The organism is Micromonospora sp. NBC_01392 (assembly GCF_045040125.1).
Taxonomy (GTDB): domain Bacteria; phylum Actinomycetota; class Actinomycetes; order Mycobacteriales; family Micromonosporaceae; genus Micromonospora.
Genome location: NZ_CP109549.1, coordinates 4,086,097 through 4,142,071 on the forward strand (window position 1 = coordinate 4,086,097; position 55,975 = coordinate 4,142,071).

General features: G+C 74.1%; 52 protein-coding genes, 1 tRNA gene and 2 pseudogenes (2 of these 55 running past the window's edge). 31 read left to right on the top strand and 24 right to left on the bottom strand.

What is annotated here, in order from left to right; translation table 11 throughout:
• From OG767_RS17780 to OG767_RS17790, 3 genes are all read right to left on the bottom strand, one after another.
• Nucleotides 1-1,303, bottom strand: the start of a protein-coding gene (locus tag OG767_RS17780) for an FAD-binding and (Fe-S)-binding domain-containing protein (RefSeq protein ID WP_405089577.1). It extends 1,526 nt beyond the left edge of the window; only the first 1,303 of its 2,829 coding nucleotides appear in the window; it begins with the start codon at nt 1,301-1,303; the stop codon falls past the left edge of the window.
• A 110-nt stretch (nt 1,304-1,413) separates the two neighbouring features.
• On the bottom strand, nt 1,414-2,202 hold the full coding sequence (locus OG767_RS17785) for a nucleotidyltransferase domain-containing protein (protein ID WP_405089578.1): 789 nt from the start codon (nt 2,200-2,202) through the stop codon (nt 1,414-1,416).
• Nucleotides 2,203-2,245: 43 nt separating this feature from the next.
• Nucleotides 2,246-3,163 (bottom strand): diacylglycerol kinase family protein, encoded by a 918-nt coding sequence (locus tag OG767_RS17790; RefSeq protein ID WP_107158137.1) that lies wholly within the window; start codon nt 3,161-3,163, stop codon nt 2,246-2,248.
• A 431-nt stretch (nt 3,164-3,594) separates the two neighbouring features.
• Here OG767_RS17790 and OG767_RS17795 point away from each other — a divergent pair, with 431 nt between their 5' ends.
• Nucleotides 3,595-5,658 carry a M4 family metallopeptidase gene (locus tag OG767_RS17795; RefSeq protein WP_405089579.1) on the top strand — a complete coding sequence of 688 codons (2,064 nt, stop codon included), beginning with the start codon at nt 3,595-3,597 and terminating at the stop codon, nt 5,656-5,658.
• 207 nt (nt 5,659-5,865) lie between these two features.
• Here the strand turns inward: OG767_RS17795 and OG767_RS17800 are convergent, their stop codons facing one another.
• Nucleotides 5,866-6,315 carry a YbaB/EbfC family nucleoid-associated protein gene (locus tag OG767_RS17800; protein ID WP_405089580.1) on the bottom strand — a complete coding sequence of 150 codons (450 nt, stop codon included), beginning with the start codon at nt 6,313-6,315 and terminating at the stop codon, nt 5,866-5,868.
• Nucleotides 6,316-6,533: 218 nt separating this feature from the next.
• Here OG767_RS17800 and OG767_RS17805 point away from each other — a divergent pair, with 218 nt between their 5' ends.
• Entirely contained in the window at nt 6,534-8,096 is a 1,563-nt protein-coding gene (locus OG767_RS17805; RefSeq protein WP_405089581.1) for an LLM class flavin-dependent oxidoreductase, read from the top strand.
• Between the two features lie 55 nt (nt 8,097-8,151).
• Here OG767_RS17805 and htpG read toward each other — a convergent pair whose 3' ends face one another.
• Complete coding sequence (htpG, locus tag OG767_RS17810; RefSeq protein WP_405089582.1) at nt 8,152-10,044, bottom strand: molecular chaperone HtpG; 1,893 nt, start codon at nt 10,042-10,044, stop codon at nt 8,152-8,154.
• Between the two features lie 144 nt (nt 10,045-10,188).
• Between htpG and OG767_RS17815 the strand changes: the two genes are divergently transcribed.
• From OG767_RS17815 to OG767_RS17825, 3 genes are read left to right on the top strand one after another with little or no spacing between them, the layout of a single operon-like run.
• Nucleotides 10,189-10,911, top strand: coding sequence for a FadR/GntR family transcriptional regulator (locus OG767_RS17815; RefSeq protein WP_405089583.1), 723 nt, complete (start codon nt 10,189-10,191; stop codon nt 10,909-10,911).
• The gene (locus OG767_RS17820) at nt 10,908-11,735 is read left to right on the top strand and encodes a sterol desaturase family protein (RefSeq protein ID WP_405089584.1); all 828 of its coding nucleotides are present in this window, start codon (nt 10,908-10,910) and stop codon (nt 11,733-11,735) included. The genes OG767_RS17815 and OG767_RS17820 overlap by 4 nt, the downstream gene beginning before the upstream one ends.
• Entirely contained in the window at nt 11,732-12,367 is a 636-nt protein-coding gene (locus OG767_RS17825; protein WP_405089585.1) for a lysoplasmalogenase, read from the top strand. The genes OG767_RS17820 and OG767_RS17825 overlap by 4 nt, the downstream gene beginning before the upstream one ends.
• A 47-nt stretch (nt 12,368-12,414) precedes the next feature.
• Here the strand turns inward: OG767_RS17825 and OG767_RS17830 are convergent, their stop codons facing one another.
• Complete coding sequence (locus OG767_RS17830; protein WP_405089586.1) at nt 12,415-13,473, bottom strand: PKD domain-containing protein; 1,059 nt, start codon at nt 13,471-13,473, stop codon at nt 12,415-12,417.
• A 222-nt stretch (nt 13,474-13,695) separates the two neighbouring features.
• On the opposite strand from OG767_RS17830, the gene smpB reads away from it, so the two are divergent.
• The 11 genes and pseudogenes from smpB to OG767_RS17885 all read left to right on the top strand — a co-directional run bounded on the left by smpB (nt 13,696) and on the right by OG767_RS17885 (nt 24,991).
• A complete protein-coding gene (gene smpB / locus OG767_RS17835) occupies nt 13,696-14,187 on the top strand; it encodes an SsrA-binding protein SmpB (RefSeq protein ID WP_405089587.1) in 492 nt (163 codons plus the stop codon).
• A gap of 78 nt (nt 14,188-14,265) precedes the next feature.
• On the top strand, nt 14,266-14,703 hold the full coding sequence (locus OG767_RS17840; RefSeq protein WP_405089588.1) for a VOC family protein: 438 nt from the start codon (nt 14,266-14,268) through the stop codon (nt 14,701-14,703).
• Nucleotides 14,704-14,749: 46 nt separating this feature from the next.
• Nucleotides 14,750-15,325 carry a helix-turn-helix domain-containing protein gene (locus OG767_RS17845; RefSeq protein WP_281941542.1) on the top strand — a complete coding sequence of 192 codons (576 nt, stop codon included), beginning with the start codon at nt 14,750-14,752 and terminating at the stop codon, nt 15,323-15,325.
• A complete protein-coding gene (locus OG767_RS17850; protein WP_405089589.1) occupies nt 15,322-16,629 on the top strand; it encodes an MFS transporter in 1,308 nt (435 codons plus the stop codon). Before OG767_RS17845 ends, OG767_RS17850 begins: the two co-directional genes overlap by 4 nt.
• A 67-nt stretch (nt 16,630-16,696) precedes the next feature.
• Nucleotides 16,697-17,023, top strand: a complete 327-nt coding sequence (locus OG767_RS17855) for a CU044_2847 family protein (protein WP_405089590.1) — start codon at nt 16,697-16,699, stop codon at nt 17,021-17,023.
• Between the two features lie 61 nt (nt 17,024-17,084).
• Nucleotides 17,085-18,866 carry a trypsin-like peptidase domain-containing protein gene (locus tag OG767_RS17860; RefSeq protein WP_405089591.1) on the top strand — a complete coding sequence of 594 codons (1,782 nt, stop codon included), beginning with the start codon at nt 17,085-17,087 and terminating at the stop codon, nt 18,864-18,866.
• Nucleotides 18,863-19,816 carry an AAA family ATPase gene (locus OG767_RS17865; RefSeq protein WP_405089592.1) on the top strand — a complete coding sequence of 318 codons (954 nt, stop codon included), beginning with the start codon at nt 18,863-18,865 and terminating at the stop codon, nt 19,814-19,816. The genes OG767_RS17860 and OG767_RS17865 overlap by 4 nt, the downstream gene beginning before the upstream one ends.
• Nucleotides 19,817-19,833: 17 nt before the next feature.
• Nucleotides 19,834-21,969, top strand: a pseudogene (locus OG767_RS17870) (SAV_2336 N-terminal domain-related protein); the annotation flags it as partial.
• Between the two features lie 654 nt (nt 21,970-22,623).
• Nucleotides 22,624-22,899, top strand: a pseudogene (locus OG767_RS17875) (DivIVA domain-containing protein); the annotation flags it as partial.
• A 140-nt stretch (nt 22,900-23,039) separates the two neighbouring features.
• The gene (locus OG767_RS17880; protein WP_405089593.1) at nt 23,040-24,275 is read left to right on the top strand and encodes an RICIN domain-containing protein; all 1,236 of its coding nucleotides are present in this window, start codon (nt 23,040-23,042) and stop codon (nt 24,273-24,275) included.
• 119 nt (nt 24,276-24,394) lie between these two features.
• Entirely contained in the window at nt 24,395-24,991 is a 597-nt protein-coding gene (locus OG767_RS17885; protein ID WP_405089594.1) for a GNAT family N-acetyltransferase, read from the top strand.
• 81 nt (nt 24,992-25,072) lie between these two features.
• Here the strand turns inward: OG767_RS17885 and OG767_RS17890 are convergent, their stop codons facing one another.
• Nucleotides 25,073-30,853, bottom strand: a complete 5,781-nt coding sequence (locus OG767_RS17890) for a TIR domain-containing protein (RefSeq protein ID WP_405089595.1) — start codon at nt 30,851-30,853, stop codon at nt 25,073-25,075.
• A 109-nt stretch (nt 30,854-30,962) separates the two neighbouring features.
• On the opposite strand from OG767_RS17890, the gene OG767_RS17895 reads away from it, so the two are divergent.
• Entirely contained in the window at nt 30,963-32,195 is a 1,233-nt protein-coding gene (locus OG767_RS17895; RefSeq protein ID WP_405089596.1) for an SLC13 family permease, read from the top strand.
• A 21-nt stretch (nt 32,196-32,216) separates the two neighbouring features.
• On the opposite strand, the gene OG767_RS17900 is transcribed toward OG767_RS17895, so the two are convergent.
• Both OG767_RS17900 and OG767_RS17905 read right to left on the bottom strand, forming a co-directional pair.
• Entirely contained in the window at nt 32,217-32,651 is a 435-nt protein-coding gene (locus tag OG767_RS17900) for a hypothetical protein (protein WP_405089597.1), read from the bottom strand.
• A complete protein-coding gene (locus OG767_RS17905; protein ID WP_405089598.1) occupies nt 32,644-33,984 on the bottom strand; it encodes a molybdopterin-dependent oxidoreductase in 1,341 nt (446 codons plus the stop codon). The genes OG767_RS17900 and OG767_RS17905 overlap by 8 nt, the downstream gene beginning before the upstream one ends.
• Nucleotides 33,985-34,173: 189 nt before the next feature.
• Here OG767_RS17905 and OG767_RS17910 point away from each other — a divergent pair, with 189 nt between their 5' ends.
• Nucleotides 34,174-35,244, top strand: a complete 1,071-nt coding sequence (locus OG767_RS17910) for an NAD-dependent epimerase/dehydratase family protein (RefSeq protein ID WP_405089599.1) — start codon at nt 34,174-34,176, stop codon at nt 35,242-35,244.
• A 135-nt stretch (nt 35,245-35,379) separates the two neighbouring features.
• Here OG767_RS17910 and OG767_RS17915 read toward each other — a convergent pair whose 3' ends face one another.
• A complete protein-coding gene (locus OG767_RS17915; RefSeq protein ID WP_405089600.1) occupies nt 35,380-36,792 on the bottom strand; it encodes a hypothetical protein in 1,413 nt (470 codons plus the stop codon).
• 145 nt (nt 36,793-36,937) lie between these two features.
• Between OG767_RS17915 and OG767_RS17920 the strand changes: the two genes are divergently transcribed.
• From OG767_RS17920 to OG767_RS17930, 3 genes are read left to right on the top strand one after another with little or no spacing between them, the layout of a single operon-like run.
• Nucleotides 36,938-37,612, top strand: a complete 675-nt coding sequence (locus tag OG767_RS17920; protein ID WP_405089601.1) for a glycosyltransferase family 2 protein — start codon at nt 36,938-36,940, stop codon at nt 37,610-37,612.
• Nucleotides 37,609-38,316: a DUF2064 domain-containing protein gene (locus OG767_RS17925; RefSeq protein ID WP_405089602.1), complete on the top strand. Its 708-nt coding sequence runs from the start codon at nt 37,609-37,611 to the stop codon at nt 38,314-38,316. Before OG767_RS17920 ends, OG767_RS17925 begins: the two co-directional genes overlap by 4 nt.
• Nucleotides 38,313-39,035 (top strand): methyltransferase domain-containing protein, encoded by a 723-nt coding sequence (locus tag OG767_RS17930; RefSeq protein ID WP_405089603.1) that lies wholly within the window; start codon nt 38,313-38,315, stop codon nt 39,033-39,035. Before OG767_RS17925 ends, OG767_RS17930 begins: the two co-directional genes overlap by 4 nt.
• Before the next feature lie 107 nt (nt 39,036-39,142).
• On the opposite strand, the gene OG767_RS17935 is transcribed toward OG767_RS17930, so the two are convergent.
• Nucleotides 39,143-39,805, bottom strand: a complete 663-nt coding sequence (locus tag OG767_RS17935; RefSeq protein ID WP_405089604.1) for a hypothetical protein — start codon at nt 39,803-39,805, stop codon at nt 39,143-39,145.
• Between the two features lie 95 nt (nt 39,806-39,900).
• Here OG767_RS17935 and OG767_RS17940 point away from each other — a divergent pair, with 95 nt between their 5' ends.
• Nucleotides 39,901-40,104: a GNAT family N-acetyltransferase gene (locus tag OG767_RS17940; protein WP_405089605.1), complete on the top strand. Its 204-nt coding sequence runs from the start codon at nt 39,901-39,903 to the stop codon at nt 40,102-40,104.
• Nucleotides 40,105-40,238: 134 nt separating this feature from the next.
• On the opposite strand, the gene OG767_RS17945 is transcribed toward OG767_RS17940, so the two are convergent.
• A complete protein-coding gene (locus tag OG767_RS17945; protein WP_405089606.1) occupies nt 40,239-40,643 on the bottom strand; it encodes a VOC family protein in 405 nt (134 codons plus the stop codon).
• A gap of 80 nt (nt 40,644-40,723) precedes the next feature.
• Here OG767_RS17945 and OG767_RS17950 point away from each other — a divergent pair, with 80 nt between their 5' ends.
• The gene (locus OG767_RS17950) at nt 40,724-40,975 is read left to right on the top strand and encodes a hypothetical protein (RefSeq protein WP_405089607.1); all 252 of its coding nucleotides are present in this window, start codon (nt 40,724-40,726) and stop codon (nt 40,973-40,975) included.
• 6 nt (nt 40,976-40,981) lie between these two features.
• On the opposite strand, the gene OG767_RS17955 is transcribed toward OG767_RS17950, so the two are convergent.
• The 7 genes from OG767_RS17955 to OG767_RS17985 all read right to left on the bottom strand — a co-directional run bounded on the left by OG767_RS17955 (nt 40,982) and on the right by OG767_RS17985 (nt 47,082).
• Nucleotides 40,982-41,536 carry a hypothetical protein gene (locus OG767_RS17955; RefSeq protein WP_405089608.1) on the bottom strand — a complete coding sequence of 185 codons (555 nt, stop codon included), beginning with the start codon at nt 41,534-41,536 and terminating at the stop codon, nt 40,982-40,984.
• Nucleotides 41,537-41,619: 83 nt separating this feature from the next.
• Entirely contained in the window at nt 41,620-42,522 is a 903-nt protein-coding gene (locus tag OG767_RS17960; protein ID WP_405089609.1) for an inositol monophosphatase family protein, read from the bottom strand.
• Nucleotides 42,523-42,537: 15 nt separating this feature from the next.
• Nucleotides 42,538-43,191, bottom strand: a complete 654-nt coding sequence (locus OG767_RS17965; protein ID WP_405089610.1) for a hypothetical protein — start codon at nt 43,189-43,191, stop codon at nt 42,538-42,540.
• Nucleotides 43,188-44,198: a hypothetical protein gene (locus OG767_RS17970; RefSeq protein WP_405089611.1), complete on the bottom strand. Its 1,011-nt coding sequence runs from the start codon at nt 44,196-44,198 to the stop codon at nt 43,188-43,190. Before OG767_RS17970 ends, OG767_RS17965 begins: the two co-directional genes overlap by 4 nt.
• A 43-nt stretch (nt 44,199-44,241) precedes the next feature.
• Complete coding sequence (locus tag OG767_RS17975) at nt 44,242-45,030, bottom strand: class I SAM-dependent methyltransferase (RefSeq protein WP_405089612.1); 789 nt, start codon at nt 45,028-45,030, stop codon at nt 44,242-44,244.
• A 139-nt stretch (nt 45,031-45,169) separates the two neighbouring features.
• A complete protein-coding gene (locus tag OG767_RS17980; RefSeq protein ID WP_405089613.1) occupies nt 45,170-46,111 on the bottom strand; it encodes a TolB family protein in 942 nt (313 codons plus the stop codon).
• Nucleotides 46,108-47,082, bottom strand: a complete 975-nt coding sequence (locus tag OG767_RS17985) for a TolB family protein (protein ID WP_405089614.1) — start codon at nt 47,080-47,082, stop codon at nt 46,108-46,110. The genes OG767_RS17980 and OG767_RS17985 overlap by 4 nt, the downstream gene beginning before the upstream one ends.
• A 139-nt stretch (nt 47,083-47,221) precedes the next feature.
• On the opposite strand from OG767_RS17985, the gene OG767_RS17990 reads away from it, so the two are divergent.
• The 4 genes from OG767_RS17990 to OG767_RS18005 are packed head-to-tail and all read left to right on the top strand — an operon-like array spanning nt 47,222 to nt 48,719.
• On the top strand, nt 47,222-47,815 hold the full coding sequence (locus OG767_RS17990; protein ID WP_405089615.1) for an HD domain-containing protein: 594 nt from the start codon (nt 47,222-47,224) through the stop codon (nt 47,813-47,815).
• A gap of 45 nt (nt 47,816-47,860) precedes the next feature.
• Nucleotides 47,861-48,340 carry a DUF2975 domain-containing protein gene (locus OG767_RS17995; protein ID WP_405089616.1) on the top strand — a complete coding sequence of 160 codons (480 nt, stop codon included), beginning with the start codon at nt 47,861-47,863 and terminating at the stop codon, nt 48,338-48,340.
• The gene (locus OG767_RS18000) at nt 48,340-48,558 is read left to right on the top strand and encodes a helix-turn-helix transcriptional regulator (protein WP_107158121.1); all 219 of its coding nucleotides are present in this window, start codon (nt 48,340-48,342) and stop codon (nt 48,556-48,558) included. The genes OG767_RS17995 and OG767_RS18000 overlap by 1 nt, the downstream gene beginning before the upstream one ends.
• Nucleotides 48,555-48,719: a hypothetical protein gene (locus tag OG767_RS18005; protein WP_405089617.1), complete on the top strand. Its 165-nt coding sequence runs from the start codon at nt 48,555-48,557 to the stop codon at nt 48,717-48,719. The genes OG767_RS18000 and OG767_RS18005 overlap by 4 nt, the downstream gene beginning before the upstream one ends.
• A 32-nt stretch (nt 48,720-48,751) precedes the next feature.
• Here OG767_RS18005 and OG767_RS18010 read toward each other — a convergent pair whose 3' ends face one another.
• The gene (locus OG767_RS18010) at nt 48,752-49,951 is read right to left on the bottom strand and encodes an RtcB family protein (protein ID WP_405089618.1); all 1,200 of its coding nucleotides are present in this window, start codon (nt 49,949-49,951) and stop codon (nt 48,752-48,754) included.
• Nucleotides 49,952-49,975: 24 nt separating this feature from the next.
• A tRNA-Glu gene (locus tag OG767_RS18015) sits at nt 49,976-50,049 on the bottom strand.
• Nucleotides 50,050-50,544: 495 nt separating this feature from the next.
• Between OG767_RS18015 and OG767_RS18020 the strand changes: the two genes are divergently transcribed.
• The 3 genes from OG767_RS18020 to OG767_RS18030 all read left to right on the top strand — a co-directional run bounded on the left by OG767_RS18020 (nt 50,545) and on the right by OG767_RS18030 (nt 53,259).
• Nucleotides 50,545-51,783 (top strand): helix-turn-helix domain-containing protein, encoded by a 1,239-nt coding sequence (locus tag OG767_RS18020; RefSeq protein WP_405089619.1) that lies wholly within the window; start codon nt 50,545-50,547, stop codon nt 51,781-51,783.
• Between the two features lie 92 nt (nt 51,784-51,875).
• Nucleotides 51,876-52,079 (top strand): hypothetical protein, encoded by a 204-nt coding sequence (locus OG767_RS18025; protein WP_405089620.1) that lies wholly within the window; start codon nt 51,876-51,878, stop codon nt 52,077-52,079.
• Nucleotides 52,066-53,259, top strand: a complete 1,194-nt coding sequence (locus OG767_RS18030) for a helix-turn-helix domain-containing protein (RefSeq protein WP_405089621.1) — start codon at nt 52,066-52,068, stop codon at nt 53,257-53,259. Before OG767_RS18025 ends, OG767_RS18030 begins: the two co-directional genes overlap by 14 nt.
• A gap of 21 nt (nt 53,260-53,280) precedes the next feature.
• Here the strand turns inward: OG767_RS18030 and OG767_RS18035 are convergent, their stop codons facing one another.
• Nucleotides 53,281-53,673, bottom strand: coding sequence for a hypothetical protein (locus OG767_RS18035; protein WP_405089622.1), 393 nt, complete (start codon nt 53,671-53,673; stop codon nt 53,281-53,283).
• A gap of 152 nt (nt 53,674-53,825) precedes the next feature.
• Here OG767_RS18035 and OG767_RS18040 point away from each other — a divergent pair, with 152 nt between their 5' ends.
• Nucleotides 53,826-54,644: an alpha/beta hydrolase gene (locus OG767_RS18040; RefSeq protein ID WP_405089623.1), complete on the top strand. Its 819-nt coding sequence runs from the start codon at nt 53,826-53,828 to the stop codon at nt 54,642-54,644.
• 6 nt (nt 54,645-54,650) lie between these two features.
• Here the strand turns inward: OG767_RS18040 and OG767_RS18045 are convergent, their stop codons facing one another.
• Together OG767_RS18045 and OG767_RS18050 are read right to left on the bottom strand one after the other, a co-directional pair.
• Nucleotides 54,651-55,688, bottom strand: a complete 1,038-nt coding sequence (locus OG767_RS18045; protein ID WP_405089624.1) for a zinc-dependent alcohol dehydrogenase family protein — start codon at nt 55,686-55,688, stop codon at nt 54,651-54,653.
• Between the two features lie 161 nt (nt 55,689-55,849).
• Nucleotides 55,850-55,975, bottom strand: the 3' portion of a protein-coding gene (locus tag OG767_RS18050) for a DinB family protein (RefSeq protein WP_405089625.1). The gene runs 381 nt beyond the window's last position; the window shows 126 of its 507 coding nt (coding positions 382-507); the start codon falls outside the window, past its right edge — the gene reads right to left on this strand; it ends in the stop codon at nt 55,850-55,852.

A 55,975-nucleotide genomic window follows, 5' to 3' on the forward strand; every position in this document is an offset into this window, starting at 1 on the left:
TGCCGTCCTTGGCGTGCCCGAAGATCACGCTGTCGGCGTAGCGGTGGTGGCCGAACAGGTCGGCCAGCGCCGCGCAGGTGTCGGCGAGCGCCGCCACCGGCACCGCGATGTCCTCCAGCAGCGCGGTGGTGCCGGACGGGCGGGCGCCGGCCACCGCCGCGTACAGCCCCTTGCGGATGTGCCACAGCGCGGCCCGGGCGGCGGGCTCGCCGCTGAGCCGGGCCGGGGTGGTCAGCGGCAGGTCGGCCAGCACCGGCCCGGCGGCGGCGACCCGGTCGGCCAACGCGTCCGGCGCGGACTCCTGCCACTCCACCAGCAACGCGGCGTGCCCGCGCACGGCCAGGGCGCGCAGCGCGGCGTCCGCCTTCGGGTCGCGCTGGGCCACCCGCAGCGCGGCGGCGTCGAGCAGCTCGACCGCCGCCGGCCCGGCGGCCACCAGCGCCGGCATGGCGGCCATCGCCGCGTTGAGGGAGTCGAAGACCAGCAGGCCGGTCGCGGCGTGCCGGTGCACGGGTACGGTGCGGAACGTCGCGGACGCGACGAACGCGAGCGTGCCCTCGCTGCCCACCACCAGCCGGGTGAGCAGGTCGGCCGCGTCGTCGTGGTCGAGGAACGCGTTGACGCCGTACCCCATGGTGTTCTTCATGGCGAACTGGGCGCGGACCCGGCGCACCGAGTCGGGGTTGCCGCGGACCCGGTCGCGCAGCCGGAGCAGGCCGGTGTGCAGCGCCGGCTCGGCGGCGCGCAACTGGGCGTCGGCGTCCGGGGCGCCGGTGTCCAGCACGGTGCCGCTGGGCAGCACCAGCACCAGCGACTCCAGCGTGCGGTAGGTGTTGGCCTCGGTGCCGCAGGTCATGCCGCTGGAGTTGTTGGCGACCACGCCGCCGACCGTGCAGGCGGACTCGCTGGCCGGGTCCGGGCCGAGCCGGCGACCGTGCGGCGCGAGCCGCGCGTTGACCTGCCGCAGCACCACGCCCGGCTGCACCCGCACCCGCCGCCCGTCGTCGAGCACCGTCAGGTCGCGGAAGTGCCGGCGGACGTCGACGAGCAGCCGGTCGGTGACCGCCTGGCCGCTGAGGCTGGTGCCGCCGGAGCGGAACGTCAGCGGCGTGCCGGTGCGGCGGCTGTGCGTCAGCAGCGCGGCGACCTGGCCGGCGTCGGCCGGGGTGGCCACCGCGCCGGGGTGCAGCAGGTAGTGCGACGCGTCGTGGGCCAGCCGCAGCCGGTCCGCGGCCCGGGTGCTCACCCCGCCGGGCACCGCCGCCTCCAGCCCGGCCCGGACCGACGCGCTCAACTCTCCCATGATCACCATCCTCCCGACCCCACCCTAATCCCGTCCCCGGTCCGCCCCGGTCGGTCGGGCGGCGATCATGAGGTTGGCCGCGACAATCCGGACGGCGGCGGCCGCCAACCTCATGATCGTCGGGGGTCGCCGTCGGCGGTGAGGCAGGACAGGACGCGGCGCTGGAACGCGCGGGCGGCCGGACCGGTCGGGGGCGGGGCGCCGCGGCGGGCGGCGATCGACGCCCGGATCAACGCGGCGTCCGGGTCGGTGGCGGCCACCCGCAGGCCGGCGTCGACCTTGCCCAGCCAGACCCCGTCGCGGTGGCGCACCAGCGCGCGGCAGGCCCCGAGCACCGCGTCCTCGGCGCCCGGCGCCGGCCCGTCGCCGGGCGGTGTGGGCCGCGCCAGCCACCAGCGCAGCGCGTCCACCAGCAGCGCCCGCAGCGCCGCCGGGGACGGGTCGGCGACGACGTCGGCGGCGGGCGCGCCGAGCAGTGCCAGGCCGGACTGGCGCAGGATGCTGCGGTCCAGCGCGTACCAGAACCGCCCGTCGGCGGCGGGCCGGTCGGCCGGGTCGAACGTGGCCCGGAACGCCATCGCGGCGCCGGTGTTCAGCTCCACCTCGAAGCCCGGCTCGGGCGTGCCGGAGGCGGCCACGTCCCGCCGGTAGACGACCAGCTCCAGGCCGCGCGCCGGGCAGGGCAGCGCCTCGTGCCGCAGCCGGTCCACCAGCGCCCGCTTCGCGGCGGCCGGGACCGGGCCGGCGACCAGCAACGCCACGTCCACGTCGCTACGCCCCGGCTGGTAGCCGCCCAGCCCGACCGAACCGGCCGCGTACGCGCCGGTCAGGTCGTCGCCGAGCACGCCGCGGGCACGCTCGACCAGGTCGGCGAGGTAGTCGCGGACGTCGTCACGCATGCCGGCATCCTGCCTCGGGCGGTCACCGGCGCCGACGGCCGGGTCAGTCCACCGGCTCCGGGCAGCAGACCGTCAGCCCGCCCGGCACCACCTTGACCTTCAGCCGTTTCGCCGTGCCCCGCGCGCCGCCGTCCAGCTCGTACGTCTTCGGCGCGGCGAACCGTACGGTGATCTTCCGACCCCGGGTGATCCGCACGAACGGCGACTCGTCGGAGCGCCCGGCGGCCATCCGCCCCAGCGTGCGGGCCCAGTCCACGGCGCCGCTGGCGGTGGCGACGCCCACCTCGAGCGCGCCGTCGTCGGGCCGGGCGTCGTCGAAGGCCGGGATGCCGCCGGTGATGGTGCCGACGTTGCCGAACAGCACGCAGCTCGCCTCGCCGTCGAACCAGTCGGCGCCGTCCACCCGGACGCGGGTGCGCACGCACTCGCCGCGCACGTGCCGCAGCCCGGTCCAGACGTAGGCGACCCGGCCGAGCCGGCTCTTGAGCCGGCGGTCCGCGTCGCGGATCAGGTCGCCGTCGAACCCGGCGCCGGCCATCACCGCGAAGTGCTCCCCGTTGATCCGGCCGAGGTCCAGCCGGCGGCGCGGGCCGTGCAACGCGACCCGGACCGCCTCGGGCAGGTCGGCGGGGATGCCGAGGTTGACGGCGAAGAGGTTGGCGGTGCCGGCGGGCAGGATGCCCATCGGCACGTCGGTGCCGGCCAGCGCGTCGGCACACCGCTGCACCATGCCGTCGCCGCCCCAGACCAGCACCAGCTCCGCGCCCTCGTCGAGGGCGGCGCGGACCCGCTTCGGCGCCTTGCGGCTCTTCGGCACCTCGTACCAGAGCAGCCGGCCGACGCCGGCGCCGACGAGGCGGGCGCGCAGCTCGTCCAGGCCGCCGCCGAAGGTCTTCTTCCGGTGGGCCACGACCGCGATCACACCCGTGCGGGCAGGGCGGTCGGTGGTGCTCGTTCTCATGGCGCCCTCGTACCCGGAGCGCGCCCGGCCCACGCCTGCCGCCGGGACCGGCCCGGCCGCCCGTCCACGCTGAATCTATGTGCACCGATTGCGTAGAGCGGCAATCCTCGCATCTCGGACCAGCCACCGTCCACGGACGACAATGTTCACCCTGATCAGGGGCTATTGAAGATCATGGCTTCCTGAATTCGCGTCGACGGCCGACTGTCCGGCAGGTGTCGGTTGCCCCGGTCACCCATTGCTCCCGGCTCGCACGCCGTGTGATTGTGCACCCAACGAGCCGCCGACCCCCGACGGCCCGGACGGTCGATCTGTCGACCCGGAGCCACGCCGGCAGCTCCGGTGACCGACCGTCACCCCGCCTCGCACCATCGCGCCGCCCGTCCCCACCGGGCTCCGTGCGGCGCGCCTAGGAACAGGAGCACACCCTCTTGAAGCTCTCACCCCGCCTCGCCGCGCTCACCGGCGCGGCCGCGGCCGGCGTGCTGGCCGCCGGCACCGCCGCGGCCGTGCAGGCCGCGCCCCCCGGGCCCGCCGCCCCGAACCCCGCCCAGGCCCGCGCGACAGCCGCCGACTCGGCTCGCGCGCTGGTCGCGAACCGTCCCGCCTACCTGCAGGCCGGCTCCGACGACGCGTTCGTGCAGAAGCCCGTGATCTCCTCCGAGGGCACCCAGTACGTGCCCTACGAGCGGACCTACCGGGGCCTGCCGGTGGTCGGCGGCGACTTCGTGCTCGCCACCGACGCCGCCGGCAACCTGAAGTACGCCTCGGTCGCCCAGCAGCGGCCGATCGGCGCGCTCGCCACCACCCCCAAGCTGACCTCGACCGCCGCCGCGAAGACGGCGCGCGCCCAGCTCAAGACCGTCAGCGCGGTCGAGGGCACCACGCTCGTGGTCTACACGCTCGGCGCCAGCCCGACGCTGGCCTGGGAGACCACCGTGCGCGGCACCGGCGCGGACGGCGCCAGCCGGCTCACCGTGGACGTCGACGCCCGTACCGGGGCGGTGCTGCGCAAGCAGGAGCACATCGTCAACGGCACCGGCACCGGCGCCTGGAACGGGCCCAGCCCGCTGACGCTGAACACCACCCAGTCGGGCAGCACGTACACCATGAAGGACCCGACCGTCACGAACCTCAGCTGCCAGGACGCCGCGAACAACACCACGTTCAGCGGCACCGACGACGCCTGGGGCAACGGCACCGGCACCAACAAGGAGACCGGCTGCGTCGACGCGCTGTTCTCCGCCCAGACCGAGCACAAGATGCTCAACCAGTGGCTGGGCCGCAACGGCGCCGACGGCAACGGCGGCTACTGGCCGATCCGGGTGGGCCTGAACGACCAGAACGCCTACTACGACGGCACCCAGGTCCAGATCGGCAAGAACACCGCCGGTCAGTGGATCGGCTCGCTCGACGTGGTGGCCCACGAGATCGGCCACGGCATCGACGACCACACCCCCGGTGGCATCTCCGGCGGCGGCACCCAGGAGTTCGTGGCGGACACGTTCGGCGCGGCCACCGAGTGGTTCGCCAACGAGCCGTCCAGCTACGACGCGCCGGACTTCCTGGTCGGCGAGAAGATCAACCTGGTCGGCTCCGGCCCGATCCGCAACATGTACAACCCGGGGGCGCTCGGCGACCCGAACTGCTACTCCAGCAGCGTCCCCGGTGGCGAGGTGCACGCCTCCGCCGGGCCGGGCAACCACTGGTTCTACCTGCTGGCCAACGGCAACAGCCCGACCAACGGGCAGCCGTCCAGCTCGACCTGCAACGGTGGCAGCGTGACCGGCCTGGGCATCCAGAAGGCCATCAAGATCATGTACAACGCGATGCTGCTGAAGACCTCGTCCTCGTCGTACCTGAAGTACCGCACCTGGACGCTGCAGGCGGCGAAGAACCTCTACCCGAGCGGCTGCACCGAGTTCAACACGGTCAAGGCGGCCTGGGACGCGGTCAGCGTGCCGGCGCAGTCGGGTGACCCGACCTGCTCCGGCGGCGGCACCCCGACGCCCACGCCGACCACCTCCACCCCGCCGTCGGGTGGCTGCTCCGGCAACAAGCTGGCCAACCCCGGCTTCGAGTCGGGCAACGTGAACTGGACCGCCTCGTCCGGCGTCATCACCACCGACAGCGGCCAGGCCGCGCACGGCGGCTCGTACAAGGCGTGGCTCGACGGCTACGGCTCCTCGCACACCGACACGCTCACCCAGTCGGTCAGCATCCCGGCCGGCTGCCGGGCCACGCTGAGCTTCTGGCTGCACGTCGACAGCGCGGAGTCCACCACGAGCACCGCGTACGACAAGCTGACCGTCAAGGCCGGCAGCACCACGCTGGCGACCTACTCCAACCTGAACAAGGCCACCGGCTACGTGCAGCGGTCCTTCGACATCTCGTCGCTGGCCGGCACCACCGCCACCATCTCGTTCAGCGGCGTGGAGGACGCCTCCCTCCAGACGTCCTTCGTCGTCGACGACACCGCGGTCAACCTGAGCTGACCGCAACGCGAGCGGCCGGTCGTCGTCCTCGGAGACGACCGGCCGCTCCGTCGTCTCCGGTGACCCGCCGCCGCGGGCCGCTGACCGCCGATCAGGCCGGACGGGCGAGCGGCGTGGGACGTTGACCGCCGATCAGGCCGGACAGGCGAGCGGCGTGGGACGTTGACCGCCGATCAGGCCGGACAGGCGGGCGGCGCGGGGCGCTGATCAGTCCGGACGGGCGGCGCGGGACGCGGCGGCGCGGTCGCGGCGGATCCGCGCGGCCACCTCGTGCATCGTCGCGCTGAACAGCTCCGCCTGGTCGGGCAGTCCGCCGAGCCGGGCGGCGAGCGCGTCGGCGTCCGCCCGGGCCGAGGCGCTGACCTGAGCGTCCAACTCGGCGAGCGCGGCGTTGACGGCGGCGACGACGTGCCCGCAGAGCGCCTCCAGCGGCTCGCCGGCCAGCTCCGGGTCGACCGCGACGGAATGCAGCCGGCCACCCTGGACGGCGACCGCGCGGACCCGGCCGCCGGCCGCGGCGCCCTCGGCCCGCAGCAGGTCGCCCGGCTCGCCGTCGGCGTGCACGGTGGCCCGGGACCGCATCGCGGCCAACGCCTGCTGCGTGCGGGTCAGCAGCTCGTCGAGGCTCACGGCGGCCGAGAACGCATCGTTGGTCATATCCGCGCTTTCTTCACGTCTTAGCCAAGCACCCGTGACCATAGCAACCGGCGGCGACGGAACCCGGTCACCGGCCACCCCGCTCCGGCGGCGATGCCGCGGAGCAGGACAGACTCCCGGTGATCCGGCGTGTCGTGGCACGGGTGTACGCCCGGCCGGGCCGTCGGCGGGGCGCTACCGTGGGCGGGACCGGACAAGATCGCGCGAGGAGCGGGTGGATGACCGACCACGGACCCGAGCTGGCCTTCGGCAGCTTCCTCACGCCGGCCGCCGGGCAGCCCGAGCAGGTGGTGGCGCTCGCCACGCTCTGCGAGCGGGCCGGGCTGGACCTGGTCACCTTCCAGGACCATCCCTACCTGCCGGCCTTCCTGGACACCTGGACGCTGATGTCGTACGTGGCCGCCGCCACCGACCGGATCCGCCTGGCCGGCAACGTGCTCAACCTGCCGCTGCGCCAACCGGTGGTGCTGGCGCGCAGCGTCGCCAGCCTGGACCTGCTCACCGGCGGCCGGGTCGAACTGGGCCTCGGCGCGGGCGCGTTCTGGGACGGGATCGAGGCGGCCGGCGGGCGGCGGCTCTCCCCCGGCGCGGCGGTCGACGCGCTCGACGAGGCGATCCGGGTCATCCGCGAGGTGTGGGACACCGACCGGCGCGACATGATCCGCCTGCCCGGCGAGCACTACCGGGTGGTCGGGGCGAAACGCGGGCCGGCCCCGGCGCATCCGGTGGGCATCTGGGTGGGCGCGTACAAGCCGCGGATGCTGCGGCTGGTCGGCCGCGCCGCGGACGGCTGGCTGCCGTCGCTGTCGTACCTGCCGAACGGGCCGGACGACCTGCCGGCACTCAACGCGCTTGTCGACGACGGCGCGCGGGCCGCTGGCCGGGACCCGGGCGCGATCCGCCGGATGCTCAACGTGACCGGCACGTTCGCCCGCTCGTCGACCGGCTTCCTCGCCGGCCCGCCGGAGCAGTGGGTGGAGGAGCTGGCCGGGCTCACCCTGGCGCACGGCATCACCACGTTCATCCTCGCCGGTGACGAGCCACGCGCCATCCAACTGTTCGCGCAGGAGGTGGCGCCGGCGGTGCGGGAGCTGGTCGCCGCCGAGCGCACCACGCCCGGCAGCGGCGCCCGGGCCGTCGCCGGGGAGCAGGCCGCGGCCGGCGGTCCGACCGCGCTCGCGGTCACCCCCACCCCCGACCCCGGGGTACGCCTGAGCGCGCGCCGCCCCTGGGACGAGTCGACCCGGCCGGCCGCCCCGCCAGCGCCGGCCGGTCAGGTCTACCCGGCCGGCGGGCAGGCGGCCGGGCAGCACCTGGTGGACGTGCACGACCACCTGCGCCGGGAGCTGGCCCAGGTGCGCGACCTGCTCGACCAGGTCCGGCGCGGCGCGGTCTCGCCCGGTGGGGCGCGGGCCGCGCTGAACGAGATGACCATGCGGCAGAACAACTGGACGCTGGGCGCCTACTGCGCGGCCTACTGCACGGTGGTGACCCAGCACCACGGGCTGGAGGACGCCTCGATCTTCCCGCACCTGCGCCGGGCCGACGCCGGGCTGGCGCCGGTGCTGGACCGCCTGGCGGAGGAACACGTGGTGATCCACGACGTGGTGGAGAGCGTGGACCGGGCGCTGGTGGAACTGATCCGCTCCCCCGGCGACTTCACCGCACTACAGGACGCGGTGGACCTGCTCACCGACACGCTGCTGTCGCACCTGTCGTACGAGGAGCACCAGATCGTCGAGCCGCTGGCCCGCTACGGCTTCTTCCCCGGCCAGCTGTGAAAGGAGGGGCCCCTTGTTAACGCCTGGCGTTAACAAGGGGCCCCTCCTTTCACCTCTAGAGGCCGCGGGCGAGGCGGTCGGCGAGGATCCGGGTGAAGCGCGCCGGGTCGGCGAGGTCGCCCCCCTCGGCCAGCAGCGCCATGCCGTAGAGCAGCTCGGCGGTCTCGGTCAGCGCGGCGGCGTCGCCGCCCTCGCCGTGCGCCTTGCGCAGCCCGGTGACCAGCGGATGGGTCGGGTTCAGCTCCAGGATGCGCTTGACCTGGGGCACCTCCTGGCCCATCGCCCGGTACATCTTCTCCAGCGTCGGCGTCATGTCGTACGCGTCGCCCACCACGCAGGCCGGTGACGTGGTCAGCCGGGTGGACAGGCGTACCTCCTTGACGCTGTCGGCGAGCGCGCCGCCGAGGAAGGTGAGCAGCTCGGCGTACTCCTGCCGTTCCGCCTCGGCCTTCTCCTTCTCCTCCTCGGTCTCCAGGTCGACCTGGCCCTTGGCCACCGAGCGCAGCGTCTTCCCGTCGTACGCGCCGACCCGCTCGACCCACACCTCGTCCACCGGGTCGGTGAGGATCAGCACCTCGTAGCCCTTGGCCCGGAACGCCTCCAGGTGCGGGGAGTTCTCGATGGTGGCCCGGTTGTCGCCGGTGGCGTAGTAGATCTCGGTCTGGCCGTCCTTCATCCGCTCCACGTAGTCGCGCAGCGTGGTCAGCTCGGCCGGGTCGTGGGTGGAGGCGGCGCGGACCAGGTCGAGCAACGCGTCGGTGTTGTCCGCGTCCTCCAGCAGGCCCTCCTTGACCACCGGCCCGAACTCGGTCCAGAACGTGCGGTACGACTCGGCGGGCAGGCCCTTGAGCGTGGCGAGCACCTTCTTGACCAGCCGCCGGCGCACGGCGCTGATCTGCCGGTCCTGCTGGAGGATCTCGCGGGAGATGTTCAGCGACAGGTCGTGCGCGTCCACCACGCCCTTGACGAAGCGCAGGTAGTTCGGGATCAGCGCCTCGCAGTCGTCCATGATGAACACGCGCTTGACGTAGAGCTGCACGCCGCGCCGGCCCTGCGGGGAGAACAGGTCGACCGGGGCGTGCGAGGGCAGGAAGAGCAACGCCTCGTACTCGAAGGTGCCCTCGCCGCGCATGTGGATGGTTTCCAGCGGGTCCGCCCAGTCGTGCGCGACGTGCCGGTAGAACTCCTTGTACTCCGCCTCGTCGACCTCGTCCCGGGACCGCGCCCAGAGCGCCTTCATCGAGTTGAGCGTCTGCTCCTCGCGGGTGGTGTCGCCGTCCTCGCCGGGCTTGTCGACGGTCATCCGGATCGGCCAGGCGATGAAGTCGGAGTAGCGCTTGACGATCTCCCGGATGGTCCGGTCGGCGGCGTAGTCGTGCAGGTTGTCCTCGGCGTCGACCGGCTTGAGGTGCAGCGTGACGGAGGTGCCCTGCGGCGCCTCCTCGACCGCCTCCACCGAGTAGGTGCCCTCGCCGGTGGACTCCCACCGGGTGCCACCGGTCTGCCCGGCGCGGCGGGTCAGCAGCGTCACCCGGTCGGCGACCATGAAGGTGGCGTAGAAGCCGACGCCGAACTGGCCGATCAGCTCCTGCGAGGCGGCGGCGTCCTTCGACTCGCGCAGCTTGCGCAGCATCTCGGCGGTGCCGGACTTGGCGATGGTGCCGATCAGCGCCACCACCTCGTCGCGGGACATGCCGATGCCGTTGTCCCGCACGGTCAGCGTGCGGGCCTCGGCGTCGGTCTCAATCTCGATGTGCAGGTCGGACGTGTCGGCCGACAGCTCCTTGTCGACAAGCGACTCCAGCCGCAGCTTGTCCAGCGCGTCGGACGCGTTCGAGATGAGTTCACGCAGGAAGACGTCCTTGTTCGAGTAGATCGAGTGCACCATCAGCTGCAACAGCTGACGCGCCTCCGCCTGGAACTCCAACGTCTCGACCCGGTCGCTCACACCGACTCCCTTCACCGTGGCGGTCCTACCGCGGAAAGGATACGAGGCGTGACCGCGACGGTACCCACCGGCCGGGCCGGCCCGGGAAATCAAACTGGTCCAACCAGTTGACGGGTTGATGTGTCCGGGGCCACACTGCTGGCCATGGCCTTCACCCCCGCGCCGCGCGCCTCGGTCTCCGACCACGTCTTCGGCCAGCTCCGCGACGCCATCGTGTCCGGGCGCCACCGGCCCGACGAGACGCTGCCCGGCGAGCGGGAGCTGGCCGCCGCGTTCGCGGTGAACCGGCACGCGGTGCGGGAGGCGCTGCGCCGACTGCAACAGCTCGGTCTGGTCCGGGTCAGCCAGGGCGGCGCGACCCGGGTGCTCGACTGGCGGGTGCACGCCGGGCTCGACCTGGCGCTGTCGCTGGCCCGCTCCGGCGACGTACTCCCGGTCGAGACGCTGGTGCGCGACATGCTGGAGATGCGGGCCTGCGTCGGCGTCGACGCGGCCCGGCTCTGCGCCGAACGCGGCGACGAGGCGGTGGTCGCCGCGCTGGTCCGGGCCGCCGAGGAGTACGGCGCGCTCGCGCCGGACCTGGACCGGATGGCCGAGGCGAACATCCGCATCTGGCGGCTGGTGGTGCGGGGCAGCGGCAACACCGCCTACCAGTTGGCCTTCAACAGCCTGGTCGCCGGCACGTTCGCGGTCGGTGACGTCCCCCCGGACGCCCGCGCCGCCGAGCTGCTCGACGTCGCCGGGCACCGCCGGCTCGCCGCGGCGGTCGCGTCCGGCCGGGGCGAGGCGGCGGCCCGGCAGGCCCGGGCGCTGCTGACCGCCCCGGTCACCCCCACCCCCACCCCCGGAAGGGAAGCGCGCGCATGATCCCCGCCGTGCTGTACGCCGTCCCGGCGTTCCTGCTGCTGATCGTGATCGAGGCGGTCTCCTACCGCTTCCTGCCCGACGACGAGGAACGCGGCTACGAGCTGCGCGACACCACCACCAGCCTGTCGATGGGGCTGGGCAGCCAACTCATCGGCTTCCCGTGGAAGCTGCTCACGGTCGGCCTCTACGCCGCGCTGTGGACGGTCGCGCCGGTGCACCTCTCCCTCGGCGACTGGTGGACCTGGGCGATCGTCTTCTTCGCCGACGACCTGGCCTACTACTGGTTCCACCGGTCCCACCACGAGGTGCGGGTGCTCTGGGCCAGCCACGTGGTCCACCACTCCAGCGTCCACTACAACTTCTCCACCGCGCTGCGGCAGAGCTGGACGCCGATGACCTCGCTGCCGTTCTGGCTGCCGCTGGCGCTGCTCGGCATCCCGCCCTGGATGATCTTCCTCCAGCAGTCGATCAGCCTGCTCTACCAGTTCTTCCTGCACACCGAGCGGGTCGGCCGGCTGCCCCGGCCGATCGAGTGGGTGTTCAACACCCCGTCGCACCACCGGGTGCACCACGGCTCGAACACCGAGTACCTGGACCGCAACTACGGCGGCATCCTGATCGTGTGGGACCGGCTGTTCGGCAGCTTCGCGCCGGAGCGGGCCGCGGTGCGCTACGGGCTGACGAAGAACATCGGCACCTACAACCCGCTGCGGGTGGCGACGCACGAGTTCGCCGCGATCTGGTCCGACGTCCGCCGGGCCACCTGCTGGCGGCACCGGCTCGGCTACCTGCTCGGCCGTCCCGGCTGGCAGCCGGCCCGATGAGGCGTTCCTGGCTGATCCTGTTCGCGCTCGTCGCCGCCGTCGAGCTGGTCGGGGTGGCGCTCGACTCGACGGTGCTCCAGTGGCTGGCCAAGCCGCTGCTGGCGCCGGTGCTGCTGGCGTACCTCTGGCGGTGCCGGGGCCGGTGGGACGCGGTGGCGACCGGTCTGGTCGCCGCCACCGCCGGGGACGTGGCGCTGCTCGTGCCCGGACCGGCCGCGTTCCTGGCCGGCATGGGGTTCTTCCTGGTCGCGCAGCTCGCGTTCCTGACCGGCTTCCGGCGTCACGGCCGACCGCCGGCGCCGGCGTGGGCCGGCTACCTGCTCGCCTGGGCGGCCGGGAACGCGCTGCTGTGGGGCACGCTGGGGCCGCTGCGGCTGCCGGTGCTCGGCTACAGCCTGGCGCTGTGCCTGATGGCCGCCGCCGCGACCGGGGTGTCCGCGCGGGTCGCGGCCGGCGGCGCGTTCTTCCTCGTCTCCGACCTGCTCATCGGCGTGGGCGCGGCCGGCACCGAGCTGCCCGGCGCGGGCCTGCTGGTGATGGGCACCTACTGCGCCGCGCTGCTGCTGATCACCACCGGTTGGGTGGCCGCCCGCGCCGACGCCGCCCGTGAGCCGGAGGTGGTGCCCGCCTGACCGAGGTGGGTGGCGGTGTGCGGGAGTCGCCCACCGCCACCCGCGCGTCAGCGGACCCGGACCGGGGCGGAGAGCAGTTCGTTGTCCGCCGGGAGCGCGTCGCGGTGGTCCCGCACCGCGGCCACCGCACGGAAGGTGACCTTGCCGGCCGCCGCGTCCTGCGGCGTCACGGTGTACGCGAACGAGAACGACGTGCTCCCGCTCCGCGCCGGCACCGGGCGGGTGTCGACGCCCACCTCCTCGTACCCGAACGGGCCGCTGCGGTGGAGCCGGACCTCGACGTTCTCGTCGTAACGGGTGTTCCGCACGTCGACGGTGACGCCGACGCGCTGCCCGGCGCGGGCGGTCGAGGGGGTGTTCAGCTTGACGACCGCCACGTCGTGGGTCCGGACCACCGACGTGTGGGTGGCCGAGGCGGTGCGCCCGTCGACCGTGCGCGCGGTCAACCGCACCTGGTGGTCGCCGTCGCCGGTGAAGCGGTGGCGGGGGTACTGCTCGGTCGAGGTGGTGCCGTCGCCGAAGTCCCAGCGCAGCGAACCCAGGTCGATGCCCAGGCCGGCCGGGTCGGACAGGCGGGGCCAGAACGCCACCTCGTCGAAGACGCTCCACTCCACCTCGGCCACGTCGAAGTCGACCTCCGGCGCCGGCGCCACGTCCAGCCGGAACGTGGTCTGCTCGACGTAGTTGGCGCCGACCCGGAACAGGTACGTGGTGCCGGCCCGCGCGGGGAACGTCACCGGCGTCCCCGCGTAGGTGGACCGGCAGGAGACCTCCGTGAGGACGTCGAGGGCGTCGCCCGTGTAGACCGCGACTCCGAGGTGGTCCGGCCCGGCGCCGGCGGTCACCAGCCGGTCCACGGTCGGGGTGTACGAATACCAGACCGTCCGGTCGGTCTCGAAGCAGGACGACGGCTCGCCCTCCTGCACGGTGGCGGCGCTGAGGTCCTGGACGTCCACGAACGGCAGCGCGCCGACCGACGACGCGCCGGCCAGGTTGTCGTTGACCGGCGGATCGACGGCGGCGGACCCCGGCGTGGCACCCGCCGCCAGTAGTGCGATCACGCCCGGCATCGCGACGGCGAGTCGGGCGAGTTGACGGTTGAACACTTCTCCTCCTAGGGCCCCGTGTCCCTTGTGGATGTGACCGGGCCACGGTAGGCGGCCGTGTCCTAACGCCGGGCTAACGGAGGCTTCGCCTCCGGTTAAGCCCAGCGCTCCCCCGCGCTGATGCACGGAAAGTGCGGCCATGGCGGGTGGAGTGGCCGCACTTTCCGTGAAATAGGCCCGGCGGGGGCGGGTGGGGTGGTGGGGGTGGGTATCGTGCGGGGCGTGGCCAGGGAGAACGGGCGCAAGGCGATCGCCTCGAACAAGAAGGCGCGGCACGACTACGACATCCTCAAGACCTACGAGGCGGGCATCGTGCTGGCCGGCACCGAGGTGAAGTCGCTGCGCGAGGGGCGGGTGTCGCTCGTCGACGCGTTCGCCCAGGAGCGCGACGGCGAGCTCTGGCTCTACGGGCTGCACATCGCCGAGTACGGCTTCGGCACCTGGACGAACCACGCGCCCCAGCGCACCCGCAAGTTGCTGCTGCACCGGGTGGAGATCGCCCGGATCCTGGAGAAGTTGCGCGACGGCGGGGTCACGCTGGTGCCGCTGTCGATGTATTTCGCCGACGGCTGGGCCAAGGTCGAGCTGGGCCTGGCCCGGGGGCGCCGGTCGTACGACAAGCGTCAGGCGCTCGCCGAGCGGGACGCCAAGCGGGAGATCGCCCGGGAGATGGGGCGTCGGCTCAAGGGCCGGGCGGCGACGCGCCGGACATGACGTTCCCGCGGGTCGCGGTCAGTTCCTGGCCGCTACGTCGGGAAGGCTGGCCGGGACCCGACCAGAAGGAGAGCCGCGATGGGCCTCGACGTGCAATTCACCTTCGACTGCGCCGACCCGGCCGCACTGGCCGCGTTCTGGGCCGAGGCGCTCGATTACCGGGTGCAGGGACCGCCGGACGGCTTCGACTCGTGGGAGCAGGCGCTGACCGCGTTCGGCGTGCCGCCGGAGCGGCACGGCGACGCCTCGGCCGTGGTCGACCCCGAGGGCACCGGGCCACGGCTGTTCTTTCAGCGGGTGCCGGAGCCGAAACGGGGCAAGAACCGGGTGCACCTGGACGTGCGGGCCGCACCCGGGCTGACCGGGGCGGCCCGGATGGCGGCGCTGGAGGCGGCGGCCGACCGGCTGGTGGCGCTCGGGGCGACCCGGGTGGCCCGTCACGAGCCCGCTCCGCCGCTGGGCGCCGGGCACCTGGTGCTGGCCGATCCGGAGGGCAACGAGTTCTGCCTCGACTAAGACAAGACATCTTGTACTTCATCTCTTGTCGGTCTAGCGTGGCGGCATGGCGGACCGGCCGAACCACGTGCACCTGACCGACCCACGGGCCATGCGGGCGCTGGCCCACCCCACCCGGCTGCGGCTGCTGGGCGAGCTGCGCCTGCGTGGCCCGCAGACCGTGGGCATGTTGAGCGAGCGCACCGGCGAGGCGGTCGGCTCGGTCAGCTACCACGTCGGCAAGCTGGCCGAGCACGGCTTCGTGACCGAGGCCCCCGACCTGGCCCGCGACCGCCGCGAACGGTGGTGGCGGGCGGCGCACGCCACCACCGACTGGGACCCGGTGGAGCTGCTCGACGACCCGGAACGCCGGCTCGCCGGCGACCTGCTGCGCCGCGCCGCCATGGAGCGGTACGTGGCCCGCTACCAGGCGTACCTGGAGTCGGAGGCGAGCCTCGACCTGGCCTGGGTGCGCGGCACCACCAGCAGCGACACCGTGCTGCACCTGACCCCCGACGAGCTGGGCGAGCTGCGCGACGAGCTGTCCGAGCTGGGCCGACGCTGGCAGGCGCGCGGCGCGTCCGGCCGGCCGGGCGCGGAGATGGTCACCCTGATCTGGCAGGCCTACCGGGGGCCGCAGTGACCCGGGACCGCCGGCCGCTGGCCGGGCTGCTGATCGGGCACGCCGTCTCGCTGACCGGCAACGTGCTGACGCTCATCGCGCTGCCGCTCTACGTGCTGGCCGAGACCGGCTCGCCGGCGGCCACCGGGCTGGCCGGCGCGTTCGCCACCGCACCGGTGGTGCTCGGCGGCGCGTTCGGCGGCGTGCTGGTCGACCGGATCGGCTTCCGCCGGTCCAGCGTGCTGGCCGACGTGGTCTCCGGCGTGACGGTCGCCGCCGTGCCGCTGCTGCACGCCACCGTCGGCCTGCCGTTCCCGGCGCTGCTGGCGCTGGTCTTCGTCAGCGGGCTGCTGGACACACCGGGCCAGACCGCCCGCACCGCGTTGCTGCCGGAGGCGGCGACCGCGGCCGGGGTGCCGATCGAGCGGGCGATCGGCTGGCACGAGGCGACGTCGCGGGGCGCGCGCATGATCGGCGCGCCGGTGGCCGGTCTGCTGGTCGGCGTGCTGGGCGCGCTGCCGGTGCTGGCCGTGGACGCGGCCACGTTCGCCGTCTCGGCGCTGGTCGTGACGCTGCTGGTGCCGCGCGGCCTGCGCCCGTCCACCGAGGAGGCCGAGCCGGAGGCCGGCGGCTACTGGCGGCAGTTCGCCGCCGGGCTGCGCTTCCTGGCCCGGGAGCCGCTGCTGCGCGCCATGGTGCTGCTGGTGCTGGTCACGAACCTGTTCGACGCGGCCAAGAGCAACGTGCTGCTGCCGGTGGTGGCCGACCGCGAGCTGGGCGGGCCGGCCGCGTTCGGCCTGCTGGTCGGCGTCATGGGCGGCGGCGCGCTGATCGGCTCGTTGGTGTTCAGCGCGATCGGGCACCGGCTGCCCCGCCGGGCCACGTTCGTCACCGCGTACGCGGTCTGCGGCGCGCCGCCGCTGTGGGCGCTCGCCGCCGCGCCGCCGTTGCCGGTGGTGGTCGCGGTCGTCGCGGTGGCCGGGCTGGCCGCCGGCGCGCTCAACCCGCTGATGGGCGCGGTGGAGCTGGAGCGGGTGCCGGCGGCCATGCGGGCCCGGGTGTACGGGGTGATCGGCGCCGGCGCCTGGGCGGCGATGCCGTTGGGCGCGTTGGGCGCCGGGCTGGCCGCCGACCGGTTCGGCACCACGCCCACGCTGCTCACCATCGGCGCCTGCTACCTGCTGGTGGTGCTGACCCCGCTGCTCGGCGGCCCGTGGCGCGAGATGCGCCGCCCGGCCGTGGCGGCGCCGCGGCCGGCCGCGCCCCCGACCATCGGGAAAGACGCTCGCGGTCAACGGGAACAGTCAGAAGTCAGACAAACGTGAGACCGTCACATTGTCGCCTCTCGCTAATATCCTTCACCCTTCAATTCGTCAGGCGAAGGGGCGAAGCGTGCGGGAAATTGTCCAGGTCGAGCTACCCGACGGTCAGGTCGCGTGGGCGGCGATCGAGACCAACGGGGTCAGCGACGTCGGCTTCGGCGCGCGGCTGCTGCCGCTGACCGGGTTGTCGGAGACCCTCACCGCGGTGGCCACCAACGTCCGCAACGGGGTGCGGGCCGCACGACCGGACAACGTCTCGGTGGAGCTCGGTCTCGACCTGGAGGTCGGCGCCCAGGGCCTGGTTGCCGCGATCGCCGGATCGGCCGTCAAGGCGGCGCTGAAGGTCACGCTCACCTGGACGGCCCCCGCGACGGTTCCGGATGCCGCCGCCGACTGAGCCCGCACCGGTGTCGAACGCGGTGACGGCCTGGGCCGAAGGCCATCTCACCGAATGTCTCGTGCAGGTCGACGGACGTCTTCCGGGCAGCGGCTTCTTCGTCGCCCCCGGCACGGTGCTCACCTGCGCCCACGTCGCCGGCCCCACCGCGACCCGGGTCACCGTGCGGTGGCGGGGTCTTCCCCACGCCGGCACGGTGCGGGCGGCCTCCGCGGCGCCGACCGGCGCGGCACTGTGGCCGTGGCCGGACCTCGCCGTCATCCACCTCGACAGCCTGACCGAACACCCGTGCGTCTGGCTCACCACCCGGATGCCGAGCCTGGGGCGTCCCTGTTTCGGCGCCGGCTACTCGAGCACCCTGGCGCCGTCGCTGAAGCCCGCCGTCGGGTTGCTGCATCTCACCGGGCGGCACGCGTTCCCGCCCGGCACGCTGCTGAAGATCTCGCACGAGGACGTCACCCAGGGAATGTCGGGTGGGCCTGTCCTCGACCCGGACAGCGGAGGCGTCTGGGGAGTCATCAAGGCCAAGCGGGAGCAGGGAGGCGGCTTCGTCGTCCCCCTGGTCGGCCTGCGCGACCTGGACCCGGCCATCCACCGGCAGCTGTGGCGGGCCCACGACCTGCACCACCACCGTCATCCCGACAACGAGCACCGCCCGATGTTCGACGCCGAGCGTTCCGTCACGTACGTCACGCCGAGGGAGGAGCGGGAACTGCGGGGCATCCTCGCCACGCTGCCCGAGATCCGGGGCGAGGAACACCGGACGGACTACGCACGGTCGGCCGGGCCGCTGGCCCGACCGCCGTCCGCACCGCAGCACGACTACGGCGACGTCGCCGCAGATCTGATGGGCCTCGTGGCACCGCCCGCCGGCGAACCGCCGCAGGTGCTGACCTACGCCGCTGACCTGGCCCGGCGGCACACCGACCGACCCGAGCTGCGCGACTGGGTGTTGTACCGCACCGGGCGCCTCGGCGTCATCCCGCCGATCGTGGACCGGCTGACCGAGTCATCCGTCACCGACCCGGTCTCGGTCATGGTGCGGCTGCGTCCGGCGGGCAACAACCACCGGCGCTACCACGTGACCATGTGGCGCTACGTGGACGCCGACCACGTCGTGCCGGTCATCGACGATCTCGAAGCCGTGCCGTGGCCGGACGCCAGGCAGCGGGTGCAGGACACGCTCGTCGAACAGATCCGGCACCTGGCCGCCCACGAGCGGGACATCATGGTCGAGTTCATCCTGCCGCAGGAACTCCTCAACGAGCCGGTGCACTCCTGGGCCCTGTGGCGGTCGCGCCGGTGGGAGACGCTGGGCAGCAAGTACGCCGTCGTGGTCCGCGACCTCGAACGGCTGGAGGATGCCGAGAGCCTGGCCTTCCTCAAGCGGCGGTGGAACACGACAGCCCGGCAGTTCCTCCGCTCCGGCCTGGCCTCGATCTCCTGTGGAGATCGGCGTGGCCACGAGGCGATGTGGGGCTGGGTCGGCAGCCAGCCGCACCTGTCCGCCGTCGCGCTCCCCGGCCCGCCCGACGCCGCCCCGTCGCGAGTCGTGTTGGAGGTGGCGCTTCCGGCAGGTGTGCCGGCCCTGACCTGGTGCGGCACGCGCTGCCAGGAGTGCGCCGACGACGCCTGCCCGGTGCGGCTGTTCCAGGACGGGCTCCGGGGCTGGCTGGCGGACACCCGCCACGACGGGCTTCCCCAGCGGATCCTCGAACTGCGGCGGCGGGCCGCGGCGGCCGACGAACACTGGGGACGAGATCTGGTGCTGCTCTGGGACGATCCGAGGCGGCGTCCGCCCCGGCAACAGATGCTGCCGCCCGACGAAGCGGAGGTCGCGTGAACACCTGGTGGGTCTTCCGGGGAAGCGGCGAGCCGCACGACGGCATCGACCGGCTGCCACCCCCGCCCCCGTGGCGGACCTTCGACGGCACGCAGAATCGCACGCAGCGTCCCGAGCAGGCCCGGACGTACCAGACCGACGAGGAGACGTTGAACCTCGTCAACACCGCGATATACCTGCGTCGTCCGCTGCTGGTGACCGGGCAGCCGGGCGTGGGCAAGTCGACCCTGGCGTACGCGATCGCGCACGAGTTGGGGCTGGGGCCGGTCCTGCGCTGGCCGATCACCAGTCGGACGACGGTCCGCGACGGCCTGTACCACTACGACGCGATCGGCCGCATCGAGGAGCACAACCTGCGCGGCGCCGAGCAGGATGCACCGGACGTCGGGCGGTTCCTGCGACTCGGCCCGCTCGGTACCGCCCTGACGCCGAGCGAGCGGGAACGGGTGCTGCTCGTCGACGAGATCGACAAGAGCGACATCGACCTGCCCAACGACCTGTTGAACGCGTTCGAGGAGGGTGAGTACGAGATACCGGAGCTGTCCCGGCTCGCCGAGGCCGTCCCGCAGGTGACGATCGGCACCTCAGACGGCCGCCGCGTCACGGTGGAGAACGGTTACGTCCGCTGCACGACGTTTCCCATCGTGGTCCTGACGAGCAACGGCGAACGGGACTTCCCACCGGCTTTCCTGCGGCGCTGCGTCCGGATGGAGCTGCGACCGCCGGCCGAGGACCGGTTGGACGACATCGTCCGGGCCCATCTCGGCGCCGACCTGGACGACCGCGCGCGGCGACTGGTCCGCGCCTTCCTCGACCGGCGGGAGCACGGCGAGCTCGCCACCGATCAACTCCTCAACGCCGTCTACCTGACTCGGCACGTGCCCGGCGACCAACTGGATCCGGACCGGCTGGCGAACCTCGTCCTGCAGTATCTGGCCGAGCTGTCCTAGTCGTGTCCGTCGCACGGGTGTCGCGGGTCTTCGCCCGGGCCGGCCTGGACCTGGACGCCCGCGGTCTCGCGGACGCCCTGTGGCTGGCGCAGCACCTGCCGTCCGGGCCCGCGGCGGCGTCCCCGGACGACCATGGTGACCGGGCCGCGCCCGTCGACGAGGGCACCGGGCCTCCGGAACGGACCGGGTCGGGCGAGCCGGCGGAGGCGCCGTCGCCGACGGACCCGCGGTTCGACCCCGGCCCACCGGAGCCGGCCGAGGCCCCCGACCCGGTCGCTCGGGTACGCCCGCCCGATCCCGTGGCGGAGGACCTGCTGCCGCTGCACCTGCGTCCTCAACAGTCCCACCACCGGCCTCCGGCGAGCCCGGCGGTGCCGCTGCTGGCGCACGCCGCACCGGCGATTCCGGACACGCTGCGTCTGATGCGGTCGCTGCGTCCGCTGAAGCGGACTGTCGACTCCCGACACCGGATGGTCCTCGACGAGGAGGCAACGGCACGCCGGATCGCCGAGCGGAGGATCTGGCTGCCGGTGTTGCGGCCGGCTCGGGAGCCGTGGCTGGACCTGGTGCTCGTCGCGGACCTGGGAGCGGGCGGGCAACTCTGGGGGCGACTCGCCATGGAGCTGTCCGGCGTGTTCCGGCGGCTCGGCGCGTTCCGGGACGTGCGGTTGTGCCACCTGCACGTGGACGCGGACGGCAGGCCGTGGGTGACCACGTCCCGGCGGGGCGCCGGTGGTACCCCGCGACGTCCGTCGGAGCTGATCGACCCGACGGGCCGCCGGCTCATCCTGCTGCTGACCGACGGCGTCGGCGAGGCATGGCGTGGCGGCGGTCTCGGCGAGGTGATCCGCCGTTGGGGCCGCTCCGGTCCGGTTGCCGTCCTGCAACCGCTCCCCGCCCACCTGTGGGAACGGACGGCACTGCGTCCGGTGCCCGGGCGGTTGGACACCCCGTCGCCGGGCGCGCCCAACAACCGGCTGTCCTTCGTCAGTTATCGACGTCGCCATCACGTCGCCGAGCCACCGGTGCCGGTGTTGGAGGTCGACGCCGGATGGCTGGCCCCCTGGGCCCGGCTGACCAGCGGCAGTGCCCAGGGCGGAGTCGACGCGTCGGTCCTCTTCCCCGGCGACACCGCACGCGGCACTCCGGAAACCCGCCGGGAGCCCCGGGAACCCTTCGAGCGGGTCCGGGCGTTCCGGGCCGGAGCCACGCCGGAGGCGTACGAGTTGGTCACCTACCTGTCCGCGGCGCCGCTGAGTCTGGCGTTGATGCGGACCGTGCAGGCGACGATGATGCCCCGTTCCTCACCAGCACACCTGGCGGAGATCCTGTTCAGCGGTCTGGTGGTCAGCGTCACCGACGGGTCGGCGGCCGACGACCGCTACGAGTTCGTCGACGGCGTCCGCGACATCCTGCTCGCCACCTTGCAGCGACACGAGGCGGACCGGGTCGACCGGGAGGTGTCCGCCTTCATCGAGCGCCGGCTGCGGCTGCCGGGCGCCGGCCTGGCCGCCGCGGTGCCCACCCCGTCCGGCGCGCTGGATCTGCCGGCGGACAGCCGTGCGTTCGCGAGGCTCCGGGCCGAGATCCTCGCCCGGGTGGCGGGCGTCTCCACGCCGGCGGAGCCAGACGCTCCCGCGGACGCCGTCGTCGCGCCCGGCATCCCCGACGAGCTCGTGGTCGGCGAGGTGACGGACGCCGACGGTCAGGGCGTGGGCAGCGGCTTCCTGGTGGGTCCGCGGTACCTGGCGACCTGCGCCCACGTGGTCAACAGCGCGCTCGGCCGGAATCCGGTCGCCTCCTCGTGGCCGGACGGGCGGGTGTCGGTGCGCATCGGTGGTCGGCACGGGGGACCCGTCTACACCACTGTCGTCGCGGCGTGGCCCCCGCACCAGTCCACGTTCGACCAGCTCGACGTGGCGATCCTCCGCATCGAGGGGGACCCGCCCGCGTACGCGCCGATCTCGGTCGCGCGCGGGGCGCCGAGGGCCGGCGAGGCGGTTCTCGTCCTGCCCCACACGTCCCGGCGACCGGCCCGGGTCGTGTCGGTCGCGTCGGGCGGGTGGGCGTACCTGGACTTGACGGAGGACGATCCGGGGCCGGTCCGGTACGCGATGACCGGCGCGCCCGTGTGGCGACCCGCCACCGGAGAGGTCGTCGGCATGGTGAACGGCCGGTCGGCGCTTCGGGGACCCGGGGACGAGATCGCCGTGCTACCGGCCGAGGTCGTGCGGCAGGTCATGGACGACTACCTCAGTCTGCTCGGGTCGGCGCCGACCGCCGGGGCCGGGCCGTCGGACGGCCCGAGGGGGGGACGGCACGCGCGGCACACCGAGGAGACGCCCCCCGCGTCCGCGCTCGGCGCAGAGGAGACGCCGCTCTCCGCGCCGGACGAGGAGACCATGCCGGGCGCGGAGGAAACGCAGTTCATTCCGCTCAACGACGTGGAGGCGCAACTGTGGGCGGCGACGCGGTCGTCCGCCGACGCGGCGATGCGGATCCTGTTGACCGCGAAGGTCTGGTTGCCGGACAGCCCGCTCCTGCCCCGCCACCCGGGTCCGGTCGACGCCCTGCACAGCTATCTGGCGGGCAGGACCGGTCACATCGAGCTGACCACCGCGCCGCAGCGGTTCATCGGACGGCCGTCCGGCCCCTGGTCCTTCCACGACGTGGCCTCCGGGTGGCCGGCCGCCGCCGCGATGGTGGTGAACCCGGGGACGCCCATCCGCGTGGAGTTGACCGCCGACGAGGTGCGGATCCTGGTGCGCCCCCGCGCCCAGCGCACCGTCGATCCGGCCGCCGAGGGCATCCGGAGCGCGACGGGCCAGGGGTCGACGCTCCGGGGGCAACGCTTCGCGCGCCGACTCCTTCGCCGTGGCTACGACACCAAGCAGGTCGACGCGTTCGCCGAGCGCATCGAGGCGACGCTCGCCCACCACCAACACGGCACGATGCCCAGCCTGAGCCCGGTGACCGCCCGGGAGGTGCACGACGTCGTCTTCCAGGTGCGTTTCAACGGATACGACGAGTGGCAGGTCGACCTCTGGCTGGACCGGATGGAGCGGGCGATCGACGACGCCGAACGGTAGTCTCCCCCGCTTCCTGTTGACAGCGGGCGACTTCGTTCATACCTTCATCGAAGACTATCTTTATAGTTTGTTTACCGTTCGGCGGGGCCGGCCGCCCGGACACCGAACGCCCCCACCACCGCAGGAGGCACCCCGTGCGCAGCATCCGTACCGCCGCCGCTCTGGCGATGGCGGCGGTCGGCCTCACGGCCGCCCTCACCACCGTCCCGACCACCCCGGCGATGGCCGCCCCCGGCGCGGTCACCTGGTCCGACGACTTCACCGGCCCGGCCGGCGCCGCCCCCGACGCGAGCAAGTGGCGTTACGACATCGGCGGCGGCGGTTGGGGCAACAACGAGTTGCAGTACTACACCAACAGCACCCGCAACGCCGCGCTCGACGGCAACGGCAACCTGGTCATCACCGCCCGCAAGGAGAACCCGGCCGGCTACGGCTGCTGGTACGGAAGCTGCCAGTACACCTCGGCCCGGCTACTCACCAACGGTACGTTCACCCAGGCGTACGGCCGGTTCGAGGCGCGCATCAAGATCCCGCGCGGGCAGGGACTGTGGCCGGCGTTCTGGATGCTCGGCAACGACATCGGCAGCAACCCGTGGCCCAACAGCGGCGAGATCGACATCATGGAGAACGTCGGCTACGCCCCGTCCACGGTGTGGGGCACGCTGCACGGCCCGGGCTACTCCGGCGCCAACGGCATCGGCGCGTCCACGTCGCTGCCGAACGGCCAGGCGCTCGCCGACGCGTTCCACACCTTTGCCGTCGACTGGGCCCCCGACTCGATCACCTGGTATCTCGACGGCGTGGCCTACTCGCGCAAGACGCCGGCCGACGCGGGCGGCAACCGCTGGGTCTTCGACCACCCGTTCTTCATGATCATGAACGTGGCGGTCGGCGGCAACTGGCCCGGCTCGCCGGACGGCTCCACCACGTTCCCGCAGACCATGACCGTCGACTACGTCCGCGTGCAGGCCTGGGACACCGGCGGCGGGGGCACCGGCGGGCCGATCGTCGGGTACGGCAACAAGTGCGTCGACGTGGCGAGCGCGAGCACCGCCAACGGCACCGCCGTGCAGCTCTGGACCTGCAACGGCACCGCCGCCCAGCGCTGGACCTGGAGCGCCGACGGCTCGGTGCGCGCGCTCGGCAAGTGCCTCGACGTGGCGTCCGGGTCCACCGCCAACGGCGCCAAGGTGCAGCTCTACGACTGCAACGGCAGCGGCGCGCAGAAATGGGTGTTCAGCGCCGCCGGTGACATCGTCAACCCGCAGGCCAACAAGTGCCTGGACGCCACCGGCAACAGCTCGGCCGACGGCACGCGGTTGCAGATCTGGGAGTGCGGCGGCACCGCCAACCAGAAGTGGCGGCGCTGACCGGCCGGTGAGCCGGGGCGGGCGGCGCCCACCGCCCGCCCCACCGCCCGCCCCGGCGCCCGCCCCACCGGTACGATGACGCGGCGCCATCCCCACCCCTCTCCCGAGACGGCGACGCCATGAGCGGGTTCACCACCGGAACCGTCCCCACCGCCCGGCTGCTCCTGCTGCCGCTGGCCGTCGCGCACGCCGAGGAGATGGCCGCCGTGCTCGCCGACCCGGCGCTGCACGCCTTCATCGGCGGCAGCCCCGCCGACCCGGTGGCGCTGCGCGCCCGCTACCAGCGGTTGGTCGCCGGCTCCCCCGACCCGGGCGAGTCGTGGTGCAACTGGGTCATCCAGCTCCGCGACGACGGCCCGCTGACCGGGTTCGTCCAGGCCACCGTCACCGCACCCGTGGGGCCGCCCCGGCACGCGGCCACGGCGGGCGCCCGGGCGGTCGGGCACCGGCACCGCGACGACACGGAGCCGGTCCACGCCGGGCCGGTCGCGGAGATCGCCTGGGTGGTGGGCACGCCCTGGCAGGGGCGCGGGATCGCCACCGAGGCCGCCCGGGGAATGGCCGGCTGGCTCGGGCGACGCGGTGTGCGTACCCTCGTGGCCCACATCCATCCCGACCACCGCGCGTCGGCGGCGGTGGCCACCGCCTGCGGCCTGGCCCCGACGGACGTGTGGCACGACGGCGAGGTCCGCTGGACGGGCCCGGCCCCCGCCTGAGTCGACCGAGGAGTTCGCGTCGGAGCCGGCGCGGAACCGGGACGCGAACTCCTTGATCACGGGCGAAGGGCGCGGGGGTGGTCAGAAGGGGGCGTCGACGGCCAGGCGGCGGACCTGGGTGAGGTAGGGGTCCAGTTCGCCGACCTCGAAGCGGCAGGTGCCGATGACGTGCCAGAACTGGCCGCCCGGGTCACCGTCCAGCTTGTAGCGGCCGTCCGGGCTGACCGCCGCCCAGCCGTCCGGCAGACCGATCAGCGTGGTCCGCAACTGGGCGTGCTCCGGGTCGGCCACGTCCCACAGCCGGACCGTGCCGTCGTCGCCGGCGCTGGCCAGCAGGCTGCTGTCCGGGCTGAAGTGCACCGACCAGACCCGCCGGGTGTGCGCGGCGAGGGTGCCGTGCAGCCGCCCGGTGCCCGGGTCCCAGAGCCGGATCACCAGGTCGTCGCCGGCGGTGGCGAGCAGATTGCCGTCCGGGCTGAACGCGCACGACCAGAGCCGGCCGGTGTGCTCGGTGAGCACCGTGCGCGCCTCCCCGGTGGCCACGTCCCACACCACCGCGGTGCCGTCGTTGCCGGCGCTGGCCAGCAGCGTTCCCTCGCTGTTGAAGCCGATCGAGTAGACCCGGTCGGTGTGGTGCTCCAGGGTCAGCCGGCAGGTGGCGGTGGCCGCGTCCCACAGCCGGACCATCTGGTCGTCGCAGCCGGTGGCGATGGTCTCGCCGTCCGGGCTGAACGCCACCGTGCGAACCCGGCCCCGGTGCGGGGTGAGCGTGGCGAAGTGCCGGCCGGTACGGCGGTACCAGAGGCGGACCGTGTCGTCGTCGTTCGCGGTGGCCAGGGCGTCGCCGTCGGGGCTGAACGCGACCGCCCAGACGTGGTCGGTGTCCACGTTGAGTTCCCGCTCGTCCGCGCCGGTGTCGGTGTTCCACAGGTGCACGCCGCCGTCGCCGCTCGGCGTGGCGACCAGCGGCTCGTCCGGGCAGAAGACCACCGAGAGCAGGCGGTCGGCGGGGGTGGCGAGCTGCCGCAGCAGGCGACCGGTGCGCGGCTCCCAGAGCCGGACCACGCCGTCGTTGCCGCAGGCGGCCAGCACCTCCCCGTCGTCGCGGAAGGAGAGCGCGGTGACCCGCCGGCCGTGCCCGCGCAGCGTGTGCTGGAGCTGCCCGCTGCGCACGTCCCACAGCCGGGTGGTGCCGTCGTTGCTGCTGGTCGCCACCTGGTTCTGGTCCGGCCGCCAGACCACCGGCCACACCGAGCCGCGGTGCCGGGTCAACTCGTGCCGCACCTGGCCGTCGGCGGTGTCCCAGAGCTGGATCGCGCCGTCGCTGGCAGCGGTGGCGAGCAGGCTGCCGTCGCCGTTGAACCGGACGCTGTAGATCGCGCCGCGCTGCCGGCCGAGCACCCGGACCGGCCGGCCGGTCTCCGTCTCCCACAGCCGCAGCGCGCCGTGCGTGTCGCCGGTGGCCATCAGTGTGCCGTCGGGGCTGATGTCCAGCGCGTACACGTCGGCCTCGTGGCCGCGCGGCTGCCGCAGCAGCTCGCCGTCGGAGGCCCGGCGCACCCAGACCCGGCCGTGCTGCCCGACGGCGGCCAACAGCCGGCCGTCCGGCGAGTGCACCACCCGGTAGACCACCTCCGGCTCCCGCACCTCGAACGCGAGCCGGCCGGTGTGGATGTCCCAGCCGCGGACCGCGCCGGCGCTGTCCACCACCACCACCCGCCGGCCGTCCGGACTGAACGAGGTGCCCCAGATCGGCGCGTCGTGCCCCGGCCACTCGTGGCGCAGCCGGGCGGTGCGGGTGTCGAAGAGCCGGACCACACCGGCCGCGTCGCCGACCACCAGCCGGCCCCGGCGCTCGTCGGTGAGCAGCGGCCACACCCAGCCCGCGAAGACATCCTCGATGACGTGCCGCACGTCGCCGTGGTCGGCGTCCCACAGCCGTACGGTCAGGTCGGCCGCGCCGGTGACGAGCTGGTGCGAGGCGGCGTCGTAGCGCACCGCGTACACCCGGGACCGGTGCCCCTGGAGCGTGCGCACCGGCAGCCCGGTGGCCGTGTCGCAGAGCAGCACGCCACCGTCGTCGCTGCCCACCGCCAGCACCGCGCCGTCCGGGCTGTACGCCACCGGCACCGGCAGCCGACCCACCTCGAAGCCGTACCCGACGCCCACCGCGGGCGGCGCCAGCCCGGGCGCGACCGGCCGGCCCGGCGCGACGACCGCGCCGCGCAGCTCCGGCGCGCGCAGCAACGCCGGGTCGGCGCTCACGTCGATCAGCGCGGTGCGGTGCCAGCTGCTGCCGCCGATCCGCGCGCCGCGCAGGTCGGCCCGGAACAGCCGCGCGCCGGCCAGCTCCGCGCCGCGCAGGTCCGCCCCGGCGAGCCGCGCCTGGTCCAGGCGCGCGCCGCGCAGCCGGGCGTGCTCCAGCCGCGCCTCGGTCAGGTTCGTCGCCACCAGCCGGGTGTCGGTGAGGTCCGCGCCGGTCAGGTCCGCGCCCGCGAGTTCCCGGTGCGACAGGTCCTCGCCGCGCAGCACCGCGCCGCGCAGGTCGGCCCGGTCGGGCAGGCGCAGCCGGGCGGACAGCCGCAGCGCGTTCGCGCGCAGCGTCTCGCCGGCCGACTCGTCGCCGAGCACCCGGGCCGTCCACGCGGTGCAGCGGGCCGGGTCGGCGAGGTCGCCGAGGAACTCCACGGCCAGCGCGGACAGCGACCGGACCGCCAGCGCGGTCGGCTCCTCGCCCCGGTTGAGCTGCTCGGCGACGCCGTCGGCGACCAGCCACTCCATCACCGAGGTGTGGATGAAGCCGAACAGCCCGTCGTCGGTGCGGACCAGCAGGCTGCCCGCGCCGACCGCGTGCGCGGCCTGCGGGCCGGACAGCCGCGACTCGGCCCGCCCGGCGAGCTGGCCGGTGGACTCGGTCAGCTCGGCGAGCCGCAGGTACGACTCGCCGCTCTCCCAGAGCTGGAACGCCAGCCGGCTCACCGCCTGCCACAGCTCCGGCCGGCGCAGGCTGACCGGGGCCCCCGGAATGCCCTGGGTGCGCCGTTCCTCGAAGTCCAGCCAGGACTCCAGGATCTCCCGGTAGAGCGCGGCGGCGCTGAACGTGCCGCCGGCGCCGGCCACCGCGGCCAGCCGACCCTCGTCCAGGTTGGCGATGAACCCGAGCATGCGCGGGTTACGGGACAGGCCGAGCAGATCCTTGACGCCGGCCAGCAGGCTCATCCGCTCGCGGGCGGCGGCCTCGTCGCCGTCGTAGCGGTGCCGCAGGAACGCCTCGATCTGGCCGGGGGTGAAGTCCTCCACCGCCAGCACCCGGCGGTGCGGCAGCAGGCCGACCCGCTCGCCCAACGCGGTCAGCACCTGCGAGTTGGTCTTGAAGTGCTGGGTTCGGCTGCTCACCACGATCTTCGCCGCGCCCTCGGCGGCCTGGAGCAGCGTCTCCAGATGGTCGGCCGCCCGGTCGTAGGTCACCCGGGCCACCAGCTCGTCGAACCCGTCGAAGAGCAGCACGATCCGGCCCTGCCGCAGCATGTACCGGAACGCCTTGAGGTCGATCACCTGCTCACCGTGGTTGGCCAGGTGCGCGGCGACCAGGCCGTCCACCGAGTGCGCCTTGTCCAGCGCGCGCAGCTCGACCAGGATCGGGATCAGGTCCGGTGCGGCGGTGGGCAGCCGGCGGGCCACCTCGCGCAGCGCGAACGTCTTGCCCCGGCCGAAGTCACCGAGCACCAGCACGAACCGGCCGTCCGGGGCGGAGACGGTCTCCAGCAACTCGTCCACCACGTCCTCGCGGACCCGCTGGTCCGCGCCGACCAGGTGGCGGTAGCGCTGGGGGACGTACTGCCCGGGCGGGTAGAGCCGGTCGGCCTGGAGCCGGGCGGTCTGCGCGGCCACGTAGTCGCGCAGGTCCAGCAGGCCCTGGAACTCGGTCAGGTGCAGCACGCGTACGCCGCGCCGCTGCGCCTCCTCGGCCAGCCCGCGCGGCACCCGGTCGCCGTCGTAGACCAGCTCGGACCCGATGTCCGGGTCGGTGGCGTGCACCCGACGGGCGAACCGGTCCACGTCGTCCGGCCCCGGCGTGCCCACGTGCGCGCCGACCCGCTGCTGCCGGACCACCCCGTCGGAGCGGTAGCTGACGTACAGGTGCGGCGGGTCGCCGTCGACGCGCCGCACCACCACCCGGTCGTAACGGGCCTCGCACACCTCGGCGAGCCGGTCCAGCAGCCGCTCCACCGGCGCCGCCGGCGTCGCCGAAGCGGCCGGCGCCCCGCCCTGGGTGGCGCCCTCCACCAGGGCCGGTCGCCTGGGGTCGGGCACCTGGGCCGGGCCGGCCGCGCCGAACGTGGCCTCGGCACGGGGCCAGCTCACCGCCATCGACTCGCCGACGTCCTCACGGTCGTCGCGGCCCAGCACCCAACGGGTCATCCCGTCCGCGCCGAGCCGCAGCACCTGCGCCCGGCCGTCGCGCGGCGCGGCGGCCAGCGGCACCACCGGGTCGACCCGGCCGGCCGGCGCCGTGTCGGAGATCAGCAGGTTGAGCATCGGGCCGACCAGACGGTTGACCGAGCCGCGGTCGCGCAGCGACACCCGGTCCGGCGGGGCCTCGTCGGCGTACGGGCTGCGCGGGCCGGGGGCGTGCGCCATCGCGCCCAGCCGCAGCCAGCCGGACTGCTGGTAGTGGCGCAGCCGCTGGGCGAACCAGCTCGACTGGGCCTCGCCGAGGAAGCCGTAGCGGTCCTCCTCGCGGTGGGTGATGGCGATGGTGGAGTTCAGCCCGGCCACCACCACCCGCAGGTCAGGGATCGGGAACAGCGTCCAGGGCTGTTCGCTGTCGAAGAGCCGGTCGTCGAGCCCCTGGTAGAGGTCGTCGAAGAGCCGCGCGTAGTGCCGCCACTTGGGCCAGTAGGGCGGCTGCGGGTCGACGTCGTCGGCCTCGCAGGTGGCGAAGTACGCCCGGCAGGCGGCCATCGTCACGTCCCGCGGGCCGGGCACCACCACGAGGCGGTGCGGTTCCAGGCCGAGCAGCACCCGCAGCCCGGTGAGGAAGCTCAACGCGTCGGAGAACTCGCGCGGGCTGCCCGACTCGGTCAGGTTGCCGGCCACCACCAGCAGGTCGGGTCGGGGCACCCCGTCGTTCATCAGCAGCGTCAGGTCACCCATCAGGTGTTCCTGGACCTCGCCGGGGGTGACCGGGGCGCCGGGGTCGAGCACGCCGCGGCCGAACCGGGGCCCGGCCACCTGGAGCACCGTGACGGTGTCGCGCGCCGTCGGCGGCGCCACCGCGGCCGGCGGGAACGGCGGCGGGTTGATCGGGGTACGCCGCGGGCGGCGCTGCGCGGGCGCCCCGGCGGCGGGCGCGGCGAGCAGGCCGGCCGGATCGTCCGGGTGGTGCGGGAACACCGGTTGCCGCATCGGCTTGGCCCGACCGTCGAGCGCCTCCCGGATCCGGTCCAGCACCCGCGCGCGCGCCTGCGCCGGGTCGTCCACGCCGACCAGGTCGACGTAGGTGATGGTGGCGAGCAGACCGTCGATCGGGCAGTCCTCGACCCGCACGGTGACCAACTTGTTGCCGGTGCCGTCCGGGTCGGCGCGCAACGCGGCCTGCCACTCCAGCTTGCCGTACGTGGAGTGCAGGTAACGTTCGGAGAGCACCGCCACCACCACCTCGGCCTCGCGGACCCCGCGGTCCATGAAGTCGATGAAGTTGGTGCCGGCCACGAAGTCCCACGCCTGGATCATCGTGCGGTAGCCGGCGGTCTCGAACTCCCACGCCAGCCACGTCGCCCAACGTTCGTCGGCCGGCGAGTAGCTGATGAAGAAGTCGATGGGGCGGTCGGACCGGGTGGGGTGCGCGCCTACAGCCACGTGGTCATTATGACCACCGACGGTCAACAGATCGACACCCTCGGCAGCTCGGCATGCCGTCCCACGTCGGTCCGGACCGGTCGGGGCGGATGTGCGAGGATCGTCGTTCGTGGAGACCGTCGGCGATCCGCCGTCCGCCGCGCCGGACCGATCCCGTCGGAGCCGGCTGCACGTGCTCGACTGGATCGCGATCGGGCTGGCCGTGGTCGGCGTGCTCTGCGTGCTCACCGGCCTGCTCCCCCGCGCCGACGCCGAGGCCACCGTACGCCGGATCGTGCCCATTCTGATCTTTCTCGGCACGGTGGTGGTGCTGGCCGAGCTGACCGCGGTGGCCGGTGTGTTCGACGCGCTCGCCGCCCGGGTGGCGATCACCGCGCGGGGCAGCTTCCGGGCGCTGTTCTGGCTCTGCGTCGGTTTCGCCTCGGTGACCACCATCGCGCTCAACCTGGACACCACCGCGGTGCTGCTGACGCCGGTGATGATCGCGCTGGCCCGGACGCTGAACGTGCCGCCGACGCCGCTGGCCATGACCACGGTCTGGCTGGCCAACACGGCGAGCCTGCTGCTGCCGGTGTCCAACCTGACCAACATCCTGGCCAGCGGCCGGATCGGCCTGGACCCGGTGCCGTGGGCGGCCCGGATGTGGTGGCCGCAACTCGTCGCCATCGCGATCACCATGCTGCTGCTGTGGTGGTGGTACTGGCGACCGGCCCGCGCCGGGGCCGACCCGTTCGTCCCGCCGCCGCCGTACGTGGCGCCGGACCGGCTGCTCTACCGCACCGCGCTGGCCGCCTGCCTGCTCTTCGTCGGCGGCGTCCTGGCCGGGGTGGAGATCGGCGTCGCCTCCGGGGTGGCCGCCGCGATCGTGGTGGCCGGCTTCGCGGCACGCGCCCGGCACCGGCTGCGGCCGGCGCTGGTGCCGTGGCGGCTGCTGGTGTTCGTCACCGGCCTGTTCCTGGTGGTGCAGACCATCGGCCGGCACGGCCTGGACGGCGTGATGGGCGCGCTGATCGGCGCCGATCCGGGCGCGGAGGGGGCGCTGCGGGCGGGCGCGGTCGGCGCGCTGTTCAGCAACGTGGTCAACAACCTGCCGGCGTACGTGGCCGGCGAGGCGGTGATCGCCGCCGACCGGCACACCCAACTGCTGGCGCTGCTGATCGGCACGAACGTGGGTCCGCTGGCCACGCCGTGGGCGTCGCTGGCCACGCTGATCTGGTACGAGCGTTGCCGGGCCGCCGGCGTGGCGGTGCCGCTGGGCCGGTTCGTGGCGACCAGCGCCGCACTGGCCGCCCTCGCCACGGCGGGTACGGTGGCCGCGCTGCTGGTCGGCCCCGGCGCCTGACCCGTCCCGCGCGCCGGGCGGTCAGTGCTCGCGGCGGCGCAACCGGCGGACCGCGTAGAGCAGCGCGCTCGCGGCGAACAGCACGGCGCTGACCGCCAGCCAGCGTCGCAGCAGCGGTTCGGGCGTCAGCCCGGTGGCCGCCGAGTACGTGCCGTCACCGAGCCCGAGCACGCCGGGCAGATAGACCAGCAGCAGGAGCCCCGAGCCGAGCGCCGGCACCCGCACGTGGTTGCGCACCGCCGGGCCGGCGCGCCGCAGCAGCCGGTCGAGGGTCGCGTACGCCGGGAACAGCACCAGGTCGTGGGCGACCACCGCGCCGACGAACCAGAGCAGCATCCGCCCCGCGGTCGGCTCGCCGGCCAGCCGCAGCGCGATCCAGCCGGTCACCGCGAAGCAACCGACCAGGAGCGCCAGGTGCCACCACGCCGCGCCGTACGCCCGCCGGAGCTCAGCCATCGAACACGATCTCCTCGACCCACTTGGTGCAGTGCACGCCGGGCAGCGCCGGCACGATGATCCGGGCCGGGAAGCCGTGGTCGGGGCTCAGGTCGACGCCGTTGACCCGCAACGCGAGCAGCGCGTCCGGGTCGCTGACCTGGCCACCGTGCAGGGTGGCCCGGCTGAACAGCCCGCCGCGTTCCAGCGAACGGACCCGTGCCGTGGCCGGCTCCGCGGCGCCGACCAGCGCGGCGAGGTCCCGCAGGCGTACCCCGGTCCAGGTCTGCGACGTCGACCAGCCCTCCACGCAGGCGATCGGCAGCGTGGCGGTGTGCTGCGGCAGCGCGAGCAGCCGGTCGCGGTCGAGCGCTTCCGTCCGGTCGCCGGCGCGCACCGTCAGCGACCAGCCCGACCCGGTCCGGTCCGGCGTGACGCCGGCCGCGGCGGCGGTGCGGTTGACCGGGAAACCGGTCGGCCCGTCGCCGATCCGCCGGCCGCGCGGCAGCAGCAGCGCGGTGCCCCGCAGCGCGTCCACGCCCTGCCCCACGGTCAGCGCGGCCAGCAGCAACGCGCCGCCGCCGGCCAGCGCCAGCACGCCGCGCCGGCTCATCGTCGCCGGGCCGGGGCGGTGGGCCACCAGGCCGTCCGGGTCCGCCGGCTCCGGCCGGGTCCGGGCCAGCGGGGTACGCGCGAAGCCCGGCCCGCGCAGCGCGGTCACCAGCCGGGGCAGCTTGACCGCCACGTGCACCACCAGCGCCACCGTGAAGATCCAGGCGCCGTACCAGTGCGCGGTGTAGAAGTCGAAGCCGAACAGGTACGCGTACTGCACGTTGAGCAGGCCGGTGGCGCTCTGGAACAGGATGCCACCGACCAGCAGCAGCAACGACAGCCGTTCCAGCACCTGCGCGACGGACCGGGCGGGTGGCCAGGCGAACAGCTTCGGCACCACCGACCAGAGCTTGGCCAGCACCACCGGCACCAGCACGATCCCGAGCGTCACGTGCAGCCCCTGGGTGACCCGGAACAGCCACGCCGGCCGGGTCGGCCAGTCGAACACGGGCGGGTGCAGCCACCCCACGTCCCGGGGGAACGCCTGGTCGAAGCGGGGGCCGTAGGCGATCCAGTCGAGCAGCCCGGTGACGATCACCAGCGGCAGGGTGGCCAGCAGCACGGCGCCCAGCACGGAGGTCAGCCACGGTCCGCGTACCGGGCTGCGCCAGGCGCTGTCGACCGCGTCGACGCCCGGGGGACGGTGGCGGTCCAGGGCACGCCAGAGCCGGGCCGGCGCGGCGTACCGTGGCTCGATCGCGGCGGGCGCGGGATCGTCCGGCTGTGGGACGTCGGTGGGCACGGGCACCTCCTCCGGCGACGGGGCCGACCGGCCGGCCGGCGCTTCCGGGATGGGACGCTAGACGCCGCCGGCCGCCCGCGACGGCGTTTGCCGCATTACCGAAGCCTTACCGCCGTCGTCCTTACGGACCGCTGACGTCGGACGTGAACCGGCCGCCGGCCCGACCCGGGTGCCCTAGCGTGGGCCGGTATGCGGGTACTGCTCACCGGCGCGGCCGGCTTCATCGGATCGCAGATCGCCGACCTGCTGGCGGCCGAGGGCCACGAGCCGGTCTGCCTGGACGCCCTGCTGCCGCAGGCGCACGGCGGCGCGCTGCCGGAATGGTCCCGGCGGCACGACCCGACCGTCGGCGACGTCCGCGACGCCGGGCTGCTGGACCGGCTGCTGACCGGCGTGGACGCGGTCTGCCACCAGGCGGCCATGGTCGGGCACGGGCTCGACCCGTCCGACGCGCCGGACTACGCCGGGCACAACGATCTCGGCACGGCGGTGCTGCTGGCCGCCATGCACCGCGCCGGGGTACGCCGGCTGGTGCTGGCCAGCTCGATGGTGGTCTACGGCGAGGGGCGCTACACCTGCGCCCGGCACGGCGTGGTGCGTCCCGCCGCGCGCCGCGCCGCCGACCTGGCCGCCGGCCGCTACGACCCGACCTGCCCCGGCTGCGGCGACCCGCTCACCCCGGCGCTGGTGCCCGAGGACGCGCCGCTGGACCCCCGCAGCACGTACGCGGCCAGCAAACTCGCCCAGGAGCACTACGCCGCGGCGTGGGCCCGGCAGACCGGCGGCGGCGTGTGGGCGCTGCGCTACCACAACGTCTACGGCCCCCGGATGCCCCGCGACACCCCGTACGCCGGGGTGGCCTCGCTGTTCCGCTCGGCGCTGGCCGCCGGTCGCGCCCCCGTCGTGCTGGAGGACGGCCGGCAGCGGCGGGACTTCGTGCACGTCACGGACGTGGCGCGGGCGAACCTGCGGGCGTTGACCGCGCCGCCGCCGGACGGCCTGGTGCCGGTGAACATCTGCTCCGGCGAACCGCACACGGTGGGCGAGCTGGCAACCGCGCTGGCCGAGGCCATGGGCGGCCCGGCACCGGAGATCGCCGGCGGCGCGCGGGCGGCCGACGTCCGGCACGTGGTGGCCGACCCGACCCGCGCCCGCGACCTGCTCGGCTACACCGCGCGGGTCACCTTCACCGACGGCGTCAAAGCCTTCGCCACCGACCCCCTCCGCTCCCCCGCCACCCTCTCCCCCCAACCCGCCTGACCCGCCCGCCCCCTCCTCGGGCCGCCCGCCCCCGCCCTCCTCGGGCCGCAGTTTCCCGGAAAGAGTGGCCATTCCGCCCGCGACAGCCCCTCATTCCGGGAAACTGTGCGGCCTTGATGGGGGGCGCGGGCGGGGTCAGGAGACGGTGAGGAGGAGGTGGTTGACGAGGAGGGCGGTCACGGCCTGGGCGGCGAGCCAGCGGCGGTGGGTCGACGGGGGCAGGTGCGCGGCGGCGACGAGCAGCCAGACCACGAACGGCAGCCAGATCCGCTCCACCTCGGCCTTGCTCATGCCGGACAGGTCGGCGGCGGCCACCACCAGCGCGGCGGCGGCCGGTGGCAGCACCGTCGGCCCGAGCCCGACCAGCCGTCCGGTCCACCCGGTCCACCCGGAGCGGCGAGTGCCGACCGGGCCGGCGGCGAGCCAGGCGGCGCGCGCCGCGACGGCGGTACGACGCAGCGCCGGCCCGAGCACCGGCCCGGCGGAGAGCAGCAGCGCGGCCAGGTTCGCCCACACCCAGTACGCGTACGGGCGGTCGGCCGCCCAGCCCTGGTAGTAGCGCTCGACGACCCGGTCGTACCCCTCCCACCACCGGAAACCGGAGAGCACGAACAGCACCGTGACGGCCGCGACGCCGGCGGTGGCGGCGACCAGGGCGGCCCGGCGGCGGTCCGGCCGCAACGCCGACACGGTCACCGCCAGCGCGCCGACCAGCACGAACCCGTACGACAGGTGCAGCGCGAAGCCGAGCAGCAGGCCGCCGGCCAGCACGGCGAGCGGTCCGCGTACCGCCAGCAGCGCGAGCCCGGCGGCGACCACGCCGGTGAACACCGCGTCGGCGGAGGCGCCCAGCCACACCGCGCCGGGCAGCAGCACCAGGAACGGCAGCACCGCCCGGGCCGCGTCGGCGGCGCCCAGCGCGCGCAGCGTGACCGGCACCGAGACCACCACGGTCGCGCCGACCAGCACGCAGCACAGCGCGGCGGCGGCGCCCCCGCCCAGCCCGACCCGGTCCAGCCAGACGAAGACCAGCAGCGCGCCCGGCGGATGCCCGGCGGTGTGGGTGGACCAGGAGTCGGGCTGGAAGTCCAGGATGCGGTCGGTGAAGCCGGCCAGCATGCGGGGAATGTCGGTCACCCCGGGCACCTCGTGCAGGTACTCCGCCTGCGGCGTCAACCGTCGCGTCAGCCCGGCCGTCCAGCCGTCCACCAGGGCCAGCGCCAGCGTCCACGCCACCGCGGCCAGCCAGCCGGCGGCCAGCAGCGGCCCCCATCGGGCGGTCCGGGCCCAGCGCAGTCCCGGTCCGAGCACGGCGAGCGCGACGAGCGCCGCGAGCGGCGTACCCCAACCGGCGTGCGGACGCCAGGTGGCGTAGAGCGGCGCCGCGTCGGCGTGCAGGCCCACGCCACGCCGGTTGAGCACCAGGCCGACCACGACGGCGGCAGCGAGCAGCGCCGCCTCGACCGCGACCACGACCAGGTCGCCCCGGTGCGGGGAGCCGGTCCGGTCCGCGGCGGGGGCGCGACGCAGGGTGGGTGCGGATCTCATGACGACCGCACGGTACGGGGGGCCGGCGCGGGACGGGACCGCAACCGCCGGCCCGTCACGGGATGGTAAGAAATGCCTGCTCGTAACGGTTCCGTAAGCACGATCGAGGGCTCGGCCGGGTGGCGGGCGGCCTAGCGTCGGCGGCATGCGGACACAGATCGACGTGGTGCTGCCGTGCCTGGACGAGGCCGCCGCCCTGCCCGGCGTGCTGAACGCGCTACCGCCGGGCTACCGGGCGATCGTGGTGGACAACGGCTCCCGGGACGGCTCGCCCGAGGTGGCGGCCCGGCACGGCGCCCGAGTGGTACGCGAACCGCGTCGCGGTTACGGCGCGGCCGTGCACACCGGGCTGGAGGCCGCCGGGACGGAGCTGGTCTGCGTCCTGGACGCGGACGGCTCGTTCGACCCGGCGGAGCTGCCGGCGCTTGTCGCCCCCGTCGCGGCCGGCACGGCCGACCTGGCGGTGGGGCGCCGTCGGCCGGTGTCGGCCGGCGCCTGGCCGTGGCACGCGCGGGCCGGCACCGCGCTGGTCGCCGCGTTGCTCCGGCAGCGTGGGGTGCCGCTGCGTGACCTCAGCCCGATCCGGGTGGCCCGCCGCGAGGCGTTGCTGGCGCTCGGCGTCACCGACCGGGCGTTCGGCTATCCGGTGGAGTTGATGATCCGGGCGGCGGCGGCCGGTTGGCGGATCCACGAGCACGACGTCCGCTACGCCCCGCGCGCCGCCGGCACGAAGTCCAAGGTGTCCGGCTCGGTACGCGGCACGGTCCGGGCCACCCGGGACTTCCTCACCGTGCTGCGCAGCGTGGACGGCCGACGGTGACCGTCCTGCTGGTGGTGGCGAAGGCCCCGGTCCCGGGGGCGGTGAAGACGCGGCTGTGCCCGCCGGCCACCCCGGCGCAGGCGGCCCGGATCGCCGCCGCCGCACTACGCGACACGCTCGACGCGGTCGCCGCCACCGGAGGCGTGACGCCGGTGCTGGCGCTGGCCGGGCGTCTGGCCGACGCCGAGGACGGTGCGGACCTCGCCGCCACGGTCGCCGGCTGGCCGGTGCTGCCGCAGTGGGGCGACGGCCTCGCCGAGCGGCTGGCCCACGCGCACGCCGACGTGGCGCACGCGTACCCGGGGCGGCCGGTGCTCCAGATCGGCATGGACACCCCGCAGGTGACGCCGGCGCTGCTCGCCGACGGCGTACGCCGGTTGGCCGCGCCCGGCGTCGACGCGGTGCTCGGCCCGGCGGCGGACGGCGGCTGGTGGGCACTGGGGTTGCGCGACCCGCGCCGCACGGCGGCGTTGCGCGCGGTGCCGATGTCGACCGCCGAGACCGGGCGGCGCACCTACGCGGCGTTGTGCGACGCGGGCCTGCGGGTGGGTGCCCTGCCCACGCTGCGCGACGTGGACGACTGGGCCGACGCCCGCGCGGTGGCCCGGGGCGTGCCCGGCGGCCGGTTCGCCCGCGAGGTGGCCGCGCTGCGACCCGCCCTGGTGGCGATGTCACCCGATCGTCGACCGAAGGCGGTTCGATGAGCGCCGGCCCCGCGAGCGCGACCAGCGAGCCGGGGTTGCGGACCCGCCAGTCGCCGACCCGGACCGGCCCGGCGAGCGCGACCGGCGTGCCGGTCGGTGTGGACGCCTTCGGCATCGCGCTGCGCGAGCGCGCCGGCAGTCACTGGCTGGTGCAGGCCGACGGGGTTCGCCGGCGGCTGCCGGTGGAACGGTGGCACGGCCCGGCGGAGGCGGCGACCGCCACGGTGGTGGCCCGCTGCCACGGCCCGGCGTTGGACCTGGGGTGCGGGCCGGGCCGGCTCACCGCGGCGCTCACCCGGGCCGGTCTGGCCGCGCTCGGCGTCGACGTCTGCCCACGGGCGGTCGCGTTGACCCGGGCGCGCGGCGCGGTCGCGGTGCGCGCCGACCTGTTCGACCCGCTGCCGGCCGAGGGCCGGTGGCGGCACGTGGTGCTGTTGGACGGCAACATCGGCATCGGCGGCGACCCGGCGCGGCTGCTGCGGCGGTGCCGGGACCTGCTGCACCCGGACGGCACCGTGCTGGTCGAGGTGGACCCGCCCGGCAGCGGCGCCTGGCAGGGCCGGGCGCACGTGGTCTCCGGCCGGCGGCGGGGGCCCAGCTTCGGCTGGGCGCGGCTGGACACCCGGGCGGTGCACGGCCCGGCCACGGCCGCCGGGCTGTCCGTACGGGACCTGTACCCGGCGGGCGGCCGGTGGTTCGCCGAGCTGACCGCAGCCTGAGGACCCCAGCCCGCAGATTCTCGAAAAGCGTGGTCATTCGGTCCCAGATGGCCACGCTTTCCGGGAATCTGCGCGCGCCGGGCGGGACCCGGGAGATGTCCTGCCCGTCAATGCGAAGCCGAGCGCGGCCGGAAAACGGATACGGCGGGGCGGTGGCCGGCGACTAGCGTGCCCGCATGACCGCCACCCTGCACTTCCACACCGATCCCGGTGAGTTCCTGGACGCCGCCGGCGACCACCTGGCCGCAGATCCGGTGGTCAACACCGTGGTCGCCACCGTGGCGCACCGGATGGCGGCCCGCCGGGCCGAGGGGGACGAGGTGCCGGCGGACGACTGGTGGCTGGTGGTCCGGGACGCCTCGGGCGCAGTGGTCGGCGCGGGGATGCGTACCGCGCCGTTCCCGCCGCGTCCGCCGTTCCTGCTCCCGATGCCGGCGGAGGCGGCCGTCGCGTTGGCACGGGTCTGGCACGAGCGCGGCGAGACGGTGTCGGCGGTCAACGGCGCGCTGCCGGCCGCGCGGGACTGCGCCGCCGAGGTGGCGCGGCTCGGCGGCGGCCGGGTCGAGGTGGCCCAGCACACCCGGCTGCACAAACTCGACGCGCTGGTGCCACCCGCGCCGGCACCCGGCGCGTTGACGGTCGCCGGGGAGGACGACGTCGACCTGGTCGAGGCCTGGTTCGGCGCGTTCATGGCGGACGCCGACGAGCAGGCGGGCCGACCACGCGGCACCAGTGCCCACGAGGCACCCGACCGGGCCGACCTGCTCCACCGCATCAGGGGCGGCCGGGTCTGGTTCTGGACCGACGAGGCGGGCCGGCCCGTGCACCTGACCGCCGCGAATCCCCGGCTTTCGGTGTCGCCCGGGTGGGACCGGTCTACACGCCACCGGAGCAGCGCGGGCGGGGATGGGCCGGTAACGCGGTCGCGGAGGTCAGCCGACTGCTGCGGGCCGACAGCGCAGGGGTGTGTCTCTTCACCGACCAGGCGAACCCGACGTCGAACCGGCTCTACGCCCGCCTCGGCTTCCGGCCGCTGGTCGACATGGCCAACCTGGTGGTGGTCCCCTGACGCCGATCAGTCGGCGAGGCCGAGCGCGGCCAGCCGGTGCGGGTCGGCGATCACGTCCACGGCGGCGATCCGGCCGCCGGTGACCGTGAACGCTGGGACGAGTTCCTGGCCGGGCGACTGCGGTCCGGCGCCGGTCAGCCCTGACCGGCCGACGGGTGGAACTGCTCGAACATGACCTCGTAGCCGTCCGGGTCGAGCCCGTAGAAGATGCGCGCCCAGCCCACGTCCTCCGGCTCCAGCGTGACCGGCAGCCCTTCGTCGCGCCAGAGCGCGTACGTGGCGTCCAGGTCCGGAGTGGGCACGGTGAGCACCACACCGAGCCCGGGCGGACCGTCCTTGGTGGCGCGTTCCCGCTCGGCGTTGTGGTGCCCGTGCCGGTGCAGGTCGGACAGGATCAGCCAGGTGTGGCCGAACGTGAGGTAGCGCAGGTGCGGCTGGTCGGGTTGCGGGATCTGCCGGAAGCCGAGTCGCTGGTAGAGCCGGTGCGAGCGGTCCAGGTCGCGGACCCGGAGACCGAGCTTGAGCTGTCTGGCGGCCATCGGCGCGACGCTACCGGATTCCGCTGGCGCGTCGTCCGCGCCGGATGGGATCCTGCGACGTGCGAGACAGCGAACCAGTCGTGGTGCAGGTCCACTGCCGGGTCGAGGTGGTGGTCGACGATCCGCGTGCGGTGACGGCGCTCGCGCAGCGGCGGCTGCGGGAGGCGGACATCGACTGGGCGCACGAGCCGGACACGGTCGAGGAGGCCGTCGCCGAGCTGGGAGCGAACCTACCCCTGGCACTGGCCGGCCTGGTCGATCCGGAGCGCCTACTGACGGACGTGCCGGGCGTACGATTCCGGGGCGCGCACTGCTGGGCCACGCCCAGCTAGCAGTCGCTAGTCGGCGGTGAGCGGTACGGCCTCGTAGCCCTGTTCGACGCACACCCGCATATCGGGGTAATGGCCGATGACCTCGGCCGACTGCTCGGCCGGGCGGTCCACTCCCAGGCCGACGCAGTCCCCGAACTGTGGCCACACCGACCACACGATCACGCCCCGTTCGGCCCACCAGTCGGTGTCGGCGCGGACCCGGTCCAACCAGCGGTTGATGGTGGTGGCTGGCACCATGGCGTCGACGAAGCGCACCGTCACGCCGCCGGCCAGGGCGCGTACGTCGGCGTCGATATCCCCGCCGGGCACCCGATACACGGTCATCGCCCGGCCAGGAAAGTCAGTCGCCACGCCGGCGTACTGATCGGGCCAGCGTTTCGGGCCGATCTCGTCCACCCGGCCGGCAGCGTCCATGACCTCTTCCTGGCCGGTCCAGTACGACACGGCCGGTGCCGGCGGGCCGCCGGGCTCGGCGCGGGCGGCGGCCGTGGCGCAGGCGGCCGTGGCGAGAAGCAAGGGAATCACCAGCACCGTCGTTGCGTGTCGCACGGTGGCACCCACTTCTGGAAGGGGACGTCATCGGTTGAACGAGCCAGCCCCGACGACAGGTGCGTATCCGGACGACAGGTGTTCCGGAGATGCGTTCACCAACCGACCGTGCCGAGGCTGATCGGGGTGAGCTGGCGGACCTGCGGCTCGATCCACTGCGCCGCGGTGACCAGTTTGACCAGCCGGTCGATCGTCTCCGGTGGGCCGGCGACGAAACTGCGTCGGTCGGCCGGGCAACCGTAGCGGTCGTCGAACGGGCCGCCGTCGAGCGCGCGTACCACCATCCCGGCCTCGGCGGCCAGCAGGAGCCCGGCCGGCAGGTCGACCGCCTCCGGGCGGTAGCCGACGATGCCGTCGATGTCGCCCCGGGCCAGCATCACCCAGGACAGCAGCGGCGCCCACAGTTGCAGCACCCGGCGGGCGGTGGTGTCGAGGACGACCTTCAACGCGCGGGCGGTGCTGTCGTCGCGGCGTACGCCGTGGCCCTGGGTCCAGGCCAGCACCGGCGCGGCCGGCACCGGCCGGTGGGCGGCACGCAGCGGACGGCCGGCCGGGTCCGCACCGTGCACGAACGCGCCGTGGCCGCGCAACGCGGACCAGGTCCGGCCGGCGACCGGGTCGTGCACCACGCCGAGCACCGGCGAGCCGCGTTCACACAACGCGATGCCCACCACGTACGCCGGCAGGCCGATCGCCACGTTGTTGGTGCCGTCGAGCGGGTCGACCAGCCACGCCCAGGTGGTGTCCGGGGCGTACTCGCCGCCCTCCTCGGCGATCACCCCGTGCTCCGGCCAGCGGGCCCGGATCCGGTCGACGATCAACCGCTCGGCGGCCAGGTCGAGGTCGGTGACCAGGTCACCGGAGTCGTCCTTGGCCCGGGCGTGCACCTCGCCCCGGATGCCCCGGCGCAGCAGTCGGCCGGCCGCCCGGGCGGCGTCCACCGCGAACCGGTGCGCGTCGCGCAGGTCGGGCCCGCCTCTGTTCGGCTCCACGTCCATGGCTCCTCCAGCCAGTCAGCCCCGTGCCACCAGTCGCGCGATCTCCCGCGCCATCCGCGCGGTCTCCGCCGCGTCGCAGCGGTCCCGGCGGACCCGGTGGCTGCGCCCGTCCACCGCGCCGAGGCTCAGGTCGCACGCGCCGGGTGTGGTCCGGCCGAGCGCCACGGTCACCGCGGGCGTGCCGGCGGCCACCTCCGAGGTGTGGAAGCCACCGGCGCGCAGCGCGTACGAGTCGCCGGCGGTGTGCGTCTCCACGGTGGCGGTCATCGCGGTGACCAGACGGTCGGTGGCGGCCACCTCGTCGACCTCGCCGAGGCTGTGCACCTCGTAGATCCGCCAGGAGGGGTCGGCGGGCGCGTCGGTGACGTCGATCAGCTCGTTGCGGACCGTGCCGTGCAGCACGTGGCTGAGCAGGTCCCAGCTGTGCGAGTGCATGGCCGAGGTGGTGGGGCGCACCGGCGGCGGGTCGGCCGGCCAGGCGTGCACGCAGATCCCGTCGGGGCCGTCGCGCTCCACCGGCAGGCAGGTGAAGCCGAGCGGGTGCCGGACCGCCCGGAGTGGTCGCCGCCCGTCGGCGACGTCGGCGAGCACGTGCAGCACCCAGTCGCGCAGCAGCTCCGGCCGGGTGCCCCGGTCGATCTCGCGGGCCAGGTCGGCGTAGCTGGTCATGCGTACGGGTTCCTCGCCTGGAGGGCCTTGCGCACGATCTCGCCGACCTCCCGGTCACCGAAGGACCGGGGCAGCGTCAGCCCGAGCGCGGCGAACAGCCGGCGGACCTGTTCGACGGACGGCTCGTCGTCAAGGCGGACCTGGCCGGCGGACTCGATCGGCACCCGGCGGCTCTGCCGGCGACTGTAGTCGAGTTCGATGTTGAACCGGTTGTAGTAGACCTCGCCACGGTCGATGCGCAGCGCCGGCGTCTGCGGGTTCTCCTGGGTGATGACCACACAGGAGGAGGAGAGGTCGTAGCGGAACGTGGTCATCTGCGCGGAGAGCCGGATCTCGACGGTGAGCAGCCCGGAGCGTTGCATGTGCCAGCAGGCGGCGAGCACCGTCGCGTACGACTCCTTGCGGGTGCGGTCGACCGTCCACGGTTCCTTTGGCTCGGTCGGCTCGTCGGCTTCCAGGCTGCGCCGGAACCACGCGTACCGCTCGCAGACCTCCTCGTCGGTCGGGTCGATGATCTCGATGGCGAGGCTGAGCGTGGCGTTGCGGCGGCGGGCGTGTTTCAGGCACTCGGGCAGGGTGACGGCGCGCAGGTAGGTGCCGGTGCCGCCCTTGAAGTGCCACTGGTCGGTGTGCTGCCGCGCCTCGTCGAGCGCCTGGCCGACCTCGCTGCCGTGCAGCACCCGGACCATGGAGGCGCTCTGGATCGCCTCCCGGGAGCGGGTCAGCGCGCCCTCCGGGCCGGTGAGCGCGGCCATCGGCGGGGCCAGGTCGGTGAGCCGGGCGCGGACGTCCACCATGACCTGCCGGACCTCCTGCTCGGCGGTCCGGCGGCGCAGCCGGTCGCGCAGCACCGCCTGGGCGAGCAGGCCGAGGACCAGCAGGATGGCGCTGTTGACCACGTCCTGGCTGACGGTGTTGGTCAGGCCGAGGACGGCGACCGTGACGGCCAGCAGCAGACCGATGAACGCGTCGAGATTGCTGACGACCCAGCCGAGCAGGCGCGCCATGACATCCCCCGGTCGACGACGGAGCCTCCATGATAGCCCTTTGTCAATGCGCGATCACGCCCCGTTTCGCCGGTGGCGGCGGTGTGCCGCGTCGCCGGGCGGCGCAGATCAACGAGCCGCCGAGCCCCGGCGCGGCCCGGGCCAGCCACCGCGAGGCGATCCAGCGTCCGCCCGGCAGCCGCCAGCCGACCTCGTTGGAGCGTATCGCCAGCGGGAGGAACCCGGCGCGGCGCAGCGTGCGCCGCAGCAGCGACGCGGTGAACGGGCGGATGTGCAGCCAGAGGTAGGGGTGCAGCGGGTCGACCTGGCGCGGCGCCCGGCCGGCGAGGAACGCCAGCCGGTCCTGCACCGGGGCCAGGTTGGGGGTGGTGAGCACCAGCAGGCCGTCCGGGGCCAGCACGCGGTGGCACTCCCGCAGCAACGCCAGCGGATCGTAGACGTGTTCGATCAGCTCGCCGGCGAGCAGCCCGGCGAAGCTGCCCGCCCGGAACGGCAGGCCCCGGGTGGCGTCCAGGCAGACCGGCAGCGCCGGCCCGCCGGCCGCCCGCCGGGCGGTGCCCAGCGCGGTCTCGGCCATGTCGGCCAGCACGAGCGGGCCGGGCAACGCGGCCGGGTCGAGCATGCCGCGCGACCCGCAGCCCAGCTCCAGCACCGGTCCGTCGCCGGTCACCCCGTCGGCCATCAGCCGGGCCGCGACCGCGCGGCGCACCCGGTGGTACGGGTCGTCGACGTACCCGTCGACCTGCGCGCCGTCGTGGTAGCTGTGGTGGTTGGCGTGCCGGCCGTGCGCCTGCGCGCGGTGCGCCGAAGTCCCGGTCGGCGGCTCGGCCATCGCACCCTCCACAGCGGTCGCCGGCCCCGTCGGCGGCGTCCACCCAAGCCTCGCACCGCGCGCGCCCGGTTGCGGGGATCTCCACCCCGGAGACGCCGACGCGGCGGCCGTGGTCCGGCCGCCGCGTCGTCCGGACGGGTCAGACGGCCCGCGCCCAGTCCACCCGGGAGGAGTCGTCGTACTCGTCGCCGGGGATCCACCACGGCTCACCGAAGCCGCTGGTGAAGACGATGATGTTGCCGCCGTCGGGTTCCGGGTTGGTGGGCGGCACCGACAGCGCCGCGCAGTAGCGCCCGTCCGGGGAGAACACCGGCGACTGGAAGAAGCGCGGTTCGTCGGTGAGCCGCTTCAGACCGGTGCCGTCGACGCGCACCGAACCGAGCGAGCCGCCGAAGACGTCGACGTCGCGGGTCCAGTGGTTGCTCACGAACACCACCCGGCCGGTGTCCGGCGTGAAGACCGGCCAGCCGAACAACTCGCCCGGGTCGGGCTGGTAGATCCGCCGTACCTTGCCGGTGGCCAGCTCCAGGGTCCGCAGTTGACGCCCCTCGGACCGGCTCGACCACTCCATCACGATCAGCGAGCCGTCGCGGGACCAGTTCGGTCGCGCCATGTCGTGGCCCGCGACGAGGACGCGGCGGGCGCCGGTGGCCACGTTCACCGCGATCAGCGTCTCCCGGTCGACCAGCAGCGCGATCTCGGTGCCGTCCGGGGACCAGGTCGGCCACTCGTAGTGGACGCCGAACGGGTCGGTGATCAGCGTGCGGCTCTGCCCGGTGACCCGGTCGTGGATGTCGAGGGTGGGGTCGAAGGCGGGGCCGGGTTTCTGGCCGAGTACGGCCAGGTAGCGGCCGTCCGGTGAGGCGGTCGCGGCGTTGCCCTGGGAGAGCAGCACCTGCGGGGTGGTCCGGCCCGGGTTGATCTGGAGCACGCCGGGGCCGGTGACGATCCACGGCCCGTTCACCACGTCGGCGGCGGCGGCCGGCGCCCCGGCGACCAGTCCTCCGGCCAGCCCGGTCGCGGCGGCGGCGCCGGTGAGCGCGGCGGCGCGCAGCAGGGCACGACGGTTCATCGCGCTCATGCGGGCATCTCCGTGGTGAGCGCCCGGGCCCAGTCCAGCCGGGAGGAGTCGTCGTACTCGTCGCCGGGGATCCACCACGGCTCACCGAAGCCGCTGGTGGAGACGATGATGTTGCCGCCGTCGGGCTCGGTGTTCTCCGGCGGGATGGACAGCGCGGCGCAGTAGCGGCCGTCCGGGGAGAACACCGGCGACAGGTAGAACCGCGGTTGGTCGGTGAGCTGCTTCAGCCCGGTGCCGCCGAGCCGCACCGACGCCAGGGACTGGTTGTAGGTGTCCCGGTCGGGATACCAGCGGGTGGTGCAGAACACCACGCGCTGGGAGTCGGGCGTGAACACCGGCCCGCTGACCCGCTCCCCCGCCTGCGGCGCGTAGAGCCGCCGGACGGTGCCGGTCGCCAGCTCCAGCACCCGCAACTGCCAGCCCTCGGAGCGGCTGAGCCAGTGCAGGACGATCATGGAGCCGTCCCGGGACCAGTCCGGGTCCCGCATGACGTGCCCCTGGGCCAGCACCCGGGTGGCGCCGGTCGCCACGTCGACCGCGATCAGCGTGTCGTCCTGCGCGCCGGTGACCAGGGCGATCTCCCGGCCGTCCGGAGACCAGGTGGGCGCGCCGTAGTGCACGCCGGGCGGGTCGGCGAGCAGCGTGCGCTTCTGGCCGGTGACCCGGTCGTGGACCGCCACGTACGGCAGCAGCGTGCCGTCGCCCGACCACGCGGTGTTCTCCCAGGCCACGTACCGGCCGTCCGGTGAGGTCTTGGCGTTGTCGCCGTCCTCCAGCAGCCACCGCGGGGTGGTGCGGCCGGGGTCGACCTGACGCACGCCCCAGCCGACGCTGACCAGCCACGGCCCGTTGACGACTTCGGCGGCGGCGGCCGGTGCCGCGGCGGCCGTCCCGCCGGCCAGCCCGGTCGTGGCGGCTACACCGGTCAGCGCGGCGGCGCGCAGCAGATGACGACGGTTCAACTCGATCATGCGAAATCCCCCGTGGTAGACATCGCTCCACCCTCCTGACAGGACGAACGCGCCGGGATCGGGCGAGCGGACCGTTCACCGTCGGCCACTCGGCCAGGACACGGGGTGAGCGGCGTCGACGCCCGGTACCCTCGCCCCGGTGACCTCCGACGCGTTGCGCCGCGCCCTGACCGAACCGGGTGACCCGCCGCTGCTCCCGCTGCCGGGGGTGGCGGTCGAACTGCTGGCCGCCCTGTCCGCGCCGCCCCGGCTCGGCGCGCACCTGCGGCTGGTGCACGACGTCGCCTGGCACCTCACCGCCGCGTTCGCCGAGCGTTTCGCCGCGGTGCCGTTCGACCGGCAGGCGGTGCTGTTCGGCGCCGCGGTGCACGACCTCGGCAAGGTCGAGCACCCGGCCGAGCTGACCGGTCCCGGCTCCGCGCACGAGGAGGCGGGCTACCAGTTGCTGCTGCGCTTCGGCGTGCCCGAGGAGCGGGCCCGCTTCGCGGTCACCCACGCCGCCTGGCACTCCCCCGGCGTGCAGTTGGAGGATCTGCTGGTCAGCCTCGCCGACAAGGTGTGGAAGGGCCGCCGGGTCACCGACCTGGAGCAGCTCGTGGTGGACCGGCTCGCCGACATCACCGGGCAGGCGCCCTGGCAGACGTTCCTGGACCTCGACGACGTGCTCGCCGACCTGGCCGCCGGCGCGGACCATCGGCTCGCCTTCCAGGCCGAGCATCCGGTGCACGGCTGACCCGAACCGATTGACTTTCGATAGCTTCCGAGCGATAGTCGATGCATGGTGACTACCGAGCGTGCGGTGACCGCACTGCGTGCCTTCCTCGTCCTGCTGTTCGGCATTCTGCTGCTGTTCCAGACCATGTCGCTGCCGGGCCAGTTCGCGCACATGGCCCGGGAGGATCCGGAGATGGCGTACCTGAGATGGCCGGCCACCGCCGTGACCGTGTTCTGGGTGCTCTGCGTGCAGGTGGTGATCGTGTGCACCTGGCAGCTGCTCACCCTGGTCCGCACCGACCGCATCTTCACCGAGGCGTCCCTGGCCTGGGTCGACGGGATCGTCTGGGCCGTCGCCGCCGCCTGGGCGAGCCTGGTCGCTGTCTTCCTCTACGTCGGGTTCCACGCGAACGACCCCGGGCTGCCGCTGCTGCTGTTCCTGCTCACCACCGGCGTCAGCGTGCTCGGGCTGCTGATGGTGGTGATGCGCGCGCTGCTGCGGCAGGCCACCACGCTGCGCACCGACATGGAAGCGGTGATCTGATGCCCATCGTCGTCCGCATCGACGTCGAGCTGGCCAAACGCAAGATGAGCGTCGGCGAGTTCGCCGAGCGGGTCGGGCTCACCCCGGCCAACGTCGCGGTGCTCAAGAACGGCCGCGCCAAGGCCGTCCGCTTCAGCACCCTGGAGGCCATGTGCCGGGTCCTCGACTGCCAACCCGGCGACCTGCTCGAATGGGTCGCCGACGGGGAGGAGGCATGAGATACGCGCTCACCGCCCTGGCCGTCCTCGCCGTCGCGCTCGGCGTCGCCGGCTTCGGGTACGGGGAAGTCGACGACTCCCCCGGCCTCCAGATCCTGTCCGCGCTGCTCGTCATCGGCGCGGTCGCCGTCGCCGTGCGCGTCGCCCGGCGTACCCGGTAGGGCCGGCGCCCCCTCGACGCCGGCCCCGCCGGTCAACCCTTCACGCAGACGACCTGCTTGAGGTGGGCGACCACCTCGACCAGGTCCTCCTGCTGGGCCATCACCTCGGTGATGTCCTTGTAGGCGCCGGGGATCTCGTCGACCACCCCGGCGTCCTTGCGGCACTCCACGCCGGCGGTCTGCGCGGCCAGGTCGGCCGTGCTGAACGTCCGCTTCGCCTGCCCCCGCGACATCCGCCGCCCCGCGCCGTGCGACGCCGAGCAGTACGCGTCGAGGTTGCCCTTGCCCCGCACGACGTACGAGCCGGTGCCCATCGAGCCGGGGATGATGCCCAGGTCGCCGTCGCCGGCCCGGATCGCCCCCTTCCGCGTCACCAGCACCTCCACCCCGTCGTACCGCTCCTCCGCCACGTAGTTGTGGTGGCAGGAGATCGGCTCGTCGTAGCCGACCCGCGGGAACGCGTCCCGGACCACCTGGCAGAGCAGCGCCAGCATGACCGCCCGGTTGCGCCGCGCGTACTCCTGCGCCCACCACAGGTCCCGGCGGTAGGCGTCCATCTCCGGCGTGCCGGACAGGAACACCGCCAGGTCACGGTCGGGCAGGTCGGTGTTGTGCGGCAGCCCGCGCGCGACCGCCATGTGCCGCTCGGCCAACTCCTTGCCGATGTTGCGGGAACCGGAGTGCAGCATCAGCCAGACCCGACCGTCGTCCGGGCCGCCCTGCTCCAGGCAGACCTCGATGAAGTGGTTGCCGCCGCCGAGCGTGCCGAGCTGCCGCTGCGCCCGCGTCTCGAGCTGCGCCACCTTCCGGTCGAGCGTGCCGAACCGACGCCAGAAGTCGACCCAGCCGGCCTGCTCCAGACCCCGGACCCGACGCGGGTCGACCGCGTCGTCGCGCATCGCGAACCCGACCGGGATCGCCGCCTCGATCGCCGACCGCAGCGGCCCGAGGTCGTCGGGCAGGTCGGCGGCGGTGAGCGAGGTGCGCACCGCGGACATGCCGCAGCCGATGTCCACGCCGACCGCGGCCGGCGAGACGGCCTGCCGCATGGCGATGACCGAGCCGACCGTCGCGCCCTTGCCGAAGTGCACGTCCGGCATCACCGCGACGCCCTGCACCCAGGGCAGCGCGCCGATGTTGCGCAGCTGCCGGGCCGCCTGCGCCTCGATCGCGTACGGGTCGGTCCAGACCCGGACCGGCGCCCGGGTACCGGCCAGCGGGGTGAAACCCATGATCGTCTCCTTGCTCGTGGGATGTAGGCCGTACGGGACTCGAACCCGTAGCCTCCCGGGTGAGAACCGGGTGAGCTGCCCATTTGCTCCAACGGCCCGTGTCGGGACGGACGTCCCGGGACAACGCCCCGGACACGGAGAACCGCCCGGCTCCGGTCTGGGGCGGGCGGTTCGCGCGGATCGTCGCGTCGGCGCTAGACGCGCCACCACCCCGGTTGCCACCGCTGTTCCCGGCGGCCACCGCGACCCGGTTCGGGCAGCAGGGCACCGGCGCGCGGCACGGGCCGCTCGGCTCGGGTGCGATTCTGCTGCGACACGGTGTGCTCCTGAGGACTGGAACCGGTTGACGTTGCCCGTTCACGGTACGACCGCGGCATGTCGCCGGCAACGCGATATTCACGAGGGGCGTTGATCGACACCACTTCGCCGAAGTGGCGGCATGGCCAATCGCGTGATGCCACCACTTCGGCGTACCGGAGTCGATCTCACCCGCGGGTCGTCACGCACAGCTCGGCCCGGTGTACCTTCCGAAGTGGCAGCTCATCCACCTGCACGTCGATGGGCGGTCGGTCGTTGCGGCAGCGGGAGATGGCATGACTGAACCCACCGTCGGGGAGCGTCTCGCCGGGCTTCGTCGTGAGTCGCGGCTGACGCAGGAACAACTGGCCGAGCGGTCCGGGATCAGCGTCGAGGTGATCCGGAAGCTGGAACAGGGCAGCCGGGGCACGGCTCGCCTCGACACGCTGCATGCGCTCGCGCGCGCCCTGGGGGTGTCGACGTCCGGGCTGCTCGGCGACGCGTCGCAGGCCGCCGCGCGCGGCGAGGCGGAGCACCGGCCGTTGTCGCTGGCGGAGATCCGCCGGGTCATCACCCCGCTGCGAGGGATCGACGGCGCGCCGTTCGTGGCGCCGCGGAGCGAGCCACCCGGCCTCCGCACGCTGCGCGGAAACCTGCACGCCGCCGATCGGGTCTACAACGCCGGTGACTACGCGGTGGCGTTGCGGGTGGTGCCGCCGTTGCTGGTCGACGTGCGCGCGGCGGTCGGTCTGGCCGGCGACGAGCGGCAGGCCGAGGCGTACGACCTGCTCGCCCGCACCTATCACCTGGCCGGCGGTCTGCTGATCCAGCTTCGCGCCGACGACCTGGCGCAGACCGCGCTCTCGGGTGCCCTCGACGCCGCGCAGCGCTCCGGGGACCAGGTGGTGGCGGCGACCGTCATCCGGACGATGTGCTGGCTGCTGATGCGTCAGGGCCGGATCAGCGAGGCGGCCGAACTGGCGGTGGTCACCGCCGACGAGGTGGAGCCACGGTTGTCCCGGGCGACGCCCGCCGACCTGGCCGCGTGGGGATGGTTGCTGCTGGGCGCCGCCGCCGCGCGAGCCCGGGACAACCGGCCGGACGAGGTGGCCGACCTGATCGGCGTCGCCGCTGCCGCCGCGGTCCGGATCGGTGAGCGGATACCGGCGGCGGACCAGTTGATGCTGGTGGGTGGCTTCGACAGCGCCAAGGTGCAGATGCAGCGGGCGGAAGCGGCGGCGGTGGCCGGTGAGGCGGGACGGGTGCTGGAGCTGTCCGCGTCGGTGCCGCCGGCACCCACCATCAGCAGGTCGGCGTGGCGCCGGCATCGGCTGGACCTGGCGTGGGCGTACGCGGATCTGCGGCGTTACGGGAAAGCGACAGCGGTGTTGACGCAGTTGCGCGACACGGCGCCGACCTGGCTGCGGCAGCAGCGGTACGCGCGGGACATCGTGGACACCATCGCCACCGGACGCCGCCGGGCGATGACGGACGAGCTGGCCGCACTGGCCGAGCTGATGGGCGGTGCGCGGTGACTGGTACAACGCGTCCGAGTCGATGACTCACGATCTTCGGATCGCACCATCTGCACCTTTCTGATCACCCTGAGTCACCTCAGCCTGTGGTGGTGAGGCGCGTCGACGCGTCTCCGCCGATGGAGGTGGCGATGCCGAAACATGGCGACAGGCCGGCTGTTGATCGGGGCGAGCAGATTAAGGCCGCCGAGCGGGAGGCGGCGCGGCAGCGGCTCCTCGCGCAGGCCGAGGCGGAGCGGATACCGGTCGAGGAGACGACCCGGGCGGTACCGGACCGGCGGCATGACCGGCGGTGACGTGCCGGTCGGCCGCCGCGTCGCGCAGTGGCGGGTCCGGCGTCGGATGACCCAGCAGATGCTGGCCGACCGGGTGGGCAAGTCGAAGAGCTGGGTCGACAAGGTCGAACGCGGCGTACGCGCGCTGGACCGCTTCTCCGTCATCCAGGATGTCGCCCGGGTGCTGCGGGTGGAACCGGCGACGCTGCTCGGCCGGGAGAATCCGCCGCCGGCCCACGGCGACGAGGGGGTGGACGGGGTAGGCGCGGCGCTGGCCCGCTACGACCTGTTCCCGATCGGGTCCGGCCACCGGGATTCGACGTCCACGGACGAGCTGGGCCGGCGGGTGGATCATGCGTGGTCGGCGTACCGGCACGCGCGATATCCGCAGGTGCTGCGCCTGGTGCCGGAACTGCTCGACGCGGCCCGAGACACGTACGCCGGGGACGGGGACGGCGCCTGCGGGCTGCTGGTGCGGGCGTACCGGATCACGGCGTCGGTGCTGGTGAAACTCGGCGAGCCGGACCTGGCGTGGCTGGCGGCCGACCGGGCGGTGACGGTGGCCGCCGGTCATCCGAGATGGACGGCGGTCGCGGCGGTGCCGCTCGGGCAGGCGCTGCGTGCCACGGGGCGGGGGCGGCTGGCGACGACGGTGACGATCACCGCCGCGAACCGGATCGGTGACCCGGCGGCGCGCGACGCATCGCCCGTCGGAGCGGCCCTGGCCGGGACACTGTGGGTCGAGGCGGCGCTCGCGGCGGCGTCCTGCGGCGACGCGCGCAGCGCGGCGGAGTGGCTGGGGGTGGCCGCCGGGATCGCCGGGCGGGCCGACGACCGGCACGACCCCCACCTCGACGGATTCGGGCCGGCTGCCGTGCAGGTGGCACACGTGGCGGTGGCTGTCGAACTCGGCGACGGCGCCGAGGCGGTCACCCGGCACGAGACGGCGATCCGGTCGGAGGGCTGGCGGTGGTTGCCCGTCGAGCACCGCGCCGCGCACCTGGTCGACGCCGCGCGGGCGTACCTCCAGATCGGTGACCTGCTGCGGGCGGGCCGGGCCCTGACCGAGGCCGACCGGCTCGCGCCGGCCGAGGTCCGGATGCGGCCGGTGGCGCGTACCGTGCTCGCCGAGGTGGCACGCGGCGGACCCGCGCCGGCCGGCGTGGCGCACCTGGCGACGGCGGTCGGCCTCACCCGCTGACGCGGACCGGGCCGCCGGCCCTCAGCCGGCCTGGACCACCGGGTGGCGCTTCATCTCCTCCATGAAGGGGAAACGGGCGGTGAGTTCGGTGAGCGTGGTGCCGGACCGCCAGGCGTCGGCCACCTGGGCGACCTGGAGCAGGTCGGTGGCGTCCCCCCGGGCCTGCACCTCGCCGTCGACCCGCAGGTCGATCATGAAGTAGCGGGCCTGGGCGCCGAGGCTGACGCAGACCACGCCCCGGTCGGAGGTCAGCTCGGCGCAGGTGAACCGGCTGCGGCCCTGCTCGGGAGCGCTGACCCGCCCGACGTCGAGCTGGTGGGCGGTCGCGGTCTGTGCGAGCGCGGGAGCCAGACCGCCGGGCTCGACCAGATCCGGGTAGAGGCGCACACCCAGTGCCGCCGAGACGTCGCTCATGACTGACTCCCACTTCCTCGTGACAGAGACCAGCAACGCGCAGGTTACGAACACGTTTCCGGCACGCATGCCCATCCTGTCCCGCGCGAAGGGCCCGCGGCAATAGGAACGGTCAATCCGCCCCCATCGGGCCACCGGTACGCTGCCGGCTCATGGCGCGGATACGGTGTGACTTCTTCTCCGAGACGCTCGGCATGGGCACCTCGATGACGGTGCTGCTGCCCGACCGGGGCGCGGCCGGGATCGGCATGGCCGGCGCGGCCGGCGACGGAGATCCGCCGGTGCTGTACCTGCTGCACGGCCTGAGCGACGACGACACGGCGTGGACCCGGCGGTCGTCGATCGAACGGTACGCCGCCCCGCTGGGGCTGGCCGTGGTGATGCCGCAGGCGCAGCGCAGCTTCTACTGCGACGAGGCACACGGCAACCGGTACTGGTCGTTCCTCAGCGAGGAACTGCCCGAGGTGTGCCGGTCGTTCTTCCGGCTCTCCACCCGCCGGGAGGACACGTTCGTGGCCGGCCTGTCGATGGGCGGCTACGGCGCGGTGAAGTGGGCGCTGCGCCACCCGGACCGGTTCGCGGCGGCGGCCAGCCTCTCCGGCGCGCTCGACGTGGTGCACCGGCGGAACCACCCGACCAGCCCACTCGACCCGGCGGTGTGGCACACCGTCTGGGGCGACGGCCCGGCGCCGGACGGCGACGACACGGTGGCGCTGCTGGAGCGCGCCGGCGACGACCTGCCCGCGCTCTACGTCGCCTGCGGCACCGAGGACTTCCTGTACGAGGACAACGTCCGTTTCGTCGACACCGCCCAGCGGCGCGGCCTGCCACTCACCGTCCACTTCACCCCAGGCGACCACGACTGGCCCTACTGGGACGCCCAGATCGCCACCGTCCTCACCTGGCTCCCGCTGCGCGGAAAGGCGGGGCCCCCTATTAACGCCTCCGGTAGAGGAGGGGGCCCCGCTTAACACCCCTCAGCGGGTGAGCACCACCTTGAGCGCGCCGGTCTCGGCCGGGCGGGCGAACACGTCGTACGCCTCGATGATCCGATCCAACGCGTACCGGTGGGTCACCATGTGCGCGGTGTCGAGCTGCCCGGCGACCAGCATGTCCAGCAGCTTGGGCGTGGTCCGGGTGTCGACCAGGCCGGTGGTGATGGTGACGTCGCGGATCCAGAGCCGCTCCAGGTGCAGCGTGGCCGGGGCGCCGTGCACGCCGACGTTGGCGACCCGGCCGCCGGGGCGGACCAGCTCGGTGCACAGCTCGAAGCTGGCCGGCACGCCGACCGCCTCGATGGCCACGTCCGCGCCCAGCCCGGCGGTGACCGAGTGGACCGCCGCCAGCGGGTCGTCGTCGGCGAGCACGGTCAGGTCCGCGCCGAACCGCTTGGCCGCGTCCAGCCGGCTCCGCGCCTTGTCGACGGCGATCACGTGGGTCGGCGAGAACAACCGGGCGGTCTGGATCGCGGCCAGGCCGATCGGGCCGGCGCCGACCACCACCACGGTGTCGCCGGGCCGCACGCCGCCGTTGAGCACACCTACCTCGTACGAGGTGGGCAGGATGTCGGCCAGCAGCACGGCCGCCTCGTCCGGGACGCTCTCCGGCAGGCGGTAGGTGGACAGGTCGGCGAACGGGATGCGGGCGTACTCGGCCTGCACGCCGTCGACGGTGTGCCCGAGGATCCATCCGCCGCCGCCGAGGCACTGCCCGTAGACGCCGTCGCGGCAGTAGCGGCAGACGCCGCAGGCGGAGATGCAGGAGGCGAGGACCCGGTCGCCCGGGGTGAGGGTGGCGACGCCGTCACCGACCGCGACGACCGTGCCGACCGCCTCGTGGCCGAGCACCCGGCCCGGCTGGACCTCCGGCACGTCGCCGCCGAGGATGTGCAGGTCGGTGCCGCAGATGGTGACCGCGTCGACCCGGACGATCGCGTCGCGCGGGTCGACGATGGTGGGATCCGGGTGCTCGGACCAGGACTTCTCGCCCGGACCGCCGTACACGAGTGCCTTCATGGCTCCTCCTCACGCCGTTGTCACCACCCACGCTTCTCCCCGGGGTGGGCGGACGGCAGGGCCGGAGGGCCCGGTGGGCGGGACCTCGGTCCCGCGCGCCGTGATCGTGGTGTCAACAGGGGGCCCCGCCTCTACCGGAGGCGTTAACAGGGGGCCCGGCCTTACACGCCGACGGTGCCGTCGACGGCTTCGCGGAGCAGGTCGGCGTGACCGTTGTGCCGGGCGTACTCGTGGATCATGTGCAGCATCACCAGGCGCAGCGAGACGTCCTCGCCCCAACGGGCCTG

Excerpts from the sequence above, each read along its gene's own strand:
- OG767_RS17785 (WP_405089578.1), bottom strand. The coding sequence starts at position 2,202 with ATGCGTGACGACGTCCGCGACTACCTCGCCGACCTGGTCGAGCGTGCC.
- OG767_RS17790 (WP_107158137.1), bottom strand. The coding sequence starts at position 3,163 with ATGAGAACGAGCACCACCGACCGCCCTGCCCGCACGGGTGTGATCGCG.
- OG767_RS17800 (WP_405089580.1), bottom strand. The coding sequence starts at position 6,315 with ATGACCAACGATGCGTTCTCGGCCGCCGTGAGCCTCGACGAGCTGCTG.
- OG767_RS17805 (WP_405089581.1), top strand. The coding sequence starts at position 6,534 with ATGACCGACCACGGACCCGAGCTGGCCTTCGGCAGCTTCCTCACGCCG.
- OG767_RS17815 (WP_405089583.1), top strand. The coding sequence starts at position 10,189 with ATGGCCTTCACCCCCGCGCCGCGCGCCTCGGTCTCCGACCACGTCTTC.
- OG767_RS17820 (WP_405089584.1), top strand. The coding sequence starts at position 10,908 with ATGATCCCCGCCGTGCTGTACGCCGTCCCGGCGTTCCTGCTGCTGATC.
- OG767_RS17825 (WP_405089585.1), top strand. The coding sequence starts at position 11,732 with ATGAGGCGTTCCTGGCTGATCCTGTTCGCGCTCGTCGCCGCCGTCGAG.
- OG767_RS17840 (WP_405089588.1), top strand. The coding sequence starts at position 14,266 with ATGGGCCTCGACGTGCAATTCACCTTCGACTGCGCCGACCCGGCCGCA.
- OG767_RS17845 (WP_281941542.1), top strand. The coding sequence starts at position 14,750 with ATGGCGGACCGGCCGAACCACGTGCACCTGACCGACCCACGGGCCATG.
- OG767_RS17885 (WP_405089594.1), top strand. The coding sequence starts at position 24,395 with ATGAGCGGGTTCACCACCGGAACCGTCCCCACCGCCCGGCTGCTCCTG.
- OG767_RS17900 (WP_405089597.1), bottom strand. The coding sequence starts at position 32,651 with ATGGCTGAGCTCCGGCGGGCGTACGGCGCGGCGTGGTGGCACCTGGCG.
- OG767_RS17910 (WP_405089599.1), top strand. The coding sequence starts at position 34,174 with ATGCGGGTACTGCTCACCGGCGCGGCCGGCTTCATCGGATCGCAGATC.
- OG767_RS17915 (WP_405089600.1), bottom strand. The coding sequence starts at position 36,792 with ATGAGATCCGCACCCACCCTGCGTCGCGCCCCCGCCGCGGACCGGACC.
- OG767_RS17920 (WP_405089601.1), top strand. The coding sequence starts at position 36,938 with ATGCGGACACAGATCGACGTGGTGCTGCCGTGCCTGGACGAGGCCGCC.
- OG767_RS17930 (WP_405089603.1), top strand. The coding sequence starts at position 38,313 with ATGAGCGCCGGCCCCGCGAGCGCGACCAGCGAGCCGGGGTTGCGGACC.
- OG767_RS17945 (WP_405089606.1), bottom strand. The coding sequence starts at position 40,643 with ATGGCCGCCAGACAGCTCAAGCTCGGTCTCCGGGTCCGCGACCTGGAC.
- OG767_RS17960 (WP_405089609.1), bottom strand. The coding sequence starts at position 42,522 with ATGGACGTGGAGCCGAACAGAGGCGGGCCCGACCTGCGCGACGCGCAC.
- OG767_RS17965 (WP_405089610.1), bottom strand. The coding sequence starts at position 43,191 with ATGACCAGCTACGCCGACCTGGCCCGCGAGATCGACCGGGGCACCCGG.
- OG767_RS17970 (WP_405089611.1), bottom strand. The coding sequence starts at position 44,198 with ATGGCGCGCCTGCTCGGCTGGGTCGTCAGCAATCTCGACGCGTTCATC.
- OG767_RS17975 (WP_405089612.1), bottom strand. The coding sequence starts at position 45,030 with ATGGCCGAGCCGCCGACCGGGACTTCGGCGCACCGCGCGCAGGCGCAC.
- OG767_RS17980 (WP_405089613.1), bottom strand. The coding sequence starts at position 46,111 with ATGAGCGCGATGAACCGTCGTGCCCTGCTGCGCGCCGCCGCGCTCACC.
- OG767_RS17985 (WP_405089614.1), bottom strand. The coding sequence starts at position 47,082 with ATGATCGAGTTGAACCGTCGTCATCTGCTGCGCGCCGCCGCGCTGACC.
- OG767_RS17995 (WP_405089616.1), top strand. The coding sequence starts at position 47,861 with ATGGTGACTACCGAGCGTGCGGTGACCGCACTGCGTGCCTTCCTCGTC.
- OG767_RS18000 (WP_107158121.1), top strand. The coding sequence starts at position 48,340 with ATGCCCATCGTCGTCCGCATCGACGTCGAGCTGGCCAAACGCAAGATG.
- OG767_RS18005 (WP_405089617.1), top strand. The coding sequence starts at position 48,555 with ATGAGATACGCGCTCACCGCCCTGGCCGTCCTCGCCGTCGCGCTCGGC.
- OG767_RS18010 (WP_405089618.1), bottom strand. The coding sequence starts at position 49,951 with ATGGGTTTCACCCCGCTGGCCGGTACCCGGGCGCCGGTCCGGGTCTGG.
- OG767_RS18020 (WP_405089619.1), top strand. The coding sequence starts at position 50,545 with ATGACTGAACCCACCGTCGGGGAGCGTCTCGCCGGGCTTCGTCGTGAG.
- OG767_RS18030 (WP_405089621.1), top strand. The coding sequence starts at position 52,066 with ATGACCGGCGGTGACGTGCCGGTCGGCCGCCGCGTCGCGCAGTGGCGG.
- OG767_RS18035 (WP_405089622.1), bottom strand. The coding sequence starts at position 53,673 with ATGAGCGACGTCTCGGCGGCACTGGGTGTGCGCCTCTACCCGGATCTG.
- OG767_RS18040 (WP_405089623.1), top strand. The coding sequence starts at position 53,826 with ATGGCGCGGATACGGTGTGACTTCTTCTCCGAGACGCTCGGCATGGGC.
- OG767_RS18045 (WP_405089624.1), bottom strand. The coding sequence starts at position 55,688 with ATGAAGGCACTCGTGTACGGCGGTCCGGGCGAGAAGTCCTGGTCCGAG.